At 63.5% G+C, this 57671-nt stretch carries 50 protein-coding genes (1 of these 50 running past the window's edge); 26 read left to right on the top strand and 24 right to left on the bottom strand.

Going from position 1 to position 57671, the window contains the following annotated elements:
- The 5 genes from CH286_RS05490 to CH286_RS05470 form a co-directional block, all read right to left on the bottom strand.
- Nucleotides 1–910, bottom strand: the 5' portion of a protein-coding gene (locus CH286_RS05490) for a glycosyltransferase family 4 protein (RefSeq protein ID WP_141215802.1). The gene continues 338 nt to the left of window position 1, outside the view; the window shows 910 of its 1248 coding nt (coding positions 1–910); the start codon lies at nt 908–910; its stop codon lies off the left edge, out of view.
- Nucleotides 907–2304 carry an O-antigen ligase family protein gene (locus tag CH286_RS05485; RefSeq protein WP_094608609.1) on the bottom strand — a complete coding sequence of 466 codons (1398 nt, stop codon included), beginning with the start codon at nt 2302–2304 and terminating at the stop codon, nt 907–909. The genes CH286_RS05490 and CH286_RS05485 overlap by 4 nt, the downstream gene beginning before the upstream one ends.
- 15 nt (nt 2305–2319) lie before the next feature.
- Nucleotides 2320–3720 (bottom strand): polysaccharide biosynthesis tyrosine autokinase, encoded by a 1401-nt coding sequence (locus CH286_RS05480; protein WP_094608608.1) that lies wholly within the window; start codon nt 3718–3720, stop codon nt 2320–2322.
- Nucleotides 3721–3934: 214 nt separating this feature from the next.
- Nucleotides 3935–4798, bottom strand: a complete 864-nt coding sequence (locus tag CH286_RS05475; protein ID WP_094608607.1) for a TylF/MycF/NovP-related O-methyltransferase — start codon at nt 4796–4798, stop codon at nt 3935–3937.
- A 52-nt stretch (nt 4799–4850) separates the two neighbouring features.
- Entirely contained in the window at nt 4851–6995 is a 2145-nt protein-coding gene (locus CH286_RS05470; protein WP_094608606.1) for an acyltransferase family protein, read from the bottom strand.
- A 323-nt stretch (nt 6996–7318) separates the two neighbouring features.
- Here CH286_RS05470 and CH286_RS05465 point away from each other — a divergent pair, with 323 nt between their 5' ends.
- Entirely contained in the window at nt 7319–8023 is a 705-nt protein-coding gene (locus tag CH286_RS05465; protein WP_094608605.1) for an acyltransferase, read from the top strand.
- Complete coding sequence (locus tag CH286_RS05460; RefSeq protein ID WP_094608604.1) at nt 8020–8958, top strand: glycosyltransferase family 2 protein; 939 nt, start codon at nt 8020–8022, stop codon at nt 8956–8958. The genes CH286_RS05465 and CH286_RS05460 overlap by 4 nt, the downstream gene beginning before the upstream one ends.
- Here CH286_RS05460 and CH286_RS05455 read toward each other — a convergent pair.
- Nucleotides 8907–10043: a glycosyltransferase gene (locus tag CH286_RS05455; protein ID WP_094608603.1), complete on the bottom strand. Its 1137-nt coding sequence runs from the start codon at nt 10041–10043 to the stop codon at nt 8907–8909. The two genes, CH286_RS05460 and CH286_RS05455, sit on opposite strands and share 52 nt — an antisense overlap.
- Before the next feature lie 838 nt (nt 10044–10881).
- Here CH286_RS05455 and CH286_RS05450 point away from each other — a divergent pair.
- Nucleotides 10882–12504, top strand: a complete 1623-nt coding sequence (locus CH286_RS05450; RefSeq protein WP_094608602.1) for a polysaccharide biosynthesis tyrosine autokinase — start codon at nt 10882–10884, stop codon at nt 12502–12504.
- 17 nt (nt 12505–12521) lie between these two features.
- Here the strand turns inward: CH286_RS05450 and CH286_RS05445 are convergent, their stop codons facing one another.
- Complete coding sequence (locus tag CH286_RS05445; RefSeq protein ID WP_094608601.1) at nt 12522–12716, bottom strand: hypothetical protein; 195 nt, start codon at nt 12714–12716, stop codon at nt 12522–12524.
- A 543-nt stretch (nt 12717–13259) separates the two neighbouring features.
- A complete protein-coding gene (locus CH286_RS05440; RefSeq protein ID WP_094608600.1) occupies nt 13260–15035 on the bottom strand; it encodes a DUF4012 domain-containing protein in 1776 nt (591 codons plus the stop codon).
- 205 nt (nt 15036–15240) lie between these two features.
- On the opposite strand from CH286_RS05440, the gene CH286_RS05435 reads away from it, so the two are divergent.
- The 3 genes from CH286_RS05435 to CH286_RS05425 are packed head-to-tail and all read left to right on the top strand — an operon-like array spanning nt 15241 to nt 26699.
- Complete coding sequence (locus CH286_RS05435; protein ID WP_094608599.1) at nt 15241–25137, top strand: non-ribosomal peptide synthetase; 9897 nt, start codon at nt 15241–15243, stop codon at nt 25135–25137.
- Nucleotides 25137–26015: a cyclopropane mycolic acid synthase family methyltransferase gene (locus CH286_RS05430; protein ID WP_032405430.1), complete on the top strand. Its 879-nt coding sequence runs from the start codon at nt 25137–25139 to the stop codon at nt 26013–26015. Before CH286_RS05435 ends, CH286_RS05430 begins: the two co-directional genes overlap by 1 nt.
- Before the next feature lie 15 nt (nt 26016–26030).
- Nucleotides 26031–26699 carry a hypothetical protein gene (locus tag CH286_RS05425; RefSeq protein ID WP_094608598.1) on the top strand — a complete coding sequence of 223 codons (669 nt, stop codon included), beginning with the start codon at nt 26031–26033 and terminating at the stop codon, nt 26697–26699.
- A 1-nt stretch (nt 26700) separates the two neighbouring features.
- Here CH286_RS05425 and CH286_RS05420 read toward each other — a convergent pair whose 3' ends face one another.
- Nucleotides 26701–27000 (bottom strand): WXG100 family type VII secretion target, encoded by a 300-nt coding sequence (locus CH286_RS05420; RefSeq protein WP_176458150.1) that lies wholly within the window; start codon nt 26998–27000, stop codon nt 26701–26703.
- An 88-nt stretch (nt 27001–27088) separates the two neighbouring features.
- Between CH286_RS05420 and CH286_RS05415 the strand changes: the two genes are divergently transcribed.
- Both CH286_RS05415 and CH286_RS05410 read left to right on the top strand, forming a co-directional pair.
- Nucleotides 27089–28813: an alpha/beta hydrolase gene (locus tag CH286_RS05415; protein WP_141215800.1), complete on the top strand. Its 1725-nt coding sequence runs from the start codon at nt 27089–27091 to the stop codon at nt 28811–28813.
- The gene (locus CH286_RS05410; RefSeq protein WP_094608595.1) at nt 28810–29379 is read left to right on the top strand and encodes an LppA family lipoprotein; all 570 of its coding nucleotides are present in this window, start codon (nt 28810–28812) and stop codon (nt 29377–29379) included. The genes CH286_RS05415 and CH286_RS05410 overlap by 4 nt, the downstream gene beginning before the upstream one ends.
- An 18-nt stretch (nt 29380–29397) precedes the next feature.
- Here the strand turns inward: CH286_RS05410 and CH286_RS05405 are convergent, their stop codons facing one another.
- The 5 genes from CH286_RS05405 to CH286_RS05385 are packed head-to-tail and all read right to left on the bottom strand — an operon-like array spanning nt 29398 to nt 32972.
- The gene (locus CH286_RS05405; RefSeq protein ID WP_094608594.1) at nt 29398–30420 is read right to left on the bottom strand and encodes a hypothetical protein; all 1023 of its coding nucleotides are present in this window, start codon (nt 30418–30420) and stop codon (nt 29398–29400) included.
- Nucleotides 30421–30468: 48 nt separating this feature from the next.
- Nucleotides 30469–30909: a preprotein translocase gene (locus tag CH286_RS05400; protein WP_094608593.1), complete on the bottom strand. Its 441-nt coding sequence runs from the start codon at nt 30907–30909 to the stop codon at nt 30469–30471.
- On the bottom strand, nt 30897–31715 hold the full coding sequence (tatC, locus tag CH286_RS05395; RefSeq protein ID WP_255182580.1) for a twin-arginine translocase subunit TatC: 819 nt from the start codon (nt 31713–31715) through the stop codon (nt 30897–30899). The genes CH286_RS05400 and tatC overlap by 13 nt, the downstream gene beginning before the upstream one ends.
- Nucleotides 31712–31927 (bottom strand): twin-arginine translocase TatA/TatE family subunit, encoded by a 216-nt coding sequence (locus CH286_RS05390; protein WP_032376093.1) that lies wholly within the window; start codon nt 31925–31927, stop codon nt 31712–31714. Before CH286_RS05390 ends, tatC begins: the two co-directional genes overlap by 4 nt.
- 34 nt (nt 31928–31961) lie before the next feature.
- Nucleotides 31962–32972, bottom strand: a complete 1011-nt coding sequence (locus CH286_RS05385; RefSeq protein WP_094608592.1) for an intradiol ring-cleavage dioxygenase — start codon at nt 32970–32972, stop codon at nt 31962–31964.
- A gap of 176 nt (nt 32973–33148) precedes the next feature.
- Here CH286_RS05385 and CH286_RS05380 point away from each other — a divergent pair, with 176 nt between their 5' ends.
- From CH286_RS05380 to CH286_RS28395, 6 genes are all read left to right on the top strand, one after another.
- Nucleotides 33149–34177, top strand: a complete 1029-nt coding sequence (locus tag CH286_RS05380) for an ABC transporter substrate-binding protein (RefSeq protein ID WP_094608591.1) — start codon at nt 33149–33151, stop codon at nt 34175–34177.
- Nucleotides 34178–34277: 100 nt separating this feature from the next.
- Nucleotides 34278–34787: a GNAT family N-acetyltransferase gene (locus tag CH286_RS05375; protein ID WP_217902906.1), complete on the top strand. Its 510-nt coding sequence runs from the start codon at nt 34278–34280 to the stop codon at nt 34785–34787.
- Between the two features lie 238 nt (nt 34788–35025).
- On the top strand, nt 35026–36048 hold the full coding sequence (locus tag CH286_RS28400; RefSeq protein ID WP_176458149.1) for a GAF domain-containing protein: 1023 nt from the start codon (nt 35026–35028) through the stop codon (nt 36046–36048).
- 193 nt (nt 36049–36241) lie between these two features.
- On the top strand, nt 36242–36688 hold the full coding sequence (locus CH286_RS05365; protein ID WP_141215798.1) for a DUF4414 domain-containing protein: 447 nt from the start codon (nt 36242–36244) through the stop codon (nt 36686–36688).
- Nucleotides 36688–36948 (top strand): hypothetical protein, encoded by a 261-nt coding sequence (locus CH286_RS05360; RefSeq protein WP_037147071.1) that lies wholly within the window; start codon nt 36688–36690, stop codon nt 36946–36948. Before CH286_RS05365 ends, CH286_RS05360 begins: the two co-directional genes overlap by 1 nt.
- Nucleotides 36938–37825 carry a trypsin-like serine peptidase gene (locus CH286_RS28395; RefSeq protein ID WP_094608589.1) on the top strand — a complete coding sequence of 296 codons (888 nt, stop codon included), beginning with the start codon at nt 36938–36940 and terminating at the stop codon, nt 37823–37825. Before CH286_RS05360 ends, CH286_RS28395 begins: the two co-directional genes overlap by 11 nt.
- On the opposite strand, the gene CH286_RS05350 is transcribed toward CH286_RS28395, so the two are convergent.
- A complete protein-coding gene (locus CH286_RS05350; protein WP_094608588.1) occupies nt 37766–38467 on the bottom strand; it encodes a class I SAM-dependent methyltransferase in 702 nt (233 codons plus the stop codon). The genes CH286_RS28395 and CH286_RS05350 overlap by 60 nt on opposite strands.
- Nucleotides 38468–38573: 106 nt before the next feature.
- Nucleotides 38574–39422 (bottom strand): sensor domain-containing diguanylate cyclase, encoded by an 849-nt coding sequence (locus tag CH286_RS05345; RefSeq protein ID WP_176458148.1) that lies wholly within the window; start codon nt 39420–39422, stop codon nt 38574–38576.
- A gap of 183 nt (nt 39423–39605) precedes the next feature.
- On the opposite strand from CH286_RS05345, the gene CH286_RS05340 reads away from it, so the two are divergent.
- Nucleotides 39606–40037, top strand: coding sequence for a hypothetical protein (locus CH286_RS05340; RefSeq protein ID WP_141215797.1), 432 nt, complete (start codon nt 39606–39608; stop codon nt 40035–40037).
- On the opposite strand, the gene CH286_RS05335 is transcribed toward CH286_RS05340, so the two are convergent.
- Nucleotides 39964–41400, bottom strand: a complete 1437-nt coding sequence (locus CH286_RS05335; RefSeq protein ID WP_176458147.1) for an FAD-binding protein — start codon at nt 41398–41400, stop codon at nt 39964–39966. The two genes, CH286_RS05340 and CH286_RS05335, sit on opposite strands and share 74 nt — an antisense overlap.
- A complete protein-coding gene (locus tag CH286_RS05330; protein ID WP_176458146.1) occupies nt 41397–42644 on the bottom strand; it encodes an MFS transporter in 1248 nt (415 codons plus the stop codon). Before CH286_RS05330 ends, CH286_RS05335 begins: the two co-directional genes overlap by 4 nt.
- Before the next feature lie 63 nt (nt 42645–42707).
- On the opposite strand from CH286_RS05330, the gene CH286_RS05325 reads away from it, so the two are divergent.
- On the top strand, nt 42708–43673 hold the full coding sequence (locus CH286_RS05325; RefSeq protein ID WP_052057803.1) for a LysR family transcriptional regulator: 966 nt from the start codon (nt 42708–42710) through the stop codon (nt 43671–43673).
- Nucleotides 43674–43711: 38 nt separating this feature from the next.
- Here CH286_RS05325 and CH286_RS05320 read toward each other — a convergent pair whose 3' ends face one another.
- Entirely contained in the window at nt 43712–43921 is a 210-nt protein-coding gene (locus tag CH286_RS05320; protein ID WP_032376103.1) for a tautomerase family protein, read from the bottom strand.
- A 124-nt stretch (nt 43922–44045) separates the two neighbouring features.
- On the bottom strand, nt 44046–44960 hold the full coding sequence (locus tag CH286_RS05315) for a LysR family transcriptional regulator (RefSeq protein WP_094608584.1): 915 nt from the start codon (nt 44958–44960) through the stop codon (nt 44046–44048).
- Nucleotides 44961–45144: 184 nt separating this feature from the next.
- On the opposite strand from CH286_RS05315, the gene CH286_RS05310 reads away from it, so the two are divergent.
- The 8 genes from CH286_RS05310 to CH286_RS05275 all read left to right on the top strand — a co-directional run bounded on the left by CH286_RS05310 (nt 45145) and on the right by CH286_RS05275 (nt 52576).
- On the top strand, nt 45145–46455 hold the full coding sequence (locus CH286_RS05310) for an MFS transporter (RefSeq protein ID WP_176458145.1): 1311 nt from the start codon (nt 45145–45147) through the stop codon (nt 46453–46455).
- Nucleotides 46456–46713: 258 nt separating this feature from the next.
- On the top strand, nt 46714–47646 hold the full coding sequence (locus tag CH286_RS05305; protein ID WP_176458144.1) for a nucleoid-structuring protein H-NS: 933 nt from the start codon (nt 46714–46716) through the stop codon (nt 47644–47646).
- Nucleotides 47643–48398, top strand: a complete 756-nt coding sequence (locus tag CH286_RS05300; protein WP_094608581.1) for a hypothetical protein — start codon at nt 47643–47645, stop codon at nt 48396–48398. The genes CH286_RS05305 and CH286_RS05300 overlap by 4 nt, the downstream gene beginning before the upstream one ends.
- The gene (locus CH286_RS05295; RefSeq protein WP_094608580.1) at nt 48395–49480 is read left to right on the top strand and encodes an isocitrate/isopropylmalate dehydrogenase family protein; all 1086 of its coding nucleotides are present in this window, start codon (nt 48395–48397) and stop codon (nt 49478–49480) included. The genes CH286_RS05300 and CH286_RS05295 overlap by 4 nt, the downstream gene beginning before the upstream one ends.
- Nucleotides 49477–50157, top strand: coding sequence for an RraA family protein (locus CH286_RS05290; RefSeq protein ID WP_217902905.1), 681 nt, complete (start codon nt 49477–49479; stop codon nt 50155–50157). The genes CH286_RS05295 and CH286_RS05290 overlap by 4 nt, the downstream gene beginning before the upstream one ends.
- Nucleotides 50136–51008 (top strand): DUF6282 family protein, encoded by an 873-nt coding sequence (locus CH286_RS05285; RefSeq protein ID WP_094608578.1) that lies wholly within the window; start codon nt 50136–50138, stop codon nt 51006–51008. The genes CH286_RS05290 and CH286_RS05285 overlap by 22 nt, the downstream gene beginning before the upstream one ends.
- Nucleotides 51009–51105: 97 nt before the next feature.
- The gene (locus tag CH286_RS05280) at nt 51106–51423 is read left to right on the top strand and encodes a hypothetical protein (protein WP_141215794.1); all 318 of its coding nucleotides are present in this window, start codon (nt 51106–51108) and stop codon (nt 51421–51423) included.
- Between the two features lie 184 nt (nt 51424–51607).
- Complete coding sequence (locus CH286_RS05275) at nt 51608–52576, top strand: AurF N-oxygenase family protein (RefSeq protein WP_037147063.1); 969 nt, start codon at nt 51608–51610, stop codon at nt 52574–52576.
- On the opposite strand, the gene CH286_RS05270 is transcribed toward CH286_RS05275, so the two are convergent.
- Nucleotides 52549–53292 (bottom strand): TetR/AcrR family transcriptional regulator, encoded by a 744-nt coding sequence (locus CH286_RS05270; protein WP_094608577.1) that lies wholly within the window; start codon nt 53290–53292, stop codon nt 52549–52551. The genes CH286_RS05275 and CH286_RS05270 overlap by 28 nt on opposite strands.
- Nucleotides 53293–53359: 67 nt before the next feature.
- Between CH286_RS05270 and CH286_RS05265 the strand changes: the two genes are divergently transcribed.
- Nucleotides 53360–54055, top strand: coding sequence for a DsbA family protein (locus CH286_RS05265; protein WP_094608721.1), 696 nt, complete (start codon nt 53360–53362; stop codon nt 54053–54055).
- Nucleotides 54056–54077: 22 nt separating this feature from the next.
- On the opposite strand, the gene CH286_RS05260 is transcribed toward CH286_RS05265, so the two are convergent.
- The 3 genes from CH286_RS05260 to CH286_RS05250 are packed head-to-tail and all read right to left on the bottom strand — an operon-like array spanning nt 54078 to nt 56217.
- Nucleotides 54078–54626 carry a copper resistance CopC family protein gene (locus tag CH286_RS05260; protein ID WP_094608576.1) on the bottom strand — a complete coding sequence of 183 codons (549 nt, stop codon included), beginning with the start codon at nt 54624–54626 and terminating at the stop codon, nt 54078–54080.
- A gap of 14 nt (nt 54627–54640) precedes the next feature.
- Nucleotides 54641–54997 carry an ArsR/SmtB family transcription factor gene (locus tag CH286_RS05255; RefSeq protein ID WP_032376110.1) on the bottom strand — a complete coding sequence of 119 codons (357 nt, stop codon included), beginning with the start codon at nt 54995–54997 and terminating at the stop codon, nt 54641–54643.
- Nucleotides 54998–55011: 14 nt separating this feature from the next.
- Nucleotides 55012–56217 (bottom strand): MFS transporter, encoded by a 1206-nt coding sequence (locus tag CH286_RS05250; RefSeq protein ID WP_094608575.1) that lies wholly within the window; start codon nt 56215–56217, stop codon nt 55012–55014.
- A 122-nt stretch (nt 56218–56339) separates the two neighbouring features.
- Here CH286_RS05250 and CH286_RS05245 point away from each other — a divergent pair, with 122 nt between their 5' ends.
- Nucleotides 56340–57566: a sensor domain-containing protein gene (locus CH286_RS05245; protein ID WP_094608574.1), complete on the top strand. Its 1227-nt coding sequence runs from the start codon at nt 56340–56342 to the stop codon at nt 57564–57566.
- The last annotated feature ends 105 nt before the right edge of the window (nt 57567–57671 follow it).

The following is a 57671-nucleotide window of genomic DNA, read 5'->3' as shown; positions in this document are numbered from 1 at the left end:
TGTTCAACACCGCTGCGCGGTCGAGCGATCCATGAAAGGTCACTCGATCCTGCACGCCAAGCGTCTTCGCGCGTCGATGCAGATACGCCCCGCGGCTCGTGCTGTCGAAGCCCACGATGTGGAGGTGGGCATGCTGCAACCTGCTCGACGCCAACGCCTCGATCGCCAACTCCTGGCGCTTGCGAGTGATGAGATGCCCGACGACCAGGATCACGATGCCGTCGTGCTCGGTCCGAACAGGCCGAGTAGTCGGGAGATCGACGACGACGTTGGGGAACCGTCGGCATCTGGTATCTGTCTGTGCGACAGTCGCTTCCATCGCTCCGTTTTGTGCAAGTACCAAGTTGCATCGACGAGCGATATGTTTTGCCGGGATCGAGGCCAGCTGATCGCGCGCCGTCTGCAGAAACCATTGCCTCCGTGAGGCAGGTGAGGTAGGGGAGATGGCGAACACCTCGGCGACGCCGCCCGCGCCGATCGGGCCCCAGACCTTGTAGGTGCTCGGCGACATTCTGGTGATCGGCGTCGACAGAATCTCCGAGGCGAATGTGACGTGGTGTGCATAGACAACCGAGTACGTTCGATCGATCTCACGGATGTGCTTGACGGCCAATCGAACCCACAGTTCGTGTTCGATACGGGTGAACCGTGGATAGTGCCATCGAAAGAACGGCGGAGCCAGGGGGATCCCGACGGTGACGATCTCGAGGTGCTGCTCGAGCTCGGCGGGGATCCGCCCGGAACACGCCTGGGCCGAACGACGCATCGTCACCAAGATTACCGTCGCGCCTACCGTTCGAGCATGCTCGAGTGTGGCGATGAGGAACTGCCAGCCGATACCGGGTTCGCTGGGCATATCCGGGTGAACAGTGAAGGAGGACAGCACTATCGCGTGTCTACGGTCGTTCACGCGATCACCGACACTCGGTGCCGTCGGCGTTGCCGAGGACGGCTCGGCCCGCGGCCGTCGGTCCCGCTCGGCGGGGAGCTCGACTCCTTTCGTCGCGCCGTAACCGTAAGGGCCATGAACACCCACGGAAACGCGAACCAGATCACGTTGGTCACCGACGTGCAGATGGCCAGTGCCACAAACAGGGGGAGGGCGTGCTTCTTCTGCCGCACACCGAGAAACAGGCTCACCGCGAGCACGACGAAAAAGGCGAACCCGAAGAACCCGACATCGTAGATCAGCGTCAACCACATCGAACTCAGATATGCGGCACCGACGTTGGTAGGGTCGACTGGATTGAACTGTGAGAACGAGTTGAACCCGGTCCCGATCGCTGCGCTCCAGTCACGGGAGGCAATCTGGTCGATTGCCGTGTTCCACAGCTGCAGTCGATATGCCCCGGTGCCACTTTCGGTATCGATGACGTGGACCACCCGCCACAGGAACGTGTCCGTGTCGCCCACGCGGTAGTAGACGTCGTGTAGATACGCGAGCCCGACCGTGAAAGCCAGCAATGAGCTGACGATGGTCACCGGGTAGGTTCTCGCACTTCTGCCCATCACACAGACGGCGATGATTGCGAGCGCGATCCACGCCGCGCGCGTGGAGGTGAGGACGAGTGCGACGGGGATGGGAGCGGCCAGCAGCAGCACCCGTGGGGTCACAACGGTTCGGTCGTCTGCGAAAAAGTAGATGACACCGATCCACCCGGCACACAGGCACCCCATGATGTTGTACTCGAAGGCGAGGCCGTCGACCCGGGTACTCGGGTCGATGAGGAAGCTCAGCACACTGAAAGCCGAGATCGTCGACAGGATTGCGGTACCCGAGCGCACCACAAATCCGTGGTCGAGTGCCACCTGCGTCATGGGCACCACCACGATCAGTGCCGTGATCAACTGCACCGCCATGCGCAGGCTTGCTGCGGTGTCGGGCGCGAACAACACACTGGAGGTGAGTCCCACGGCCACCACCCCTACCGAGCCGATGATCAAGCCCACTGCGAATGGAGATCGAGTTCTGGCCCCGGGTTCGCGACCCGCGTAGGCATGAAGCGCGACGAGGAACAACGGCGTTGCGAGGTATTCGGGTCGGAGGGTGAAACCGCCGACCGTGACCTGCAGGCCGTTGGCGCACAGCGCAAAAAAGTAGATGCTCCAAGCCCACCGGATACTTCGGATCGACAGTATCGCCGCGACGGCTGCCGCTGTCACGCAGACCGCAACGATGGCCACCAACGGCGCAGCCAACGCGACGAACACCGCCGCGGCGGCGAACGCGATCAGTCCGCACAATTCTGTCGTGGACGCACTGGGTTTACCACTGATCCATCGACCACCGATATGCGGACGCACGTCCCACAAATCCGATCAGTGCCGGTTGGTGCTGATGGTCGGTGGTGTTGGAACTCGGGCCGGGGTACGGCCCGACTCGAAGTCGTATCCGTAGCGGTACTCGGACTTCTTCGACGTCGGCACCACCGACATGACGACCCCGAGAAGTGGCGCGCCGATCGTCTCCAGATTGGCCGCGGCCCTGCTCACCTCGTCGCGTCGAGTGAAACCGTAGCGAGTGACCAGGATCGTGCCGTCACACTGGGTGGCCAGTGTTGCGGCATCGGTGACCGGTAGCACCGGAGGGGAATCGACCACTACGTAATCGAATGCGCGCCTGAGCTCATGCAGGAGTGATTGCGCAGCAGCACTTCCGAGCAGTTCGCTCGGGTTGGGTGGTGCGGGCCCCGCGCCCAGAGCCCACAGATTGTTGAATGTGGTGGTCTGGATGACCTCGTCCACCGTGGCCTCGTGCGCGAGGACCGAGCTGACTCCCACCGATCCGACGATGTCGAGATACTCCGAGATTCGTGGCCGTCGCAGATCGGCGTCCACCAGAACCACCCTGTTGCCCACCTCGGCCAGAGACAGTGCCAGATTGACGGCGGTGACCGATTTGCCCTCTCCAGCAATGGAACTAGTGATCAAGAGTAGGCGTGGGGGGTTGTCGACGGCGAGAAACTTCAGATTCATGCGTAGTTCCCGGTACGCCTCGGCAACGGGGGCAGTGGACCGGCCGAAATCGATGGCTGCGGTGTCGCGCACTTTCTTGGCGTACGGGATGGTGCCCACCAACACGCTGTCGGTCAGCTCCTGTAGTTCACCGACTTTCTTCACGGTGTTGTCTAGCCTGTCCCGAACGAGAGCTCCGGCGATGCCGACCAATAGCCCGATCGTCATGCCCAGAATCACGTTGCGCAGCTTCTTCGGTGTCACCGGTGCCGTAGGGGTCTCGGCGGCTTCGGCTACGGCGACGGACGCGGACGCAGTCCCACCGTCGGCCGGTGTCTCCAACTCGCTGACGAGTGCGGGGAATTGCTCTCCGAGTGCGTTGGCGATGTCGCGGGCCCGCAGCGGGGATGTATCGAGCACCGACGCGTCCAGCAATACCGAATTGGGTGTGGACGTTGCCTCGATCTGCGCACTGAGTGCGTCCGCGCCGATGGGTAGGGACAACTGATCGACAACCCGCTGCGCCAGCGTGCGTCCGGTGAGAAGTTCGGCGTAGGAGACGACGCGCTGCTGCGAGGCCAGATTGCTCTGATAAACGTCACTGGCGGTGATAGCGGTGGTCGAGACGAAGAAGCGAGTGGTGGCCTGATAGGCAGGCGTGGACAGAAGCGAGAACAGCACGGCCGCAGTGGTTCCGACGATCGTTGTCGCCACGATGATCAGCCATCGAGCCTTGAGCGCAGCCGCATACTCGCGAATCAACACGCGGCTACCTCCTCGGCAGGGTGGATCTGTGCGGCATCAGCGGTCGTTCGAATGTCATCGTCCATCAATCTACTGGCAGGGGATGGAATTGGGGGAGTATCCACTCGACCGAACCCGTTACGTTCGCTAGCGACGAAAGCTACTGAGGCGAAACATTCTTCGTAACGGTTTGTCGAATCGAAACCTACCGCCGTTAGGTGTTGAGCGGTGCGAATTAGATCGGTGCCCGACGCCAGAATGCTCCGGAACCGTCGATGTCGACAATTGCCTCGTCGATGGAATGGGCCAGTCGATAATCGCGCACCGCCTGCCCCGCTTGCGAGGAGTGGCTGCCGTAATCGTCGATGATGCAGAACCCTCCGGGGGAGAGTTTGGGGTAAAGCGATTCCAGAGCCTGAATGGTCGATTCGTACATGTCGCCGTCCAGTCGCATCAGCGCCAGCGACTCGATGGGGGCGGTTGGAAGTGTGTCCTTGAACCACCCCACGAGGAACTGCACTCTCTCGTCCAGGAGGCCGTAACGCTCGAAGTTGTGCTGCACTGTCCGCGTTCCTACCGCGAGACCGCCGAGCTCGTGATTTCTGTCCCCCGCGTCCGCCGGAAATCTGGTGGGATCAGGTGGCGGCAGCCCCTCGAACGAGTCTGCGACCCAGACTGTTCTGTTTTCGTCACCCCAGGCAACGAGGTTGGCCTTCATGAAGATCGATGCCCCGCCCCGCCAGACCCCGGTCTCGATGAGATCGCCGGGGACGCTTTCGGACACGACGGTGGCGATACATTCTTCGATGTTCGTCATCCGAGCCAAGCCTATCATCGACTCGGCTCGCGACGGCCAGTCCAAGCCGACGGCGCGATGGTGCTCGTCGTATGGCTTCTTTATCGCTATCTCGATGTCGAACTTCGCCGCGGCTGCGGCGAATCTACTGGCCAGGCGTTTGGTGAGTGAGGGATTGCCCTGCCACCGGACCCCACCCAACACCGAGTCGTTGTCCTCGGCGAGGGCACCGGTCAGCGACCGTTTGACGATGTTCAGATACAACCGTCGAACCTCGTTCGAGTTCGTCTGATCGCTGATCATCGGCACACACTAGCAACGAAAGAGACGGTGCGCCTTGTGATGTGCTTGCCACTCATGCCGGCAGCAGAGCTTCTTGGACGCGCGGTATCAAGTATTCGCCGTATTGCCGGGTGATATGCCCGGTATCCCAACTGATAACGATGCCCGACACGAACAACGGGCAGTTATTGCGATAGCAGAACCAGGAACTGGTATCGATGAACGTTGCACCCGTCTGCTTCGCGGCGGCTTCGTCTGCACTACGTTTTTTGAGCCAGTTCTCCGATATGGTGCTGATGCAGTTGGATGGCACCGACAGCCTCCCCGCGCATTCTGTGGCGGCTTTTCCGAGGGGATTCGGAGTAAGGATGACGACGGCCGCACCGCTGGGCGCAATACGGGCGATGATGTCGGTGCGTGCAGTGGTCCACGCCCGCACAGAGCCCTCGCTGTTCACCGTTCGTTGAATCCCGTATTCCATGTCGATCATCACCACCATGTTGGGGCGAGCGGTGATGATCTGATCGACCATCGCATCGCGACTCGCATTGCATCGATCGGTCGCATCCTGAGCCACGCCGATGGTCACGTCGGAATCAATGAACGGGCAGTTGTTCAGGGCCATTCCGTGCACGCGAAAACCATTGGGTACCAATGCCCCGACGATGGGATGCAACCACGCCGCAGAGAAGGAATCACCGACGACGATGGCCGACTGCGGTGCATCCGCGTCCCCGTAATTGCAGATGTCGAGACTGAGTTCCGGCGGATCCAGGCAACCGGCCTCCGGTGTCATCTCGACGGGCTTACCGCTGTCGACATCATCCAACGGCGGACTCGTCGCGGGAAAGGACTTGGCAGCGAGCGACTCCCGGATCGCAGCCTCCAACGGATCCTGAGTCTGCCCCACGGCCGCCGCGGCGAGGACCGGCTTCGGCCCCTCGTCCGGCAGTACGACGCTCGGCTGATTGAACAGCGCGACCAGCAGAAAGACCATCACCGCACCTAAAGCGCCGACGAACACTCGCTGCCCATCGCGGCTCTCGGCCGAAGCCGGCCGGTGCCCACGGTGCCGAGAGCGGGGCGCGAGGAAATTCGAGTCGAGCACGGCCTTCTCCACCAGGTGGTACGACGCGATGGACAAGACGATCGTCCCTACGATCACAGTGACGTAATACGTGATGCCGACGTCGAGGACTGTCAGGAGCAGTACGACCAGCGGCCAGTGCCACAGATACAACGAATACGAGATTGTGCCGATGTAGACGACCGGCCGCAGGCGGAGCGGCCGCGTGACTGCCAACCCCGAGGAGCCGATTCCCGCTGCGATGACCAAGCACGTCGCAATCACCGGAATCGCGCCAGAGGGGGCGGGGATTGCAACACCTGCAACCAGCACGCCGTACGAGATACCGACGAGTCCCGTGACGGCAATGAGAGACCGCAACCACGCCGGCGTACCGAGGAACAGTGGAGCCATCGCAGCCAGTAGCGCACCAGCGGCCAACTGCCAGATGCGGCTGAACGTGGAGAAGTACGCTGCCGTCGGGCTCGCAACGCTCTCGCTCATGGCCCACAGGAACGAGACGGCAATGGCGACACAAGCAAAGGCGGCCACGAGAGGCCGCAACGGTAGGTTCTTTCGCCACCGCGTTGCAACGAACAGCAGCCCCGCCATCAGCAGCGGCCAGACCACGTAGAACTGTTCTTCGACGGCGAGTGACCAGTAATGCTGCAGCGGTGAGGGCGGCAACGCCGTCTGGAAGTAGTCCGCGCCCACGGAAACCAGGTGCCAGTTCATCGCGAATGCGGCCGACCACCAGCTGTCGACGGCGATGGACTCGAACCTGCTTGTGAGCACCAGTACATACGACGCGGTGACGGTGGCACCGATGACCAACAACGCCATCGGCAGGATGCGACGGGCTCGTCGTCGATAGAAGTCCGCGATGGATACGCGCCCGTAACGCACGCCCTCCCGCAGCAGCAGGCTGGTGATGAGGAAGCCCGAGATGACGAAGAACATGTCGACACCGACGTACCCACCCTCCGGCCACTGGAAGACATGCTGCAAGACGACCGATGCCACCGCGATCATCCGCAAACCCTGAATATCGAGGAGGAACCCGAAATCGTTCGACTTCCCGGGTGCAGCGGCAACTTCCGGTGGTGGCGCAGCGGCCGACGTGGAGTCGGCTCTCCTCTCGAGCAGAGTCATCTACGATCCCCGATGTGATTGCGCGATACCGGAATACCCGGCTGATGTCGCGAATGATAGTCCCAATCGGTGCGCATTTTCGCGGTAAGAAATCGATTCATTTCGACGAATTGACGAATACTCGTCTCATTGCCTTTTCGATGGTCGGGTGAATGCTCCCGTAGCCATCCCGGTGATTGTTTGGGGACTTATTCCTGGCAGTCGAGAACGGTTTCCGTTGCGGTGCAGTATTGTTCGCCACGCGTAAAGCTCTCGATCGGGATGCCGATCGATGGGCGGGGCGCTACCGTGAGCGCATCGGTTGCGACTCGAGGGAGTGCGTCATGCTGCACACGTTGATCGACAGGATCTATTGGCGACTGCGTCACCGGCATATGCCCGACGACATTCCAGCCGGAACATTGATGAGCTTCATCCTCGATCGAGTGGCGCAAGCTCTACGAGGCCAGATTCTGGGGCTGCCGTACGTAAAGGGGCCCGCGGTGCACTTCCGTGGTCGCGGTGTCAAGGTACGTAACGCGGCCAAGCTTCATGTCGGCACCGGCGTCGTGTTCGGCGACGGGGTTGCGATCGACGCGCACTCAGCACACGGAATCACGATCGGAGATCGCACCACGGTTGGCCGCGGATCGTCGATCAACGGATCCGGAGTGATCTCGGAGCCCGGCGTGGGCGTGGTGATCGGTGAAGGCGTGGCTGTGGGAATGTACAACGTGATCTGGGGGCAGGGCGGCATCACCATCGGGGACAACGCGATGATCGGGCCCCACGTATCGATCTTCAGCGAAGACCACGAGTTTGCCGATATGTCCGTGCCGATGAACCGTCAGGGATGCATCCGTAGCCCCACGGTGATCGGCGCGGACACCTGGATCGGCGCCGGCTCCGTCGTCACCCGGGGAGTGACCATCGGTGAGGGGGCAATCGTTGGCTCCGGGTCTGTGGTTACGAAAGATGTGGCTCCGTACACGATCGTGGGAGGGGTGCCGGCCAAGCTGATAAAGGCGAGGGAGCACACTGCCGGATGAGTCGGCCGGATGTCTCCGTTCTGATCGTCACCTACAACAGCTCGCACGTTATCGGTGATTGCCTGTCGGCGTTGGGTTCGGACCACGAGGTCATCGTCTACGACAACGCCTCGTCCGACGAGACCGTGACTCTGATCGAAGAGACTTTTCCGCATTGTTCAGTGACCGCCGGGGACCTGAACCTGGGCTTTGCGGGTGGAGTGAACAAAGCCGCCGCGCAGGCCACCGGCCGAAACATCATGCTGCTCAACCCCGATGCCGTCATCTCGGCCGCAGACGTGCGGATCCTCGCCGAGACCGTGGCATCCACGCACGGCGGAATCGTTGCTCCGCTCATTCGTACCGACGATGTGCGAGTGGCCGCGGCCGGCCGGATGCCCACCGCGTGGGCGATGGCCTCGCACTACTTCGGGCTCTCCAGGCTTGCCCGTGGCAGACGCGGATTGCAAGGCCACTACCTGCTGCCGTCCGATATCGGCGACGATCTCGTGGCCGTCGACTGGGTCACCGGTGCCTGTCTGATGGTCGACGCCGAGACCTGGCGTCGAGTCGGCGGACTGAGTGAACGCTGGTTCATGTACGCCGAGGACATCGAGTTCTGTTGGAGGGTAGGCCGCAGTGGTGGTGCGGTATTGATTCAGCCTCGCGCCCGGGCACGACACCTGGTGGGCAGCAGTAGCAACACCATGACCAAGACGAACTCTGCCTGGGTGCTCAACCTCTACGAGTTCTACCGCGCCGATCTGGCCCGGTCAGGACTGCAGCGGTTGTGGTGGGGCCTGGTGGTTGGTGCCGGTCTCGCGTTTCGGGCACTGGTGTTCCAGGTGCAATCTCTGCGGAATCCTGCTGGCGGATACAGTCGTTCGGCTCGTGAGTTCGCGCATCACTCCCGCGCGGTCTTCGGTTCGCTGACTACTTCTTCCGACGGCAGATGACTGCGTAACGCGCTGTCGTAATCGGCGCAGACCCGCTCCCACGTGTAAAGGTCGTGAGCGCGTTGGGTCGAGACGGTGCTGAACTTCTGCTGTAGTTCGGAGTCGTTGAGCAAGGTTTCGATACCGGCGGCGATGCTGTGCGGCGTCGGTTCGACAAAAAGTGCTCCTTCGCCGAGAACTTCGCGGTTGTAGACGGTGTCTCGAGCCACCACCGGTGCGCCGCATGCCATGGCCTGCACCAGGGCAGGATTGGTGCCGCCCACACTGTGGCCGTGAAAATATGCACCGGCGTTCTCCCACAGTGAGAACAATGTGTCGTCGTCGCTGAGATGCCCGTACCACCGCACGTTGGGCTTCTCCGCCGCGAGCGCGGCCACGCGGTTGTCGAATTCGCCGCCGTATCCGGATGAACCGACGATGACCACATTCCAACGGTCGCTGAGCTTCTCGGCCGCATCGAGAAAGGCGGTGATCGTGTTCTCGGGTACGAATCGCGCGACCATCAGCACGTACTTGCGTCGACCGAGCCCTTCGGGTGGGTCATCTCCGGTTCGAGGGTCACCACCGTACGGAATGAACACCCCCGTTCTGCCGGAGAGTTCCTCCCATCGAGCGCCCAATTCGCGGGAGTCATAGATCAGAGTAGTGGCATGCTGCGCAGTCGCGCGTCCGCCGATGGCGAAGATCGTCTTGGCGATCCGGCCCCATTTCTCGCGTTCCCACTCGATGCCGTCGACGTTGACCAACGTAGGAATATTGCGGAGACGAAGGAATGGCAACCAGAAGCCGTTCGCGACGTTCATCACGAGTGCCGCATCGGGTTTCGTGACCAGGGCATGAAGCGAGGACGTAGCACCATAGGTGAGTGTGCTCGCGGATTTGCTGTCGAAACCGGGTGTGACGACCGACCGCACCCGCGGATCCATATCTGCTGGATTGGAGCTGAGTGCAGTGCGTCTGCCGTAGACCACGACATTCCACCCATGATCTGCCAGGTAGGGCGCGAGATGCCGAACCAGGGTCTCGAATCCACCGTAGAAACTCGGATATCCGCGCGTGCCGATAATTGCGACCGTACGAGTCATGCCTGGCCCCCACCGGAAAGTGATGTGCTGTGCGCTCGCCGACCTCCGTGCACGATCGATAAATGCGCTGTCGAACGCGATGTTATACAACAAGTGCTTTGTCGTCTCAGTAAGTGAGTGTAGTGAATAGTTCGGAACGCGAACAGTTTTCAAAAAAAGTCAGTGCCTCGCGGAATCGGATTTGGATGCAGGACCGAGTCCGTAATAAGAGCGAAGACGCCGGATGACTCCCCGAATGCGAGGCTTTAGCAAATGGGCCGGTTTGTTACGGCCGCCAGCAAGTTTCGTGAAGTACCGATACAGGGGATGGTGCAAAGAACGCGGGTTCGCTACGAGTGAGCGTGTTGTATCGAGGGGCGAGGCGTCGGCCGCGCCGATCGGTCCGGATCTGCGGCGCACGCGGCGAGTGGTGCCGGAGTCAGGTTGCTCATCGACATCGCACGGGCGTGTTCGCGTCATCGTTCTGTGGTGTCCGCTGCTCCTGGTGAGAACCGGGTCCTTGTTACGGTCGACCAGGTGCTCGAGGCGGACGGGTGTCGAGGATCACTTCGAGTGACGTGGTGGGTGTGTTCTTGTCTATCGTCGCTGCACAGGCAAGCGTGACCGTTCTATGGGAACAGAGCCGAACAGCGAAGTTCGCGCGTATGAATTGGGCTCGATTGGCCCGGTGACACGTCACAACGGGGAATTAACTTAGTTGTGCTCGTATATCGAACGAATGAATTGACACGCGTCAACCCCGAGCTCATCCGGTGCACGGAAAGCAACCAGCTATGTAACGATTGAGCCACGCAGTGACACGTTGCGAGCTGTACGAAACGAACGAGGAGCGCGAAGCATGGAGATACAGGATTATCTGAGAATCCTGAAGGCGAGGTGGATCATCATCGCCGTCACCGTGGTCGTAGCGATCCTTGGGGCCCTGGGTGCTTCTCTGCTGACCACGCCGCTCTACGAGTCGAGCGCCAGGATGTTCGTCTCCACCTCTGGTGGTGCGTCGGTGAGCGAGACTTACCAGGGCAACCTGACTTCTCAGCAGCTTGTGGCTTCGTACTCGGAATTGGCTACCAGTGATGCCTTGGCGGCCAGGGTCCTGAATGTGCTCCCGCTCGGCGGAATGAGCGCGGCGCAGTTGGCCTCGAAGGTGAAGGCTTCATCGACCCCCGACACCGTTTTGTTCAATCTGACTGTGACAGATCCATCGCCTGAGCGGGCCCGCGACATCGCCAACGCAATGGCGACCGAGCTGACGGAGCAGGTGCGTGAGCTTGAGACGCCGGCGAGCGGCGGGGATCCGGCGGCAGGTGTCAAGACTTTCCAACAGGCCGAGGCCTCGTCGACGCCTGTCAGCCCCAAGACCAAGCGCAACCTCGCCTTGGGTGCCGCCGTAGGCCTGCTCCTCGGCATCGCACTGGCGGTCTTGCGCGACCGTTTGGACAACACGATCAAGAACCGTCGTGAGATCGAGTCGATCTCCGGCAAGTCTCTCGTCGGCACTATCCCGTTCGACAAGGAACGCAAGGCGCATCCGGCAGTCGATTTCCAGGACCTCACCCAATCGGCCAGCGCCGAGGCATTCCGTGAGCTCCGCACCAACCTTCAGTTCCTCGAAGTCGATCATCCGCCGCGCGTCATTGTCGTCACCAGTGCGATTCCGAGCGAGGGCAAGACGACCACTGCGCTGAATTTGGCGATCTCACTTGCCGAAGCCGGCCACCACGTCGTTCTCGTCGAGGGCGATCTGCGTCGTCCGCGTATCTCGAAGTACATGGGCCTCATCGGTTCGGTCGGCCTGAGCACCGTGCTAGCTGGGCAGGCGAAAGTGGACGAGGTGCTTCAGCCGACCAAGTACGAGGGCCTGCAAGCTATGGCGTCCGGTCCGATCCCGCCGAACCCGTCCGAGCTACTGGGTTCGGAAGCGTCTCGCGCCTTGCTGGTGGAACTGCGCTCCAAGTTCGACTACGTCATCGTCGATGGTGCGCCGTTGTTGCCGGTGACCGACTCGGCCGTCCTGACCACCCATGCCGACGGTGCACTCTTGGTCACCCGCTACGGGCATACCAAGAGCAGCGAATTGTCCAGGTCCATCGGCAATTTGGAAACAATTGGAGCGCACGTCCTCGGTGTGGTGCTGGCATTGACGCCTTCGAAGAAGGGCGACATGTACAGCTACTCGTACAATTACACCGCCGACACCAACCTGCCCAAGCAAGTGACACCGCCGGTCCCCGCGCCGGCACCTCAGGCACCCGTTGCCCCACTGACGCCGGTGTCCCCTCCCACTCCCGCACCGGTGCCTGCTCCGCCGACACGACAGACATCCCCTCGGTCTGCTTCCGCGTCTCCTGCTGCCGGCCCGCGTACAGCAGAGGCAACCCGGGAACCCGAGACCTACCCTCGATCCCAGCGACCGGAGACTCTGCCCAGAAACGGCACTGAAAACCCGAGGCTGCGGAAGTAGTTGGTGGAAGGTCGGACTCACTTCGATCGTGAGGAGTCCGGCGTCGGTTGCCCACTTGCACCGATGACAATTCCTGCGAGGGTCATCGCCGCCAGGAGTAGCGGCGTCGAGACGTTGGGAAGCTGCGCTGACAAGACGACTGCGGCCAGTAGCTGAATAGCTGCAGTGAGCCTGTCGCTGATGCTGGGTTCGATTTTCTTGGGCTTGCTCATGTGTAGCTCCTGATGTGTATTTGTTGATTACATCGTCGAAGCTACACAGCTTTGTTGTGCCAAAAATGCGGTGCAGCAGTACATTTCAGGCGTTATGTGCTGTTCAGAAGAGGTGCTCGACAAACGTTATGCACCCTTTCGCGCTTCACGCGCCGACAGCTCCACGTCACACCGGGTCGACCCGTCGCGAAAAAGGGGGCGCATAACAACAGTTATGCGCCGAAGGCTCGTTTTTCTGCGCAAGGCGGTGGTGGAAGTTCATTCGATTGAATGACAGCGCACGACGTACGCGGATGTCCGGCCGCCCCTCGTGAGGCATCGAGCCGACGGTCGTTAGAACCGACCCTCGTATTCGGTGAGAACGAACAGCGCGACAGTGGCGATTATGAGTATCGCCAACACAATCCAAAGAAATGGATGTGTCTGTTCTGGGGGCCGTATCTCGTCACTACGTCTTTTTCCGATCACGGAACGAAACTGTAGGTCAGTCTTCGGGTAACTGCACTACCCTCGCGTCGACTGTGATGAAGACGCCGGGGATGTTCAGCACTGCGGAACGTCGATGCTCACCGTGGGTTGATCCACCAGAGGCTGCACGGGCACCGTCGCCTCGCCTGAAGCCGAAGGCTCCTCGAGTTCCCACGTCACCGTCTGCGACTTACCCGGCGGAATGGTGAGGTACGCAGCCTGCACCGGCCGGCCCAGCTCGGTGCCGGCCTGGATGGAGAATCCCGTGATGCCGTTGACCTTCATCGACGTGATCTTCGCGCCCTGAGTGCCGTACAGGTAGACGATCGATTCGTTGGTGCCGTACTCCACCGTCGGCTGGAATGTGCTCGCCACGTAGGGCGTCAGGCCGTTCGGATCCACGTTGTTGGTGAGCGTTGCCGTCACCGTCGACTTGCGGGTACCTGCCGTGCAGGACTCTGCCGAATACTTGATGTCGCGAGTCAGGTAGTAATCGAGTTTGTTGCCGCCGGCGTTGTTGACCACCACGTCGGCGAACGGTGCCGGGCTGTCCGGCAATACGTGACCCACCTTGGTGCCGGCCAGAATTGCCTGCTCGGCCGGGTCTGCACTCCACACCGAGATTCTGCCCTCGCTGCCGGCGCGGCCCACCGCGTCGAGCAAAGACCTGGTGGGTGCCGCGCCCGTGGTCATCTTCTGCACCACTGCCGCGGCGATCTCCTGGAGATACGCCTTGCGGGCCAACTGGTCGTCGCCGAATCTGGAATAAGCCGTGCTGAGGGTGATCTCGACGACGTTGTCAGCGGTGATCTGCTCGCCGTCGGCCAACGTGACCGGGCCGGTGGCACCGAGGATGTAGCTCAACGCAATCGGGTCGGTGGCAATGGCACCGTTGAGCACTTCACCCGTCTGCTCCGTCCACATGGACGACCAGATTTGGCCGGCATACGGAAAGTGCGGGCTCGCATTCGAGTTACGGAAGTCGATGGTGGTGTTTCGCGGAGCCCACAGAGCGTTGTACTCGGGGCCCAGATCGATGGGCTGTTTCGCGAATTCGAGTTCGTTGTTCGCACCGAGAGTGTCGACCCGGGCCGTACCGTTCTCGGCCCGAATGATGCCGTATCCACCGAGCAATCCGCCGGTGCCCCGAGCCTCCGCATTGGTCTGGAACGCGAGAAAGTAACTGCGCGGGCCGTTGTCGCCGAGCATCGACGGCAACAGTTCACTGGCGATCCGGGTGTTGGTGAGCAGATTCGCGAGTTCGTGAGTCTGATCGATCAATGACGTGCGAGCCTCGTCCACCACGCCGAGGAAGGCTGGCTCGTCCACCTGCTGGGCACGTTCACTGAGCTCGGCGGCCGCGGCGGACGTCTGCTGCAGCACCGGTTGCGCGTCCCGCAGGGCCGCGGTGTCCACCTTGCCGCCGCCCTCGACGAGGCTGCTCGGGTTCAGGCTGGCACCCGCTGCCGACGCGGGGGCCAGCACATCCACGGCCAATCCCTGCACCACATCGCTGATCTGCGCTACCGATTTCAAAGGACTACCGAGATAAGGAACGGCTTTGGCGATGGAAAACGGGATGGACGTCGTCGCCGAGACCGCATCGTTCGCAGATTCGGAGGCGCGCGCCGCCGCTGCCTCGGCTCCGGCCGAATCGCCGTCGAGCAACGCGTCCTTGGCCTGAGTGGCCGAGTCGCGTGTGGCGGTCAGACTCGACTGCGCGGAATAGGACTCGTAACCAAGCCACACCACAAAAGCAATGACAATGACCAGAAATACGCCCACCGTGATGAGAATTGGCCGCTTTCTACCCGATTTCCGGCCTCGGGTATCGGTCGAACTGGTTGCCATCGTCGGTGGCCTCTCGGTCGAGGAAATGTATTCGCGTGCACAGCCTAAAGGGGAGTGGACAATCTGGCGTACCTGTCCTTCGATCCAGGTAGAGCATTCACACCCGGTCGACTAGTTTGTAATGGGCGATGAAAGATCGACGTCGATGAGCGGCGCGCAGGCCGAATCGAAGCCGTCAGGGCGCGTCCGTTGAGGAGGTCGGGGAGTGTCGCCAGAGGCGGACGAGCGGTTCGAGGATGGCCGCTTTCCCCTGTCGGCTGCTCAGATGAATATCTACCTCGCTCAGCAGCTGGCACCGGACGTGCCGTTCACCATCGCGCAATACGTCGAGATCCGCGGCGATATCGATCCGGCCGTGTTGATTCGTGCGACGGACATCGCCTGCCGACGGCTCGAATCGCCTGCAGTACGAATCGGTGTGGACGACGGTCACCCGTACCAATGGTCGGACCTGCGGGTGCCGTACGCGATGATCTACCGCGACTTCACCGACCGCGACCATCCCATCGAGGATGCCCAGCGCTACATGGACGAGCAGTACCGGCAGCCCGTGGATCTGGTTCGCGACCAACTGATCGCCTCCGACATCATCCAGGTGGGCCCGTGCCACTACTACTGGTACAGCCGGGCTCACCACATCGTGATGGACGGCCTCGGCGCAATCTCGGTGCAGGAGCGCACCGCTGCGGTGTACACCGCGCTGACCGAGGGCACCGAGATCCCGAAGACCCGCGCCATCGGAGTGCGGGAGATCTACGACTACGAGGCCGCGTACCCCGACTCCTCCCGCTACGAGACCGATCGTCAGTACTGGCTGGGTCGACTCGACGGCCACCTCGAGGCCCCCAGGCTGGCCGGTAGCCCGAGTGAACCTGCCGCTCCCAGCGGAGTGACGGTGAGTGTCGGTGCCGTGTTGGACGCGGACCTCACCGAAGCCGTTGCTGCAGTGGCGCATCGGTACAACTCCTCCGACGTCCCCGTTGTGCTCGCCACGTTCGCGCTCTATCTCGCGCGCATGACCGACACCGAAGACGTCATGCTCAGCTTGCCGGTATCGGGCCGAGCGACCACCAAGCTGCGCGAATCGTCCGGCATGATGTCCAACGTCGTGCCGCTGCGCATCGGTGTCGAACCAGGAGTCACCGTCGAAGAACTTCTTCGACGGATTCAGGTGGAACTCACCGGCGCACTGCGCCATCAGCGGTTCCGCGTCGAGGACATGCAGCGGGCGACCGGCGATGGCACCGGCAGTGCCGCCGCGGGACGCGGAGTGTTCGGTCCCACGGTCAACATCATGATGTACAACAGCACAATTCTGCTCGGTGACGTCATCGGCGAATACCGCGTGCTCTCCAGTGGACCCATCGACGACATGATGGTCAACGTCTACCCCGGTGTCGCCGGCACCAGTACCCGCGTCGACTTCCTCGGTAACCCGGCGCTGTACAGCACCGAAGAGCTCGCAGCCCACCATCGACGCTTCCTCGCGCTCCTCGGCGAGGTGGTCCATGCCCCCGAGGGGCTCGCGGTGTCCGAGCTGAAGGTGACCGACGCCGAGGAAGAGGTGCTCGGCGCATCTGCAACCGCAACCCCCACACTGCTGCCCTCGCTGCTGACGACCGGTGCGGTGGTGCGTGCCACCGGAGTCGATCAATCCAGTGACGACTTCACCAGGGTTGCGGAACATATTGCTGCGCAGTTGGTCTCGATCGGTGCAGGCCCGGAGAAGCGCATTGCCGTGGCCGTCGATCGCTCCTACGAATCGCTGCTGGCGTCGTGGTCGGTCTCGACCTCGGGCGCATCGTTCGTTCCACTCGACCCCAACGAGCCCGCGGAGCGATTGGCCGCGGTACTCGCCGATGGACACATCGAGTTCGGCATCACGACTCGTGCTGGTGTGCAACACCTTCCGGATACGGTTCAATGGTTCGACATCGAGGATCTGCTCGACGCAGACCCGATCGCGTTCACACCGCCCACCCTGCACGTCGACAACGAGGCCTACGTCATCCATACCTCGGGGTCGACCGGGAAACCCAAGGCCGTCAGTGTCACTCACCGCGGACTCGCGCAACTCGCGGCCAACGTCGTCGACCGGTATGCCGTCACTCCCGACTCACGGGTGCTGCACGCGGCCTCGCCCGTCTTCGACGCGTCCATCCAGGAAATCCTTGCCGCGTTCGCTGCGGGTGCCACCCTGGTGATCGCCCCGGCCGACGTCTACGCCGGTCCTGCCCTCGCCCACGTGTTGGACCGCGAGAAAATCACGCACCTGATCACCTCGCCGACGGTGCTGGCCACTCTCGATGCCGACGACCTCAGCTCCATCGACGTGTTCGACGTCGGGGGAGAGGCGTGCCCTCCTGCGTTGCGCGACAGGTTTGTCGCTGCCGATGCGGCGATGCTCAACGCCTACGGGCCGACCGAAGCGACGGTGTTGGCCACGCTGTCCGAGCCTATGCAGGCTGCCGAACGGGTGACCATCGGCGCGCCGCTGCCGGGTGTCCGTGGGCTGGTGCTCGACGCGCACCTGCGGCCCACGCCGTGTGGAGGCGTCGGCGAGCTCTATCTCGGCGGCGACGGACTCGCCCGCGGGTACAGCGGGCAGGCGGGCGTGACCTCGACGCGGTTCGTCGCAGACCCGGGCGTACCCGGAGCTCGGTTGTACCGCACCGGAGACATCGTCCGCCGCTCGTACGACGGTTCCACGATGGAGTACCTGGGCCGCGGCGATCAGCAGATCCAACTGCACGGGCGTCGTCTCGAACTCGGCGAGGTGGAGGCCGCGGCAACGACGTGTGCGGGAGTGACCGCCGCTGTGGCCACCGTTCGCGACAACCGACTCGTCCTGTACGTCACCGGAGTCTCGGCGGGGCTGGACGGTCATCTCCGAAACCGTCTACCCGCCTGGATGGTTCCCAGCACGGTTGTTGTTCTGGACGCACTACCCATCACTTCGAGCGGCAAGGTCGACCGTCGTGCGTTGCCGGCCCCCATCGCATCGGTCACTACCGACTACGTTGCGCCGCAAACGGACACGGAACGTACCGTCGCGAAGGCATTCGCTGACGTCCTCGGTGTCGAGGATGTGGGGCGTGAGCACTCCTTCTTCGAGCTCGGCGGTGACTCGCTCAGCGCCACCCGAGTTCTCGCCCGCCTCGGTTCCTCGATCTCGTTGACCGTGTTGTTCGCCGACCCCACGGTTCGCGCCGTCGCGGCGGCCATCGACTCGTCCGCGACGCGCGAGGTCTCGCTCGAGCTACTCGATACCGTTCTGCCCGAGCGCATCCCGCTGTCGTACGCGCAACAGCGGCTGTGGTTCCTCAACCAGTTCGATCCCGCATCACCCGCGTACAACATGCCCGTGGCGGTTCGACTGGGAGCCGGGGACGATCCCTCGATGGTTCTGACGGCTCTCCGCGACGTCATCGAGCGGCACGAAGCCCTGCGCACGTACTACCCGTCCGACGGCGACGGGCCGCGGCAGGTGGTCCGGCCCACCGATACCGTCCTGGTCGAGGTGCCCGAGCGCGCTATGTCCGAGCGGGATCTGGACTCTGCTGTGGCAGCGGCCGCGGCCGAGGGGTTCGATGTGTCGGCCGAAGTACCCATCCGCGCAACGCTTCTGAGCGTGGAGGAATCCGGTGACACCATCGTCGTCGTGGTGGTGCACCACATCTCGATGGACGGGTGGTCGGTCGACCCACTCGTGCGCGACTTCGCCTTCGCCCACGCCTCTCGTGCGGCAGGTCACGCGCCCACATGGCCACGTCTGCGCGCGCAGTACGGCGAGTACGCGGTGTGGAACCGGGCCATGGTGGATTCGGTTGCCGACGAACAGCTCTCGTTCTGGGCTTCAGTCTTGAGTGATTCGGTTCTGGGTGATGCCGACACCCCAGCGGCGGAGCTACCAGCGGACTTCCCCAGGCCTGCGGTGCAATCGATGATGACGGACTCGGTTCCCTTCGAGATCGAGTCACATCTGCACGCGGGTATTCGTGAGTTGGCCCGATCGACCAACTCGACCACGTTCATGGTTGTCCATGCCGCCGTGGCTGCGGCCCTGAGCCGGTTCGGTACCTCGAACCGGGTGGTGGTCGGGTCTCCGACTGCTGGGCGAGGTCACGAGGCACTCGACGAGATGGTGGGGATGTTCGTCGGAACCCTGCCTCTCGCAGTCACTGTGGACCCGTCGGGAAGCTTCGCGTCCTTGCTCGACGCAGTCCGCACCGCGGACCTCGATGCCTTCTCGCATTCCGACGTCCCGTTCGAGCGCATCGTCGACGCCCTGGCGACCGATCGATCCCTCGACCGTCATCCGCTGTTTCAGGTGATGCTGGCATTCGACAATGCGCCGCACCGATCGGTCGAGGACCTGCCCGTCTCGGTGCTGGAGATACCCACCCGCACCTCGGAGTTCGATCTCACGCTCGTGCTGGCTGAGGAATACGGTGATTCGGCGGTCCTCACCGGCCATATCGAGTACGCGTTGGACCTGTACGAGCGGGCTACCGTCGAACAGTTCGCCTCGGTGATTCTGAACATCCTGAACGCGGCGGTGGCGAACCCCGCGGTGGTCGTCGGTGACCTAGCGCTTGCAGACACGCCGGCACTGCCCTCCTCGCTGGCCGACGGAACGCTGTTCGACGTGTTGTGCCGTGACACAGCTGTTTCCGGCGATACTGTTGCTATCGACGGCCTGGAATCGGTGACGTACGCCGAGCTCGATCGTCGCTCCAATCGGATCGCGCGCCTTCTGATTTCACACGGCGTCGGACCGGAAACTCTTGTTGCCCTGTCCCTCGAACGGTCGGCCGAGTACATCGTTGCGATGTGGGGCGTCGTGAAGGCAGGCGGGGCATTCGTACCCGTGGACCCGCGTTATCCGGCGGCTCGGCGAGAAAAGATGTTGGAGCACATCGAGATCGGGTTCGGCGGCGTCGACGGGGCGGTGCACTGGCTCGACGAGACTCAGGCCCAGAGCTTCGGCGACCTGCCCCTGACCGACGTGGACCGCCTGGCGGCGCTGAAACCTGCGCACCCCGCCTACGTGATCCACACGTCGGGTTCCACGGGAACACCCAAGCCCGTGATGGTGACGCATCAGGGTGTGCATGCGCTTGCGCAGCAGGTGATCCCGCGGTACGGCGTGACATCGAGTTCGCGCGTGCTGCATGGATACTCGGTGAACTTCGACGCCGCTGTACTCGAGCTGGTCCTTGCCTTCGGGGCCGGGGCAACCATGGTGATCGCGCCGCCCGACCTACTCGGCGGGGACGAGATGGCGGCCTTCCTCACTGCGCATCGCGTCACGCATTACCTGTCGACGCCCGCGGTGTTGGCCACCGTGCCGCCGACCCCTGGGATCGAGACCGTCGCGGTCGGCGGAGACGTGCTGGGCCGCGGTGTTGTGGACGACTGGTCGGCGGGGCGGTCGATGCTGAACGCCTACGGTCCCAGTGAGGCGACGGTGGTGGCCACGCTGGCCGAGTCACTTCGCGCCGGTGAGCCGGTCACCATCGGTCGGCCGTTGGCGCATGTGGGAGCGTTCGTACTCGACGACCGGTTGCACTCGGTGCCGGTCGGTGGCGTCGGGGAGCTGTACCTCGCGGGCTCGGGCGTGGCTCGCGGGTACCACGCGGACCCGGCGTCGACAGCCGCGCGCTTCGTCGCGGCACCCGGAGGCACGCGGCTGTACCGGACCGGTGACCTCGTTCGCCAGCAACCCTCGGGCATGTTCGACTACCGCGGGCGCCGGGACGACCAGGTTCAGATCAACGGTGTGCGCATCGAACTGGGCGAGATCGAGAGTGCACTGACGGCGCACCCCGACGTCAGCGGAGTAGCAACCGCTGTGCGTGAGAACAGAATTCACGCCTGGGTCGTGGGTCTCGATCCGCAGGACGCTGCCCAGTGGCTACTGGACAGACTGCCGTTGTCGATGCAGCCGGCCGCCATCACCCGGATCGACGGTATTCCGCTGACCGGCAACGGCAAAGTGGATCTCGCCGCCTTGTACTCGGAGACGCTGCACTCGGACACCCTGCATGGGGGCAATCCGGCGGCGGTGCGCACCTTGGCGCAGGAGGTGGTGCTCGGAATCTTCGCCGACCTGCTGGGCATCGACGATCCTGCCGTCGACGCCAATTTCTTCGTCCTCGGCGGGGACTCTCTTGTCGCGACGCGTGCTGCCACCCGCATCAGTGCGGCGCTCGGCACCCACGTACCGGTGCGGACCATCTTCGAATCGCCCACTGCGGAGCAACTCGCGTCCGCGATCGAGTTGCTGTCCGAGAACTACACTCCGCTACCGGCTCTGGTCCACGATCCCGACGCGCGGTCCTACCCCGGCCTTGCCCCGGCCGAGCGACGAATCTGGCTGCAGAATCGATACGACCCGGCCTCGGCCGCATACAACATCGCCTTCGAGGTGCCGCTCCCGGCAGACCTGGACCTCGATGTTCTGCGCGCGGCGATAGCGGATGTGCTGGAACGGCATACACCGCTGCGGACTGTGTACCCGTCGGCCACGGATGGTCCCGTCACCGTTCTTCTCGACCCGCAGATCGTGCTGTCGACGTTGGACGATGCTCATGCAGGGACCGATGCTCTGGCCCTGCACGGCTTCGACCTGACCCTCGAAGCGCCGCTTCGACTGGGCTTGATGGATAGAGGCGGCGAGCGGACGCTGTCCGTCGTCGCGCACCACATCGCGATCGACGGCCTTTCGCTCCGTCCACTGGCCCGAGACGTCGAGATCGCTCTGCTGGCCCGAATGTCTGGATCAGTGCCGGAATTCGGCCCTCTCGCCGTCGACTACTCGGATTATCGAGTGTGGCAGCGGGATGTGCTCGACGCCGTGGCGTCGGATCAGCTCGAGTTCTGGCGCCGCACCCTGGCCGGCGTGCCGGAGTTTCTCGACCTTCCGACCGGAACCCCTGATCCCTCGGCCGATGCGATTGCCGTGGAGTTCTCCGTCGGCCCGGACACCCTCACGCGGCTGCGTTCACTCGCGCACCGATTGGGCGCAACGGTGTTCGTCGTGGTCCACGCAGCGCTGGCCGCCGTGCTCGCCGAATCCAGTGGCACCCAGGACATCGCCATCGGAACCCCGGTGGCGGGCCGATCCGATCCAGCGCTCGACCACCTCGTCGGCATGTTCGTCGGGACCGTTGTACTCAGGACCGAGGTCGATCCGTCGACGACGTTCGAAGACTTCGTGACCGTGGTCCGCGACCGGGATCTCGATGCATTCGCGCACTCGGACGTCCCGTTCGAGTGGGTGGTGGACGCGGTGCAACCCACTCGCGCCGTCGATACCCATCCGCTGTTCCAGGTGCTCCTCGCCTTCGGGGATACGGAAACTCCCACAATCGAACTGGGGCCGTCGTCGATCACCCCGCGTCGCGTGGACATCACGGCCACACAGTTCGACCTCGAGGTGTTGTTCGACGAGTCCGAGGCCGGACTGATCGGCCATCTCGGGTACTCACCCGCACGGTTCTCGCAATCGGTGGTTCTCGGACTCGCCGAGCGCCTGACCGAGGTGTTGACCATGGTCGGGGCGCAGCCGAACTTCCGGCTCGGCAGTGCAGAATTCGGGTACGCCCCGTCGGCCGTTGCATCCCATCGCGGCAGCGCATCCGAATGCACACTGGCGGCGGTGTTCGAGCAGGCAGTGACGAACTGGCCGGACAATACCGCGGTGATCGACGGCGCGCGATCGTTGACCTACCGTGAGGTGGATCGACAGTCGAATGCACTGGCAGACAGTCTGATACGCGCAGGCGCTCGGCCTGGGGCTCTGGTGGCCATTGCCTATCCTCGATCCGTCGAATACCTTGTCGCGATCTGGGCCGTGGCCAAGACCGAGGCCGGCTTCCTGTCCATCGACCCCTCGCAACCTGTGGCCCGGGTGCAGGAGATCCTCGATCGCGCAGCTCCGGTCACGGGAATTTCGGCTGCAGACTTCCATTCGGTCGGAAGCGACTGGGTGAGCGTCACCGGCGACGAGCTCGACCGTGTCGATGTTCGTGCAGCACCGCTGGACAGCGTGGCCTACGTCGTCTACACCTCCGGTTCGACCGGGGTGCCCAAGGGCGTGCGGGTGACGCACCGCGGCATCGCGAATCTGGTGGAAAGTCAGCGAGACCTCTTCGGGGTGGTGCCGGAATCTCGGGTGCTCCAGTTCGCGTCCCCGAGTTTCGATGCGTCGATATTCGAGACACTGATGGCCGTCGGTGCGGGAGCCAGCGTGGTGATCGTTCCGTCCGAGGTGCACGGAGGGCGCGAGCTCGAAGCGCTCATCGATCGACACCAGGTGACCCACGCCTGCCTTACGCCCACCGTGCTCCAGGTGACCGACGCCGAAGCCGTGCCGTCACTTCGGGTGGTGGTGATGGCGGGTGAAGCCGCCAATTCTGCTTTGCTGCAACGGTGGTCACGTCGTCGCTCGGTGTTCAACGCCTACGGCCCCACCGAGGGGACCGTCATGAGCACCTGCACCACCGACCAGCGTGAGTGGGGCTCGGCAGAGGCAGCGGGTCCGGTGACCATCGGCGGACCGATTCGTGGCTACGACGCCGTGGTCCTCGATGCCCGTCTCCGCCCGGTGGGAAACAACGTCGTCGGGGAGCTCTACCTCGGCGGGGCCGGTCTTGCCGAAGGGTATGTGGGGCAGAGCGGAACGACGGCAAGTAGCTTCGTTGCCAATCCGTTCGGGAACGGTCGGCTCTACCGAACCGGCGATCTTGTGCGCTGGGTAGTTCAGAGCAGCGTGGTTCGAGGCAGCGATCGCGAACTGGAATATCTGGGCAGAGTCGATTCACAGGTGAAGGTGCGCGGCCATCGCGTCGAACTGTCCGAGGTGGAAGCGGCGCTGCTGCGTCACCGGAATGTGCGTCAGGCCAGCGTGATCGGACATGCGCACTCGCTCGCTGCCTACGTGGTGGGCGACGTCGACCCGCGGGAGGCCCGCCAGTTCCTGGCCAGGACGCTCCCGGCGTACATGGTGCCGAGTACCGTGACCGTCGTCGACGCATTGCCGATGACGTTGTCGGGCAAGGTCGATGCGAGTGCGCTGCCCGAGCCCTCGATGATAACGACCGAACGACGGGCCCCGGTCTCCGCGAACGAAGTGTTGGTGCACACCGTGTTCTCCGACGTACTTCAGGTGGCCGGCGAGGGCATCGGTGTGGACGACAACTTCTTCGATCTCGGTGGGCACTCCCTCTCGGCGGTGCAGGTGATGGATGCGCTGGGGGACCGCCTGGACCGTCGGCTTCCCATCAGCCTGCTGCTGGTACATCCGACGATCTCGACTCTGGCAACGCAACTCGACGCGGGCGAGCATGGAGTCGACCGTGCCTTCGATGTGGTGCTACCGCTGCGAACCGAGGGCGTGGGCGCGCCGCTGTTCTGTGTGCACCCGGCCATCGGAATCGCCTGGAGTTACTTCTCGCTCCTCGGGGAGACCGACCGCCCGCTGTACGGCTTGCAGGTGCCGGGCATCGCCGACGGTGAAGCGCCGCCGTCCTCGATCGAGGAGTTCGCCGAGAGATACGTACGCGAGATCCGAGGTGTTCAGGCGCACGGTCCCTATCACCTGGTCGGGTGGTCGCTCGGCGGAGTGATCGCGCATGCTGTTGCCACACAACTGCAGTCGGAGGGTGAGGACGTCGCCTTGCTCGCGCTTGTCGACGCGCAGCTCTCGGCACCTGAAGGTGCCACGGAGCTCGGCATCGACGATCTCGCTCGTCAGCTCGGGGTCGAGGGTGACTCGTTCGAGAGCATCGTGGATCGATTGCGCGAGAACAGAAGTGAACTTGCGTTTCTGACCGTGGATCATCTGCGGCGAATGTATCGTCCCGTCGCGGCGGCTCCCACCTGGGTGGCGTCGTATGCGCCGGCTGTGTTCGCGGGGCCGGTGCACTACTTCGCCGCTCGCGGCTCGCACGGTGCGGAGCACTGGACGGGATTCGTGGACGGCCGGATTTCGGTTCACCGGGTGGATGTAGAACACGAAGACATGCTGGGCGAGTTCGGTGCCCGTGCACTAGGTCGAGTGATCGGCACCGATGCTGTGGGGAAAGGTGTGGCGTGATGAGCGAACAATTGGAGCCGTACGTCGATGACGTGCGAGCGCACTACGACCTGTCGGACGAGTTCTTCGCTCTGTTCCTCGATCCGAGTATGACGTACAGCTGCGCCTACTTCGAGCGTGAGGACATGACGCTGGAGGAGGCGCAGACGGCCAAGATCGACCTTGCCCTCGGCAAGCTCGACCTGAAGCCGGGGATGACGCTGCTCGACATCGGCTGCGGTTGGGGAGCTCTCGCCAAGCGGGCGGTCGAGAAGTACGACGTCAACGTCATCGGTCTGACGTTGAGCCGAAACCAGTACGAGCACGGACGCACTGTTGTTGCCGGCCTGTCGACCGACCGCACCGTCGACATCCGGTTGCAGGGGTGGGAAGAATTCGACGAGCCGGTGGACCGGATCGTCAGTATCGGCGCGTTCGAGCATTTCAGGCGCAACCGATACTCGGCGTTCTTCGCCAAGTGCCGCTCGGTACTGGCGAACGACGGACGAATGTTGTTGCACACCATCGTCATCACGCCGCCAGATCCGGCGTCCGGTGGGGGCGGACTGACCCGCGAGGACGCGCACTTCTCGCGCTTCATCCTGCGCGACATTTTTCCCGGCGGACAGTTGACGCTCGTCAAGGTGATCAAGTCCAAAGCGGCCGATGCCGGGTTCGAGTTGCTTCGGGAGCACCCTCTGAGGCTGCACTACGCGAGGACCCTCGACACGTGGGCCGAGAAGTTGATCGCGTCCCGGGACGAGGCCATCGCCGTGTCCTCGGAGGCGACGTACGACAAGTACGTGCAGTACCTCACCGGCTCGTCGGCGCGATTCAAGAGTTCACGCATCGACGTTGTGCAATTCACGCTGGCCGCTGCAGACATACCTTCGAACTGACAAGGAATGCCCACAATGAAGAATGCCCGGCTCAGTGTTGTCAGTGGACTGTTCGCCGCCGCAGTAATGGCCGTCAGCGCGATGACCCCCGGAACCGCTGCCGCAGCACCTCTTCCGGTCGTCGGGCCCGGCAGTGGTTTCGTCACCACCGGAGGCATCGACGATCTCACCGCCTGCTCCATCGCGGCCGTCGGATACGACGACGCCGGCCGACTCGTTGCGCTCACCGCAGGGCACTGCATTCTGCGCACGGGTCTGCCCGTCACGCTCGTCGGATCGCCTGCCGCCCCGGTCGGCACTACGGCCGTCGGGCATTGGGGACCCGACTACGGCGTCATCGTCCTCGATCCCACCAAGGTTACGCCGGTGTCGAGTCTGGGCGGAATCACAGTGACGGACATCGGGATCGGATCGGTGGGACAGCCGGTCTGCAAGAGCGGGCTCGGCAGCGGACTGACGTGCGGCACCGTCGTCGACACGCGGGGCAGTGATCTGATGTCCGATACCGTCACCGTGTGGGCCGACTCCGGAGCCCCGCTCGTGGCCGGAACCACGCTGATCGGAATCGCCAGCCATGCCTCAGGCGCTCCGCTGCTCAGTCCCACCGCCTACGCTTCCGCATCGGAATCGGTGCGTTTGCTGAGCGCATCGGGGGCTCCGGGTGCGGGCTTCCGCCCGGTGTAGTTCAGCCGGTACCGCGAATCTGCGCTTCTGTTCGAGCCTCGGCCTCTGCGTACTCGCGAGCTGATGCCTGCAGTTTTCGAGCAAGATCTTTCACGTCGGTCGACAGTGTCGAGTCGGATGCCTCCCACGCAGACAGCAGGAACGAGAACGCTTCGCCTGCTGCTCCCGGCCAACACGCTGTACCCGCCGACATATCGCGAGCCACCACGGCGAGATCGTCGGATGCCATCTCGATCGCGAGGTCGGTTCTGCCTGCTGCGTCGAGAAGCACCGCAACACTGACGTCCAGACGATCCCCCATCACATTCCTCCCCCGAGGCTGTTGGTGCCTGTCACTACGGTGAACGTAACACCCGGTTGGGAGGGCAGTGGGCTGGTACCTTGACCGCGTGGTTGACATCGGGGGAATCAACGACTGGGACACGGCGGGGCTCGAGCGGCTCAGCAGCTCGCTCACCAGCAGAATCAGCACACTGATCGATCTGGGCGATCAGCTCGATCGCCTCGAGCTCATCGACGGCTGGGTGGGGGAGGCAAGTGAGGTGGCCCGTCGGGCATTCGACGCGGTCGTCGATCACCTGACCGACTCCGCCGCGCAAGTCGGAGCGATCAAGCGACTGACCGACGACACCGAAGATTCCGTCGTGGCGTTGAAGCGTGCGCTCGCCGACGTGTCGTCGCTGGCCTTCGCGAACGACTTCGCCGTGTGCAACGACAACACGCTGTGGGACAGATGGGCTTTCGAGCGACCGCCGAATCGGACCGACGCCGAATCCGCGGACCGTCAGCGGATGAAAGTCGAACTCCTCGACCGCGTCGGCGAAATCGTCCGTCGCGGAACAGAAATCGAGGAGAACGCAGCTGCAATCATGACCGCAGCTGCTCGAAACCTGATCAGCGACAACGACAGTACCGACGTGCGCGAGGCGGCGGGGATCGGCAGCGATCAGGGGGCGGCGAAAGCCCCGCAGCCGCCGGCCGAGGGACATCCGGCCGCGAACAATCAATGGTGGAACTCGCTCACCGACGATCAGCGCGACTACGTGCGAGAAGAGCGGCCCCACTGGATCGGTGACCTCGACGGCATTCCGGCGGCCGATCGGTCGAGCGCCAACCTCGCTCAGTTGGATGTCGACCGCAGCTCCGTCGACGGTCAGGTCAACGAGGCGCAGGCTCGCTTCGACCAGACCGGTAGTGCGATGGACGGACAGCGGCTGCAACTGGCGCTCGACAAGCGAACGTCGCTCGATGCCGTCGAACGTCTGATGTTCGAGAAGGGAACGGACGGGAGCTTTGTGCTGGGCGCGGACGGACAGCGCATTCCGGTTCCGGATCGGCACCTGCTGTCCTTCGACGCTTCGCCGGAACGGACGCTGGCGACCGCCGTCATCGCAGTCGGTGACGTGGACACTGCGGATCACGTATCCGTCCACACACCAGGCTTCACCAGCACCGTCCACAAGGGGCTCGGCAGCCTCGTGAACGACGCGGCGAACATCCGTGACCTCTCGCAATGGCAACTCGATCACTACAGTCCCGACGCCGCCGGACAGACCGTCGCATCGGTCGCCTACATGGGATACGAGGCCCCGCAGAAGGTCGGGGTGTTGTCCGACGACATGGCTCAGACCGGAGGCAGCAGGCTTGCGTCGTTCCTCGACGGCATCGACGCATCACGTTCGGGCGATCCGCATCTGACCGCCGTCGGGCACTCCTATGGTTCTCTCACAACAGGATTCGCGCTGCAGGACGGTACCGGTGTGGACGACGCGGTGTTCATGGGATCGCCCGGTGTCGGCACCGACAACCTGGGTGCGCTGAACATCACCGGTGACGCGTACACCCTCGCATCCGGCGGAGACGGTGTTGCGGCCCTGGCCGCATTCGGTGGCGATCCACGCGAGATCGCCGGAGTGCACGATCTGTCGACTCGCGCCGCCGACGTGGTGATGCCCGACGGCACCGACGTCGCGCTCATGTCCACCGATCGATTCACCGGCCCGATCATCGAACGGATGGGAAGTCACAGCGACTACTACAAGCTGGACACCACGAGTCAGTTCAATCAAGCAGCCGTGATCGCAGGCATTCCCGATGTGGCAGTGGCCCGATGACACGACGAAGCAAGGCGTGCACGGCAGCAGCAATACTGGCTGCCGTGTTCCTGGGGGGATGTATGAGCAACACACCGGAGCCGTACGAGGGAGAGCATCGTCCGCGTGAGAAGGCCGACTCGGAAATCGTTGCCGAGCAGACCGCTTTGCGGTTCGAGGAGCTGAAGCAGCGGGAGGGTCGGCAGAGCACGGTGGAGCCCGCTTTCGAGCGGATGCAGGAAGACATCAAGGCGGCGATCTCGACGCTGGTGCCGGGGCTGGAATGGTCGACCACCCGCACACGCAGCGAATCACCCTGCGATGAGCCGTATTCCAATACGCCCGGCTTGAATGTGAAGCTCGTGCCGTTCAGTTCCGACGCGCCGATCCCAGCCGATCGGTGGCGGGCCGTGCTCGAGGCCGTCAATTCCATCGCCGTCGCCAACGGGTTCGACGGCACCGACCTGAACAGCGAGAATGCCGAGCGTCGTCAGGTGAGTTTCCGCGACCCCGATGGTGGCCGCATTCTCCTCGGTGCGGGTGGGCGGACAGCACTGATGATCACGACGGGATGCTATTTGCGGTGATCGGGTCGAACCCGTCTGCTACACCCGATCGATCCCTGCCTGATGTGTCGGGTCGATCAGGAACAGGCTGCTGCCGTCCAATCCGTCTCTGCGGTGTATGTTTCCGCGCAGTCCGGCTTCGACCAGACGGACGGCGATGTCGTAGATCTCGTCGAGACGTTCATCGGTGAGGTCGGGCCGAACTGCAAGATCGATTTCGTCACCGATGTGCCGCATCACTGCCTGGAACGACGGGCTCACTGAGCTGTAGAGCTCTTCGCACTGGGCCACCAGGGCGTCGGACATCACATAGTCGTCCGCCGCGCCCAGCAGTGGCGTCACACCGAAATCCTCGAGCAGGTTGATCAGCTGCACCCCACTGCGTCCAGCTGCCGTCGACCGATCCGACAGCACACCCGTTTCCACTTCCTTCGTGGTGAAGATCAGTGTGGCCTCGGCACTGGGATCGAGTAGCCCCAGATCGGCACGCATCGCCTTGAGCAACAACGAATGCATTCTGATGATGTACGCGTGCTCGCTCTGCAGGCGTTCGTAGGCGGGTCCGGCAATTCCGGTCTCGGGTGCCAGCGGGGTCAACACTCGGCGATCGATGCCCGTCGACAACTCCAGTGCCAATGGATGAACGCGTCGGCGAGCAACCACCAGTGCTGCGCTGAGTGCGAGGTTCAACTGGTCGTAGGCCTTGTTCAGGGCCCGAGTCGCAGCAGCGAGATCGCCTACCGGCGTCGAGATCACCGCTGCGGAAATCTCCTCGGCCACAACACGATCGACATTGGACAGGGCAAAGAGAAGCTCTTGATAACGCGCGGTCACCTGATCGCGATTCCACGAGTCGCTCTCGCTCGACTGGCGCACCTGACGATCGACAGCATTGTGCAGAGCCGCCACCTCGCGGGAGATGACGTCCTCGTTCGCGCCGACCCGGCGCACGCTCAACGCAGCCCACGCGGCACCGACAGCGGCGATCACCACGACGATCAAGGTCCACAACGCAATTGCGGAGACACCCGACTCCGAAGCAGCCAAGACGCTGGTAGTCATCGCTACATCATGCCGGACTGTGTCACTCAACGTCCTTCTTTCGCCGTTCTAACCTGCAGTGCGACATTCGCCGACGACCTGTGCGGCGATGCGGCGTGGGTCGTTTTCGGGCAGCGAGTCGATGAGGATTCGGCGTGGATGCGATGAGGGCCCGGTGATCAGATATTTCTGACCGGGTCGCACTCGGCCGGCCTCTGCGAGGACCTCGTCGGGCCACTCGGTACTCGGGGCGACGTCGGTGTCGCGTAGTGCGTCGGCGACGATGCGTCGCGGGTCGTACTGGCGCACGTCCATCGTTTCCCACTGGCTGCGGCGCAGCGGAACGCCCATCTCGTCCTCCGCTGCACTGCGAGTGGTGTCGACGAACTGCCGAACCGAGCGCACGGCCCGTCCGAGTTGTTGGGCGTAACCGGGGAGGCGCGAGGGGCCGAGGACGAACCCGGCGATGATCGCGACCAGGAACAGTTTTTCGAAGGTCAATCCGAACATGATGTGAGCTCCGGTTTCGAGGGTGTGAGGGCGCGCCTGGCAGCTCGCCTGTCGTGTACCTCGGTGATCACAATGGCCGCACCGAACAGGGTCGCCATCGGTAACGCGACCAGGAACATGGACAGGACATCGGCAGCGGGAGTGACCAGCGCGCTGAACAAGGCAATTCCGACGACACTGAGCCGCCAGCTGCTGCGAAGTCGGTGTGCGGAGAGGATGCCGAGGCAGTTGAGCATCACGAGCACTGCCGGAAGGACGAAGGCGATACCGGTCGCCAACACGATCTTCATGACGAAATCCACGTAATACGAGGCGTTGAGGATGGTGCTGTCCTCGTCGGAGGAGAAGCCGGCAAGGACGCTGACCATGCGCGGGAAGATGGTGAATCCGAACATGCACCCGGCCACGAACAGTGGGGCCGCGGCGGCGGAGAATCCGTACACGTACTTCTTCTCGCGACGCGTCAAACCGGGAGTGAGGTAGGCGAACAGCTCACGCAACCAGACCGGACTCGACACGATCACGCCGGCGAACAGAGCGATTCTCAGTTCGAGATCGAAAGCGCCCGTGACAGTTTCGAAGTTGAGACTGGCTGCACGCGAGAGGGCGAGTTCCTCGACCGGTGCGCGGAGGATGTCGAGAATCTGGTCGGAGAGGGCGAACCCGATCGCTATGCCGACGAGCAGGGACACCGCCGCGCGGATCGCACGGCGACGTGCCTCGCGCATATGGCCGGCCAGGGGCATGGTGCCCCGCGGAGCGGTAGCCCGCGCGGCAGTGCCCCGCGCGGCGGTGGCCGTGATCACGACGCGTGTCGGTACGGAACTGTGGCGGACGAAGCGTCGGCAACCGCGTCATCGCGGGGTGCTGCGTTCTTGTCCTCGCGCACTTCGTCTTTGAGGATGCGCAGCGATTGGCCGACGCCCTTGGCGAGTGACGGGAGTTTGGTCGAGCCGAACACGAGCAGCAGGATGGCGAGAACGATGAGGGCGTGCCATCCGGTGAGGTTGTGCAACATGGTATTTCCTTCGGTGATGTGGGGTGAGGGGGGATCAGTTGGTGGGTGCGGCGCCGTCGGCCGGTGGGCCGCCTGCAGGGGGAGTGCCGCCGCCCATCGGAGGCTGGCCGCCACCTCCGGCAGGTGCTCCGCCGCCGCCTGCGGCGGGTTCGGTGGTGGTGTCGATGGCCACGGCCAAGGATCCGACGTAGCCGGATGTGGGGTCGCCCGAGAACGTCCCCATCTCGAGGTCGTAGCCGTCGCCGAAGACGTTGTCGTTGTCGAGGCTGCCGAGCTGGGCCAGGTTCTTCGCGGAGTTCGGATAGGTGTCGAGTTGGTAGATCGCGTCGAGCATGTCCTGAGGGAACGCGACCTGTGAGGTGGCAATAGCGTTGTCCGCGTTGGTTGCCGACGCCGCATCGGGATAGACCTCGAAGTGCATGTGGGTCCATCGACCGGAATAGCAGCCGGGGACGATGGTCTCGAACGTCACCGTACCGTCGGCACCGGCAGCTTGAATGCCGCGCAGATACGTCTCGTCCTCGACGCCCTCGGAGTACATCGAATACTGGCCGTCCGCGTCGCACTGCCACACGTACACGGCAGCACCCTCGAACGGTCGATTGTCGTTCGCCATGTCGGTGAGTGTGAAGGTGAACGACATTGGCGTTCCCTCGACTGTGGTTCCGCCGTCGAGGCTGGAGGTGATGTCGTTGCGCACTATCCCTGATTCTTCGAGAACATTGACGCCGTTGGTGCCGTCGGCCGGGTAGGGGCCGTTGGTCTCCTGGGGGATTTCGCTCGTTGCGCTCGCGGTGCCGGTAGCCGTCGTCGTGGAAGTTGTTGTGCTGGTGACACTTGCGCCGTTGGACGTCGAGGAGCAGGCGGCCAGTGCCACCGCTCCGGCCCCCGCGCCGACGATGCTGAGCACGCGGCGGCGAGTGATCAGGGTGGTGATGTCGAACCCGGCACCCTGATCGACCACCTCTTCGGTGGGGCGATCGAGAAGCCGTCCCTCGTAGGTCGGTCCGGCAGAAGTGTTGGTGGGCTCTGGAATTGGGGGCATCGTCTGATCTCCTGAGATGGCATCGGTTCTTTTCGGTAGTGCCAATACTCTGGGATGTTCCGGTGAGAACCCTGGACTCTCACTGCGAGGTTCCTGTGAGCCCCGGGCGGTCGGTTTTACCAACAGGTATAGCTAAGGCTAACCTACAAGTCCGATCACCGACATACAGGACATTTATGACTCATCGCGCAACTACTCGATTCGCTGCCGTGCTCACCGCCGCGTTGGCCGGGTCCATCGCACTCGCGGGCTGCAGCTCTTCAGATACCGTCGAGACTCCTACCGCGGCGTCGTCCACCGGCTCGTTCCCGCTGACGGTGCCACACATGTACGGCGAGACCACCCTCGACGCTGTGCCTCAACGGGTAGCGACCTGGGGCTTCGGCACAACGGACGCGGTACTCGCGCTCGGCGTCGTGCCGGTGGCCATGCCCGCGGCCGAATACGGCGGCGGCGACGATCTGATCTACCCGTGGATCTCCGACGCGATCGACGCGAGCGGCGGTCCGGCGCCGACTCTGCTCGACAACGTCACCAACGCCTTGACGGTCGAGAAGGTGCTCGCCGCCGATCCTGATGTGCTGCTGGCCCCGCACTCCGGCCTGACGCAGGCCGAATACGACGCGGTGACCGACGCTGGAATCCCCGTCATCGCCCCGCCCGAAGAGTTGTGGTCGACGCCGTGGCGCGATGTCATCACCACCACCGGAGATGTTCTCGGCGTTCCGGATCGGGCCCGGGATCTGGTCTCCGATCTGGACCGGCAGGTGAGCGAGGCAGGTGCGCAGCATCCCGAATTCGACGGCCGATCGATCGCATACGTGTCCGAGGCCGCCGATGTGTACTACCTACTGCTGCCGTCAGACCCCCGAGTGGAGCTACTCGAGAATCTCGGCTTCGTCTCGCCTGCATCGGTGACCGACCTCGCGACCGACGACGCCACGTACTCGACCACCGTCTCGGCAGAGAACATCTCGAAAATCGACGCCGATGTGGTGTTCACTCAGGTCGACACCGACGACGCCTTGCAGCAATTCGTCGATTCGCCTGTCTCGCGCCAGATTCCGGCCGTAGCCGCGGGTGCAGTCGCAGGATTCGTCGGCCAGGAAGCCGGAGCTGCAGTAGGCCCGACGGCATTGTCGATTCCGTATTTCCTGCCGACGCTGGTCGACGGACTCGCATCCGCCGTGAACAACGTCGGCTGAGTACTACCGAGGAGCTGAAGGGGCGGCGACATTGGGATGAGCGGCGGTCGTGAGGCGGCCGCCGTAGCGGTTGTCCCGAAGCGGCAATAGTTTTGCGGTTGTGTTCACCGAGATCGAAACCACCCGGCTGATCCTGCGTCCCCTGCGCGAAGAGGATCGACTGGCGATGGTCGAATTGCACACCGATCCCCGAACGACCCGGTTCCAGTCGGACTCGCCCGACGTCGCACAGGTCGACCTCTTGTTCGACTCGTGGCTCGCGCACTGGGCAGAACACGGGTACGGGTACTGCGCGGTGAGCACCCGCTCCAGCCCGGACGTGATTGGGCTGGCAGGGATTCGGGTTCGTGATTTTCACGGTGAACGTGTGCTGAACCTCGCTTACCGCTTCAGTCCCGAGGTGTGGGGCCGCGGCTACGCAGCCGAGGCGGCACAAGCACTTGTGGACTGGCGTGCCCGCACGCTCCCGTGGGTTGCGTTGATGGCGAGCGTGAATGTGGCGAACGAACGCTCGGGCCGAGTAGCCGAACGCGTCGGCTTCGCCGAGTACACGGAGGAGTTCTACGACGGTGCGCACTCGCGCCACTACCGACTCGAAGCGACCCAATGAGACGCAGCGTGATGGTGGCGCTCGGGCGACAGACGCTGCTGCGACGCCGGATCAGATCCGACGTTTGACGCGAACCAGCTGGTCGCGCAACGTTTTCGAGTGCCTACCTATACCAACGACGGTCCTGGAGCGCGCGCGGACCTCTGCCGGCCTTACATACCGAGCGGTCTTCGGTGTGGTTTGCTGGGATTGAGGGTGGCAGCAGGTGCTGGGATCGAATTTCTACGAGGAGGCGGGTATGGCTGCGCCGCAGTGGTTGCTTGTGGAAGTACTCGATGATGGCCATCCGTTCGTCGTGGCGGTTGGGGAAACTCCCCGGAAGCGTGTGGCTTTGGGTTCCTTTCTTCGGTCCGACGATCGTTCGTCTGCGCTCTCCGCAGTACGCGAGGTATGCGCGAAGAAACGCATGGTGACTTTGTCGTCGCGAGGTAGATCGGTGGTGGCGGAGCCGATCACGGAAGATGTTTCCGGTGTTGTGCACGGGGTGTGGTTGCGGGTCGGCTACGGTTCGTCCGATACCTCGCGTAGGCCATCCGCATGGGCTTTCACGTGGGATCTGGCTTCAGGTAGAGGTCGGCGCAGTGCGATTGTCAGCGACGACCAATCGTGGTCGTCGTTGGGGGTGGAGCAGAGTTATTCCTTCGCCCAGGGGCTGAACAAGCTCGACCTCGGGTCGGACACGGTCGGCGTTCTGGCCGACGTGATTGCCGGTGTTCCAGGACGGGTTCTGCAGGTTCGAGGTGTCGAGCGGCGTCCGGATGGTGATGATCGTGTGTTGCAGATCGTCGCCCGTTTCGGACGACCCGAAGGTACTGGCGCACCTTGCCGCGGGACTGTTCGAGGTGTTTCAGTCGATTTGGGTTCTGCGACCGATGTTTCGGAACGCTCCTCGACCGGGGCGAGTGTTGCGGAGGCCGTGGCGAGGTCGCTGCGCCGACCTGGTGAGTATCGAGCGGTGCTCGATCCCGCAACCTTGGTGTTGTTGCATTGGGATGGGGATGCGCCGGAACGTATTCAGTGGCAGCGGACCGATCTCGACGCGGACGGGGCATTCGTTCATCCAGACGATGTCGACATGGTTCGTTCTGCTGCACGCGCTGTGGATGAGGGGCCGCGCGGTGGAGTTTCGTCGGTGCGTCTTCGCATCCGGGACGGAGTGTACGAGGAGGTGCTGGCGACTGTTCACAACGTGGGTCTGGCCGACGCTGTCGACGCGATTCTGTTGGTCTTTCACGACCACGTTGCAGAGTATGCGCGTTGATTGTGGCGTGCGGTGCCCTAGCCGTTGCGGGATCCGGTGACTTTTGTTAACTTTTACTCACGCTTTAACAGCGTCTGAGGTTCGACCTTGTCGGTGTCGGGTGGACCTCCACGTCACTCCCTCGGTGTGCACGCCACTGTCGAGGGGGCCGTCGATTCCTGTTGCATCCATTCATGAACGGAACGGAAAACACGTGAAGATTCAGACTCGACTGGCATCTGCCGCGATCATCGGCACCGTCGCACTCTCAGCTGCCACCGCGGCGGCAGGAACAGCTGTTGCACAACCGATTACGCAGGCTCCCGTAGTCACTCCGCAATCACCGACCGACACGATCGACCCAGCGTCGCTACCACCGGAACTGCGGGAACAGATCGCCCGTGAAATCGACAATCTGAATGCGACGACGGCACCCGAGGGCTCCGAGGAATGGGGCTTCTTGGCCGTAGCAGCGGCGCGCGCGATCGTCGCGGGCGCACGGACTGCCGGTCCCGCGGTCTACAACGCACTCGCATCCGCTGTTCGCAGTGGGTACAGCTCATTCAACGGTTGGTGCGTCCGGAATCCATTCCTGTGCGCGATTCCGGGAGGACTCGGCACAGCGGCCCTGTACGACGCACTCAAGGGCATCATCAACTGATGACCGAATCACCAGCACCCGAACTCGGTGTGACCCGGACCTTCGCCGGCGGCATCGCTGCCGCCGGCATATTGGCGGTGACGCAGCTGTTCGTCGGCCACGAAACCGCGCTGTACACGATCGTTTTCGGCCTGCTGGCGATCGTGTTCGGGTTTCTGACCTACTGGGCCTGGACGAAGGACAGCACGACGTTCTTCGGCATCGTGTGGGGGTTGTTCACCATTGGAACGGCAGTTGTGTTCGTGGCCGATGTTCTATAGCCGAGTTGCCGTCGCGGCTACATTTCTCGCCGCGACGGCACTGAGCTCGATGCATCAACCCGCATCGGCAGCACCGGCACCGGAGACGTCGATCTGGAATGCTGCCGCAACAATTCCCGACTCTTGGTCGTCCTCTGCTGCCCGAGGCGATAGTTACGTCGGTACGCATCCGTCGGTGTCGACCCGCACGATCATCGGCACCGATGATCGCGTGCGTACACCCAATCCGTCATCTTTCCCCTCCAGGACAACGGCATTCGTCGTGGCAACTGACGCTGCGGGACAGCAGCGGTCGTGTACCGGTTTCCTCTACGGCCCGCGCTCTCTCGCTACGTCGGCACACTGCCTACTGAGTGAGTCGGGGTGGAACAGCGACTTCGAGATATTTCCTGCCGTGGACGGCGGTGCTCCGCCGTTCGGTCGGTGCGGCTGGGTGAAAGCCAGTGTGCATCCGCAGTTCTCGGCCGACCGGTCGACCCGCTTCGATCTCGGTGCCCTGCAGCTCGATTGCTCTGTCGGTGACACCATCGGCTGGCTGAGGCCAGGGCCGTCCATGGATCCCCTGCCTGTAGGTGAGGGTCTCGCATCGACCGGTTACCCGCTCGACAAATACCCTTCCTTCATGTGGACGGCGCACGGATCGGTGACGTCGGTGTCAGAAGGCACCGTCGATTACGACCTGGACACAGCGGAAGGCCAGAGTGGTTCACCAGTAGTTGCCAACTCCGACCCGACAACAGCGATCGCAGTACACAGCAGTGGATTTGCAACATTAAACGCTGGCACGTCGTTGGTGCGCGCGCAGTCGGAAAGACTCCTACGTTGGTCTGAAACTCTCCCCGCTGCCGACGCCGTCGTTCCGTTCGGGTCCAGCTGAATCCGGTCCTGCCGTCGTTGCGTGAGAAGTGGTGCGCGTGACGCGAACCACCGCGTCGCGCAACGTTTTCGAGTGCACACCGGTACCGACGACGGTCCTGGAACGTTCGGCCGCCGTGTCGATGCGCCAGGAGGCGTCGAACAGAGCAGTGATGTCTTTCGCGGTGACGGTGGCCTCGTGCGGCGGCTGCTCGTCGTCTCCGTGTGAATGGTGATGCCCGCCGTCGTGCAGGTGCCCGACGATGAGCAACGAACCGCCCGGTGCCACCCACTGCGCGATGTGTCGATAGAAGTCCAATTGCGGAATCGACGGATGCGCGTAGTGGGTCATCACCAAGTCCCATCGCTCGTCAGGACTCCAGGTGGTCAGATCGGCTTCGATCCAGGTGACATCGACGCCCGCCACCTCGGCCTGCTGCGCGGCGGTGGCGAGAGCGGCGGCGGAGATGTCGGCACCCGTGACCCGCCAACCCTGCCTGGCCAGCCAGATCGCCTCCGCTCCCGCGCCGCAGCCTGCGTCGAGCGCGGTGCCAGGTGTCGACCCTGCTGTTTCCTCCACGAGGTACGGATTCGCTGCGACGGTATGGGATGTTCTGTCATCCCAATGGTGCTCCCAGTAGTCCTTGTCGAATGCGTGAGTCATCGATCGTCCTCTCCCGGTGGCGTACAAATGCCAGAGTGTCAGCTCACACAGTGTATGGCAAGTAAATTTGCGGGATCGGCAAGTTTCACGAAGCGCTCGCACTATCTCAGCGAGGTGCGTCGGTGACCATTCGATTGCGGCCGGCGCGCTTCGCCTGAAACATCAATGCGTCGGCTCTGTCGAGTGTGTGGCGAAGACCTTCGTTCGGTCGCTGGAGCGTGTATCCGGCCGAGAACGTCACACCCGACGGCGTGGTGGCGGCTGCAAGAGCCTCGAGTGTTCGAAGAGCGCCCCGACGATCGCAGTTGCGCAGAGTGATCACGAATTCCTCACCGCCCCAACGTGCTATGAGTCCATCGACGCCTATGCACTCACGGGCTGTCGACGCGAAGTCGCGGAGCAACGCGTCGCCGGCTGCGTGGCCGAAGTTGTCGTTGAACTGTTTGAAATGGTCCAGATCGAGAACCGCAACGACGGTGTCGACCGAATCGCCGTCGACGACGGATACCGCGTAGTCCGACCAGCCGCGACGGTTGAGTGCACCGGTCAGCTGATCTGTTCGGGACGCGCGCAGGATGCCGTCCTCGACTTCCTTTCGTTCGGTGATATCGAGAGCGGCAGCGAGAGTCCACTCGGCATCGGACGGACCGGTGAAAGGAACCAGAGTCAGGAGAACCCAGCGAATCTCGTCGTTCGGTCGAAGGAACCTCACCTCGACCTTCACGGATTTGTCCGCGGCCGTCCCGGCGGCCATCAGATCCTCGACGCTGCCGTGGAGCGCGAGGTCATCCGGGTGAGTGTGCACCGTCGCGGATCGACCCAACAGTTCTGAGGAGGACAAGCCGACGAGTTCGCAGTAGGCAGTATTGACGTCGACGAACAATCCATCGGCGTCGGAGAGGGCCTGCGCCACGGGGCTGGAGGCGAACACGCGCCGGTACCAGTGATCCTCCACGACGCAACGACCTGCTTTCTCCCCTTCCTGCATCGGCAGTCTAGTCGAGGTCGGGTCGAGCTCATCGGCACGTGCGTCTGCTGGAAGGCAGCAAAACTGGCACGAATGTACGACTTTTGGGAACCGTTTGCGCTCGGGCACCGTCGAAGTAGTGGGGCAGCCGGCTGTCGATGGGGGTTTTCGATGATGACGAAGTGGCGAGAAGTGACGAGCGCCGAGTGCCAAGAAGATTTCGACGATCTACTCGACGTGTGTGTCGAGATCGCCGCCGAACGAATCAGCGAGAGGTGGGGACTCGAACCGGTGGCTGTCGTCAATCACATCTCGCTCGGTCAGAGGGTTTTTCCTTCGGAGGGGCAGGCGGATGCGTCGTCGACCATGTCGGTTCATCAGCAACTCGTCGGTCGGCTACGGGCGACGTCCGACGATCTTCGCTCGTACGCCATCGTGTCCGACGCGACCGTCGAGGGGGCGTCGGACACTCATCTCGAGGTTCTGCTCGAACACCGCGAATACGCGATGCGCATTCTCGTGCCCTACCTCATGCCGGATGCGAAGACATTCGATCTCGGTCCGATGAGAGCGGTTGTGGGGCAGCGTCTTCTGTGGGGATGATGGCGGTCGCGATGGTGGAGCCCAGTAGGCGCCCCCCGTTCAGGGCGCGGAGTACCGAGGTGGCTCCTGGGTAGGTGTTGTAGTAGATCCCAGCAGATTCGCCTACTGCATACAGGCCGGGGACAGCACTGCCTGCGGTGTCCAGAACTCGTCCCGATGCATCCGTCGCCAGTCCACCGAAGGTGAAGGTGATGACGCACGCCAATGGCCAGGCGAGAAACGGTGCCTCGGTCAGTGGCCGGGCCCAGTTCGATTTGGGCGGAAACAGCCCCTGTGTGCCGAGGCCATCGCAGGAGTGTGCGTCGAATTCCCCTGTGGTGCAGGCATCGTTGAACCGAGAGATCGTCCATTCGAGCTCGTCGACCGGTACGTCGATACGCTCGGCCAACCCGGCAACTGTCGACGCGGTGTACGGCGGGCGGTCGGTGAGGATCGCCCGGTCGATACCGACGATGTCGAGCAGCCGGGAATCGGCTATGAGGTAAGCACTTTGGTGTGCGTCGCGCCAGATCCGGTAGGCCAGCTCCTCGAAGGTGTTGTCGGGTGAGTCGGACCCTTCGTCGAGGAACCGCCGACCGTGAGAGTCGACGACGATGCCGTAGGGGTACGCCATCACCAGCGCTTCGGGCCGAGTGGACCGTGCATCGGTCGGCTCACCGTGGAAACGGTCGTATTGGCCCCCGCGGGCTGCGCCGTTGTCCACGGCGAGTTCGATGCATGCGCCGTCGTTGTAGTTGCCGCCCGGGGCGATGGTCCGCATGGCCTCGGCCGTGGGGCCGAGGTAGCGTTTCCGCAGGTCGGGTGACCCCTCGAAGCCGCCCGCTGCAACCACTACATGGGCGGCCCGCACGTCGTATGCACCGTCGGGTCCGTCGATCGTCACCTCCCAGCCTTCGTCGAGTCGAGACAGTCCGATCACCTTCGATTCGTAGCGGAATTGGGCTCCGAGTCGTTCGGCCGACTGCACCAGCTTCTCGACGATCGATGCTCCACCGCCCTGCGGCATGAGCCGCGGACCCTTGGATGTGAGGAAGTACGTGTTGTCGGTGACGAATCGGATGTCGTGTGTGCCGCTCAACCATTCGATGGTCTGTCGGCATCCCAGAGCGAGGGCGTCGATGTGCTCGCTCGGGGTCCGTCCCTCGCTCAACGAGTGCATTCGCTCGACGAAATCGATCGACGGGTCACCCTCTGCGGTCGTACGAAAGAACGACGATGTCCATGCCGTGTTGCCACCGCGATGGCGTACCGACGCGCGCTCGAGAACCAACAGTTGTGAGCCCGGTGAGTGCTCCAGAATGCTGACGGCACTGGCCAATCCGGCCGCACCGCAGCCGATGACGATCACATCCACATGCTTCATGACAAGTCCTCGTTCTCGGTCGGTCGAACTTTCCTGGGGAGCGTCAGTGCGACGATTGCGGCGAGCGCCATGCAGCACAGGCACAGAACGGTGACGCCGTTCCATCCGTGGGAATGGAACGTGGCGGTGGCGACGGTGGCACCCACACTGTTGGCCACGTAGTAGACGGTGAGGTAGAGAGCCGATGCCTGCGCTCGTGCGGTGGACACCGAGGAGCTTGCGCTCGCCGATGCCACGACGTGGCCGGTGAAGAATCCGGCGGTGACGATCGACAGGCCGATCGCGATGGAGATCAGTGAATCGGCACGCGTCACCACGGTTCCCACTGCTGCCAGAGCTGCACCGGCGAGAAGCGTCCGGTTCACGCCGATCTTTCCGGCGACGCGGCCCACGCGCGGGCTGATGACTGTTCCGACCAGGTAAATGAGGAAGAACGCTCCGACGGCACCCTCGGTGAGACCGAAAGGATCTGCCTCCAAACGGAATCCCAGAACCGTGTACACCGCGCCGAACACCACCATGAACAGTGCGCCGAGGAGATACAAGCGCAACAGCAGGGGGTTTCGCAAGTGGAGGCCGAGTGTTCTCACCAGAGCTCGGGGAGTCAGGCGTTGTTCCGGTCGAGCGCCCTCGCCGGGTATGAGTAGCCGAAAAACGACGGCACACGCCATGGAGGTGAATCCGAGAACGCCCAGAGCGATCCGCCAGCCCGCGTATTCCGAGACCACACCCGCAAGGAACCTCGAGCCGAGTCCTCCGATACTGTTGCCGGACAGATAGATCCCGATCGCGGCGGTGGTGTACCGCGGGTCGACTCGATCGGCCAGGTATGCCATCGCGGTGGCGGGCAGGCCGGCCAATGCCAATCCCTGGACGGCACGCAGCGAGATCAGCCACCATGCATTGGGAGACAGTGGAAGTAACACTCCGATGGCAGCGGCGGTGAAGATCGACGCCGTCATCACCGGTACGCGCCCGACGATTTCGGACAGGCTGCTCATGGGGATGAGTCCGATGGCAACGCCTGCGGTGGTGGCCGAGATGGTGAGACTGGCGATCACCGGAGTCACGTGAAGTCCGGATGCCAACTGTGGCAACAGACCCTGGGTCACGTACAGCAGCAGGAACACGCTCACGCCGGCACTGAAAAGAGCCACCATCGCACGCCGATACCGAGGGTCGCTCGGAACCAGGAGTCCAGTGCTCCGACGGTTCGACGAGGCAGTGGCGGTGTCGTTGGTCATGGCTGCGACAGTAAGCAGATGCTGCAGATGCGTCCAATGATCAATTGACCTATTGTCCATGCAATGATGCATGAGGGGGAGACCGGCGCGGCGGTGGCAGCTGCGGATCTGATGCCCAAGCTGGCGCAGTTCGCAGCGGTTGCGAAATCCGAACACATGACCAATGCTGCTGCTGCGCTGGGTGTTCCGCAGCCTACGATGAGTCGGTCGTTGGCCCGGCTCGAGGAAGAACTCGGCATCCAACTGTTCGTGAGACGTGGCCGTTCGGTGCGCCTCACGCCGGCCGGCAAGATCTTCGCTCAGTACGTCGAACGTGCCGTCGAGGAGATCGAAGCGGGAATTGCGCACACACTCGAGGCAGTCGACCCCGGTCGAGGAAAGGTGTCTTTCGGCTTTCCGCTCACCATGGGTGGCGATGCCGTTCCGCGCATAGTCCGCGACTTCCATACTCGATACCCCCGGGTGTCGATCGACTTGATGCAGGGAAGCGGTGAAGACCTTCTGGATGCATTGAGGCGCAATGCAATCGACCTCACACTCATCTCACCGCCCCCGTCGTCTCCTGAAATCGAGACGGTGACGGTGCAAATCCAGTACCTCCGCCTGCTGGTGCCGCGCGGTCATCGACTCGCGCAGCAGCGTTCGGTGTTGCTGCGCGAGGTTCAGGGCGAAGCGTTCATCGGCTTCCCCGACTTCTACTGGATCAGCGATATAGTGCGAAAGCTGTGTACTCGAGCTGATTTCAGTCCCAATGTGGTGTTCACGAGCAGAGAGTCCGAGACGATCCGTGGGTTGGTGAGCTCCGGACTCGGTGTCGCGGTGATGCCGCCGACGGCCGCTCGGTGGCCCAATATCGTCGAGCTGGAACTGATCGATCAGGATGCGTTCCGAGAAATCGGACTGGTGTGGCTGCGCGATCGGACCTTGCCGCCACCGGTGGAGCTGTTCCGCGATTTCATCGTTTCTCGGCGGCACCAGTTCTCGGGAGCTCCGACGATCGATCCGAAGCGGATCGACCGAAAGCGCTGAACAACACGCCTTCGGTCGATCCGGTCACGTTGCGCGGGTTACGAACTCAGCGCTGCCTTCGCGGCGCGATCGGCCAGCGTCTCGCCGCCGATCGACCAGTCGTCTTTCGACACCTCTTCGATGGTCGCCCAGACACTGGCGGGCTTTGCGCCGGTGACCTCGACGTAGGTCGACGTCAGCTTCTCCAGCAGTTCCTTCTTCACCTCGGGCGACTGTCCGGGGGTTTGAACGATGTGCAGTATCGGCATTGCAGCTCCTGACAACGGGAGGGAAATGTCGGCCGGTCGATCCGACCGCTGTGAACGCTGCCGACGCTAACAGTGTGTACCGAGCCATGTACCGGCAAGTGGCCGTTGTCACATATCGAAACTGCTATACCCCGGACAGCCATCCGCTTGCCAAAGCCGCGCGTTGCACGATCTCGGCGTAGTCGGTTCCCTGCATGGCGGTGAGGCCGAGCCTCTCCTCCAGCGCGGGCCCGTCGGAGATCGATTTCCACTGCAGGATGGGATCCGGTTCGATCGCCGACCGTGGCCGCAACGACACCAGATCGGGGTTGGTCTGCAGGAGATGCTGGAACAAGATGTGGCGGCTGGTGTCGGCAACCACGAGGTCAGGTGCCCAGCCGGCCGCATGCAGGGCGGTGAGGAGTGAGCTTGCGTAGAGCGGGGCCTTCGCGGTGTCGAACCACAGAAGTCGTTGAGTGACGAGCTGCGACCACGTGACGGTGGGGCCGGCGGCGAACGGGTGGTGTTTGCCCACCACGACGCCCAGCTCCTCGCGCCACACCTGCGCGGCGACCAGCCGGTCGTTGTCGAGCGGCAAGCGCGCGAGCCCGAAGCTGAGCTCTCCGTGCTCGAGCAGTGTGGCCTGTCGCGTCGAGCCGGCCGAGCGCAGTTCGATGCTGGCCGAGGTTCCCATTGCATCCCGTGCCTGTCGCTCGAGCGCTCGTTCCACCAACTCGATGACGTGCGACGGAACGCCCGAGCACACCCCGATCGACCAGTTGTGTTCTGCTCGCATAGCATTGGCAACTGCCGCTCTGAACTGGGTGGGAATGGTCTCCACGCCGTCGAGGAAGATTCTGCCGGCAGGCGTCAGGGTCATCCCGCCGGCCGAGCGGGCGAACAGTTCGACGCCGACACGCGCTTCGAGCTTGCGCAGCTGATTGCTCAGACTCGGCTGGGCGATACGCAATTCCTTGGCTGCCGCAGACACGCTGCCCTCACGGACCACGGTGAGGAAGTAGCGGAGATGGCGCATGGCGATCTCGTCGAGGTCGGTCATCTTCGGCTCGCCGGGCCATATCCTAGAGACATAGCCCCTAGGCTATACCCCCTACGCTGATTCGGTCTTACCCGATACCGATCTCCTGTCGCTAGCCTCGTCTAGGTCGACACACCGCCGTGTCGGTCCATCTGCATTCACATCACTCGTGCGTACACGACGAGCACGCGAACGGAGCATTCTCGTGACATCCACTGCACGTACCAGTAGCGGCGACACTGCCGCATTCGCATCGAACGATGTCGTCGGATCCGCGTTGGTCGAAGATGCGATCGAGGCGGCCTCTGCAGCCACGCCTGCCCGGCCGGCATCGCGCCTGTCCTTCTGGCTGGTCACCGCCGCCACCGCGCTGGCCCTGGCCGCCAGCGGAACACCCTCGCCTCTGTACGTCGACTACCAGGCGAACTGGGGATTCTCGGCCACCACGATCACCCTCATCTACGGGATCTACGCGGGCGGTGTGCTGCTCGCCTTGCTGACGATGGGCGGTCTGTCCGATCGCATCGGCAGGCGTCCGGTGATGCTCGGCAGCATCGGAGTCCTGGCGGCGAGCATGGTGGTTTTCGTGTTCGCAGACAACGTGGGATGGCTGTACGCGGCCCGTGCGATCCAGGGTGTCGCCACCGGCGTGTTCACCGGCGCTGCCGGTGCTGCGTTGTCGGAGTTGCACTTTCGCCGCGATCATCGCGTCGCGTCCCTGGTGAACAGCACGGCGACGGCGTCGGGCATCGCCTTCGGTGCCGTGCTCACAGGCGTGTTGGCGCAGTGGGCGCCGGCGCGGTTGGTGACCCCGTACCTGGTGGTGGCCGGACTGTCCGTGGTGGTTCTGGTGGGGATCGCGATCTGGGTTCCGGAGACGGTGGCGAATCGCCAGTCGTTGCGCAGCAGCCTGATCAGAATCCAGCGACTGAGCCTGCCCGCGGGTATCCGCCGCGAGTTCGCCATCGGGGGACTCAGCGTGACCGCGGCGTGGTCGGTCGGTGGCCTGTATCTCGCGCTCGGCGGCACCATCGCGAAGGAACTTCTGCACGTCAACAATCATCTGGTGGCCGGTCTGGTCATCCTGGCCGTTCAGGGCGTCGGCGGGGTCAGCCAACTGATCTGGAATCTCACCAGGCCCGCGGCCACCATTCGCTCGTCGGCACTGGTTGGATCTGCTGCGCTGATCGTGGGCCTCGTCCTTGCCTCGATCGGACTTGCCACGTCCACCTCGGTGACCTTCTTCGCCGGAGCCATCGCAACCGGTGTCGGCTTCGGCCTCGCCTTCATGGCAGGAACGCGACGGGTGACCCAGGCGGCACCCGATGCCCAGCGCGGCGAAGTGCTGGCCGCGTATTTCGTGATCGCGTACATCGCGATCTCCGTGCCCGCCATCATCGCGGGGTTGGTGTCGACACACCTCGGCATCACCGAGACCTTCTACTGGTTCGCCGGTATCACCTCGCTGATCGCGGCGGTGGTCTTCGTGTCCAGTGCCCGCGAGCACAATCCCTGATTCAAAAGTGGATGCATGGATCACGCTCCCCGGATCAGCCCGTCGGTCCGGGGAGCCCGCGTTTCACCTGGGGACATTACCGAGTACATAGCTATCGTTAACGCGCTGTTCACGGCCGGTTTCGTGGTGCGGGTCACGACTGCCCGTCGCCGGTTGCGCAACTCGAATAGCTTTCCTAACTTTCTCCCTGGGACGCGACGACGCCTCCCGCAGAACGTGTGTCACGATCCGACACTTTCTCAGCGGACTGGGGGCTCCATGATCACGAACATCGATGTGACGCTGCGAGACGGCGGCTATCGAAACGGTTTCAACTTCACACTCGACTATGCACTCGAGCACGCCCGGCGAAGCGTCGATGCAGGCTTCGACTGGGTCGAAATCGCCTATCTCAAAGGCTCTTTCGATCCGTCGAAGAGCACCGGACTGACCGGGCGAGGTGATCCGGACTACGTGCGAGCACTGGCGCAGCACATCGGGCCCGATCACACCGGTCTGATCGGACACCCGAAGAACATGAGCTACGCCGACGTGGCGGCATCGTACGACGCGGGGGCGCGATTGATGCGGTTGTGCCTGACGCAGTCGCCGGCGGAGTCCGATTTCGCGATGCTCACGGCAGCCAAGGACATGGGATTCACCGTGTGCGCCAACTTGACTCGCGTCAGCCGTCTCGCACCTCGGGAGATCGCCGATCTCTCACTGCGTGCCAGCGAGGCCGGTGCGGACGTGGTGTACCTGGCCGACTCCAACGGCAGCCTCCGCCCCTCGGATGTCGGATCGCTGATCAATCTCGTGGAGATCGTCACCCCGGCCGCGGCGGGTCTGCACGCCCACAACAATCTCGGATTGGCCCTCGCCAACGCCCTCGCCGCTGCGGGCAGCGGTGCCACGTGGATCGACTCGTCGGTTCTCGGCATGGGCAAAGGTGCGGGCAATCTCATCGCAGAGCAGTGGATCGCATACCTCGATCGTGATCCCACGCTCGACTCACGAGCAGTGGATCTCGGTACCGTACTGGAGCTTTCGGATTTCCTTGCCGCCTCGGTCGCGGAGTCGCGGCCGGCAATTCCGATGACCGATCTGCTGATGGGCCACTTCGATCTGTCCATCGACCAGCGTGAGCACTTCCGCGGCAGCCATCGGGACTCCGTTCTCGCGGCCCGGGACCTGCACGGTATCGCCTCGTGACGCGGGGTCGTGCCGTGGTCTTCGGGCCCGTCCAACCGGTGTTCGATCCGGGTTTCTTCGATCCGATCAGCGCCTGGCTACGGGCGGCGGGCTACGCGGTGGAGCTTGTCGATACCCTCGCCGTTCTCGAGGACGACGCGATGTCCGTGGCCGACGTGGCCGCCGAATGGCTGCGTCGTCGACCGGAGCTGTCGGAATCGAACCTGTTCTGCGGTAACGCATTCGGCGGCGCAGTGGTTCAGGCAATGTTGCCCGCGGTAGGGCCCGACGCCGCGGTGTTGACCGTGTCGGCACCGACGATCGCCGACGCCTCACTGGCACAGCGACTCGGCGAGGTAGCGGAACTTGCCCGGCACCGGAGGATCGACGACGCTCTACGCACCTTGGACTTCTACGTCCGATCGCACTCTGTGCGGTCTCCGTCCGTCGAGGGTGCGGCAACCCGTATCGACGACATCGACGACGCCTGCCGCCGGATCGAGATGGGGATGTCGATGCTGACCTCCATCGACCTCGAATCTGTCGTTGCGGATCACCGAGGACCGATGCTTGCGATCGTCGGCCAGGAATCCAGATTGGTCACCACGGCAACCGTTCGTGTACCCGAACACGGTGTGATCGCCGATATCCCTCGATCCGGAATGCGTCCACATCGAGACAACTGGCCGGCCGTCGCGCGCGCTCTCGCGGCCCACCCGATATTCGCAGATGCGCGAGACACGAACCGCCACAACATCGAAGGAGCGGCATGACCACCATTGCAGTATTGCCCGGCGACGGTATCGGTCCCGAGGTGACCGATGCAGCGCTGCCGATCATTGCTGCTGCAGGCCTCGACTGGACACTCGAATTCGGTGACGTCGGATGGTCCTGCTGGCAGACCGAGGGCAACCCGGTTCCGGAACGGACGTGGGATCTCATCGACCGGACGGACGGGTGTCTGCTCGCGGCGATCACCAGCAAGCCGTTGCGCGAGGCGGAGGCCGAACTGCCCGTGGAGCTTCGCGGCACCGGTGTGCGATTCGTATCGCCCGTCATCCAGCTTCGGCAGCGACTCGGCTTGTACGCCAACCTGCGTCCGGTCACGGATTACCGCGCAGACACCTTCGCCTTCGAAGTGGTCCGCGAGAACACCGAGGGGTTGTATGCCGGATTCGACTACCACGGACTCGACGGCGAACTCTGGGATCTGGTGTCGAATCACCCCAATGCGGCCGCCTCGGGACCCGCGGACACCAGTGTCAGTCTGCGCCTGCAGACCCGGGTAGGAATCGATCGGCTACTGCGCTTCGCCTTCGAACGTGCGGTGGTGGGTGGGCACTCGCTCGTCACGCTCGCAGACAAGCCGAATGTGCTGCGGCAGAGCAGCAACTTCCTGCGCGGACGGCTCGAGACCATTGCCGCCGACTACCCCGATATCGACTTCGAGATCGCCAACGTGGACGCCGTCGCACTGTGGATGGTCAAGAGCCCTGGGCGATTCGGCGTCGTCGTCGCCGAGAACATGTTCGGAGACATCCTCTCCGATCTCGGCGCGGGGGTGATGGGAGGGTTGGGATTGGCCAGTAGCGCGAACATCGGCGACGGTGGGTGCTACTTCGAGCCGGTCCACGGCAGCGCGCCCGGGATGGCAGGAGCCGGGCGAGCCAATCCGATGGCCATGATCCTGACCATCGCGCAGCTCGCCGAGCATCTGGGTGAGGACACCGCGGCCTCCCGAATTCGCACCGCGGTATCGAACGTCATCCGTGCCGGGACCACCGTTACGTACGATCTCGGCGGTTCCGCCAGCACATCCATCGCCGCCAAGGCCATCATCGAGGAGCTATCGTGACACTGCCCGCACCCGCGCTCGACGACGTGATCGATCGCCTCCGCCTCACGGACACCGCCGCAGTGTCCGATGCCCTCGACAGCCTCGGCATTCCGGGTGTGCTCACCGGAATCGCTTGTCGGGTACCGGGAGTGACCATGGTCGGGGTCGCCTACACCGTCACGTACGGGCCGGTGGAAGATACGACAACCTTCCACAATGCCGCCAACTACATCGACGACGTACCCGCAGGGGCGGTCATCGTCGTCGACAACGGTGGCAGCCTCGAATGCACCAACTGGGGCAACATCCTGACCGCGGTGGCCATGCAGCGCGGTGTCGCCGGCACGGTGATTCACGGTTCCGCCCGCGACATCGCCGAGATCCGAAGTCGCGGGTACCCCTTGTTCAGCACAGGGGTGTCGATGGTCAGCGGAAAGAATCGCGTCACGCTCGCGGCAACCGGCAACGACATCGATGTACACGGGGTGCGAGTGAGCCCGGGCGATGTGATCGTCGCCGACGACAACGGTGCGATTCGGATTCCTCGGGCGATCGCGGAGGCGGTGGCCGAGCGCGCAACGCAGGTCGACGAAACCGAACGACGCATCGCCGACGCAGTTCGGGCCGGTGCTCGATTGGACCGAGCGCGAAGCGAATTCGGCTATGCGACACCGTGGGAGCCGGCACGGCCGTGATGGTGGACCCTGCGCAACGGGAGGTCGTGGATATCCACCATCACGCCGGGGTCGACACGCTGCGGCGACGGCGCACCGTGCTGGAGGCGGGTGAGGAGTATCGGCGGCTCGCAGGATGGGTGGTGGTCAAGTCTCACCTGGCCTCCACCACCGCGGTCGCCTGGGAGGCTCGCAGGCGAGGACTACCGGTATCGGGTTCGGTGGTGCTCAATCATCTTGCGGGTGGTCTCGATCCGAGGGTCGTCGAGCAAGCAGTACTGACCCACGGGCCCGATTCTCCGGCTCGCCCGCTGATCTATCTGCCGACACTGACAGGGCACGCGCACGCCCCGTCGCAGGATGCGTTCCATCCGGACATCGGTGCCCGCAGCGTGGGCATACGTGTGAGTGACGACGGGGGCCGCTTGCTGCCCGAGACCGTCGAGGTGATTGCCGCCTGTGCCGATCTGCCGGTTGTGTTGGCCACCGGTCACTGCGTGCGCGACGAGGTGATGCGCGTCGTCGATTGTGCTGTCGAGCACGGAGTTTCGCGCATCGTCGTCACGCACGCCACTCACCCCATCGTGGGGCTGACCGATGACGACCTCCGTGCCCTCGCGGATCTCGAACAGGTCTTCATCGAACTCACCGGTCTGACGTACATCCTGAAACGGCGGACGCCTGAGGAACTTCTGACGGCCATCGGGGCGCATCCGCGGGTGATCCTCAGTTCCGACCTCGGGCAGCCGGCCAGTCCCGATATCGAGGAGTGGCTGACCGAGACGCGAGCGTGGTTGCGGAGCAATGGTGTGTCCGAGCGCGAGATTCGTGAGCTGCTCGTCGAACGGCCCTCGAGACTCATCGCGTCCTAGCAGGGGATTGGCACTCTCGGTCGTCGAGTGCCAAAATGGTGTTGCGTATTTTCGCGCACCGAACCCCAGCTCAGCCTGCCTGAGGAAGGAGATAACCGTGACAGTCACCTCCCCGAATGTCGACGCCCACGATATGGACGACGACATGTCGCCCAAGTGGTGGAACCGACGTATTCGTACCCGCGCTCAGGTAACCGAGATTGCCGTCATGTTCGGCGCGTTGTCGATCGTCTCGTTCTGGGCCGCCGGTCTGGGTATTGCCGCCGGCATCATCGCCGTCGCGGCAGCGCTGTGGGCCGACCGCACCCCCGACCTCACCGGGGAGCGCGCCGAACGTACCGACACGGCGTTGGCCATCGGCACCGGAATTCTCGGCATCATCGTCGGCGCGGGCTTCCTTGCGATGGTGTTGTAGAGCGACGGCGCGCGGAGAGTCCTCCAGGCCGGTCGACCGCACAGCGGTCGACCGGTTTCGTCGTTTCGAAGCGAATTCCTGGAGTATCTGCGACGGTCCGTTGCACTAACCGGGTTTATGTGTGACGCTGTGTTGCGTACACATTCTTCGTACATCTTGTTCGGACGCAGGCGGAAGGACCACCATGACTGCAGTCGACGACTCACGAACGCACTACCGCGACACCTTGCATGCGCTGTCGACGGCATCGGTGCACCAGCACTTCGACGCCTTCCTCGACATTCCGTGGGACGAGCCCGAGTACGCGATCGTTCCCAACGATCCGCGCTGGGTGCTGCCCGACGCGGACCCGCTCGGTCACACCGACTGGTACAAGTCACTTCCCCTGGACCGGCAGATCCACATCGGCATGTATCGCCAGGCCAGCATGGTCAAGGTGGGATTGCAGTTCGAGCAGATCCTCATCAGCGGCCTCATGCACTACGCCCTGACGCTGCCCAACGACTCACCCGAATTCCGGTACTCGACGCACGAGGCCACCGAAGAGTGCCACCACACGCAGATGTTCCAGGAACTGGTGAACCGCATCGGCATCGACGTGCCGGGCGGGCCGGCGTGGTTCCGCAAGATCGTGCCGGTGCTCGCACTGTTCGCCAGCCGATCTGCGCCGTTCGGATTCTTCGTCGGCGTCCTCGCGGGAGAAGAGCCGATCGACCACATGCAGAAGGGCGTTCTGCGTGCCGGGAGCGTCGGACACCCACTGGTCCAGCGCGTGATGCAGATTCACATCGCCGAGGAAGCCCGCCACATCGGCTTCGCGCATCAGTTCCTGCAGTACAAGGCTCCCCGCCTCGGCCCCTTCGAGAAGGCATCGATCTCGATCCTGACGCCGGTCATCATGCGACTGCTGTGCGACGTCATCATGAAACCGAGCAAGCAGATGCGACGCGACCTCGACATCCCCGACGAGGTAGTGGACGCCGTGTGGTGGAACAGTGACTCATCACGAAAGATACTGCGCGACACCTTCGGTGACGTACGCATGCTTGCCGGCGAACTGGGACTGATGAACCGAGTCTCGAAGCGAGTATGGCGCGCTCTCGGTATCGACGGACGGCCGTCGCGCTACCGCAGTGAGCCGTCGTTCGGCTGACCTTCTCGGACGGTGTCGAGAGGGACGGTTTCGAGAGGGACCTGGGGAATGGCGATACCGCGGGAGGCACCGAGTCCCTTGACCTGGAGCCAGATGGTGTCGGCCAGGAACGTGGCGAAATGGTCCAGGCCGGTACGTGATTCGGTTTGCCCGCTCCAACTGCGTACCGCGCCCATGCAGCCGGATACCAGTCCAGCCACCCACGGCCGTACCAGCGACCAGTCCTCGGGCGAGAGATCCGCGTGCACGATCGCGAGGAACGCGGCAACGCTCACTTCCAGTTGCTCGGCCAACATCGCGTTGGTTTCTTCGAGGGGAGTGGGCGATTCGGCGCTGACATCCTGTTCGACGAAACGCGTCCACGCGGGATGTTCGGCAACCCATCGCACGTAGGTGCTCACCGTGCGATGCACCACATCGCGTGGGGTGCCGGTCAACTCGAACGAGGTGACCAGGGCGGCCGTCAACTGGTCGCAGATGGCCCGCTGAATGGCGGTGTCCAGGTCGGTGCGATCTCGAAAATGTCGGTACAGCCCGGTGCGATGGACCCCGGCCTCCGCGGAAATCTGGGCGGTGGTGAGCCGTTCACCGGGTGCGATATCGCGGGCCAGCACCGTCATGGCGGCCGCGATGATATGGCGTCGACGATCGGTGTTGTGCTGTTCCCAACGCCGCTTGCGGCCGTCGGACTTGGGGCGTGACCCACCGTCGCTCATGCTGCATGTTCTCACGTCCGCACTGGCCGGGAGTGCAATGCCTCGGCACCGCTCCTACGCTGGCACCATGACCGACCACGCACAGAACCCGCCCCACGCGCACGAGACGACACCCGCTCCGAAGCTGACCTACGTGTTCGATGCGTACTGCGGTTGGTGCTATGGCTTCGAGGCTGCATTCGGCGACTTCGCGCGATCGCGTGCAGACTCCGCGGCGATCGAGGTGATCTCCGGTGGACTGTTCGTCGGTAATCGTGTCGGGCCTATCGGCGCTTTCACGGGACTGCATGCCGCCAACGAACGAATCACCGCCTTGACGGGCGCACAGTTCGGCCCGGCGTTCCGCGACCTCGTCGACGACGGAGAATTCGTCCTGGATTCGACCGACGCCGCACGCGGATTCGCAGCTTTGCGTGCCCAGGCACCGCATCGCAGTGTCGAGATCGCCCAGGCGCTCCAGAGCGCCTTCTATCTCGAGGGCGCGAGCCTGTCCGATGCCCGGACGTATCGCGCCGTGGCGGACCGGGTGGGTCTCGACGGCGGGCGAGCAGAAGCGGAAGCCTTCACCGACGCATCCACGGCAGCAGCCGAAGCGGACTTCGCGCGAGCGAGCAACTGGGGAGTGCGCGGCTTTCCGACCGTCGTGCTCGAAGTCCCCGGACGCGCACCGGTTGCCATCGGAAGCGCCACGAGCACCGCGGACGAATTGCGCGCCGAGCTCGACGGCTATCTCGGTGTTTCCAGCCCGGCCGGTCGACCCTGACACCGAAGGTTTTCGTGGATCGTCACGGCGTGCGCTTGCGTAGCGCGAACAGGACACCCGATGCACCGACCGCGACCACGAGGACCGCAACGATCCAGATCGGGAAGCCGCTGTTGTCCTCGACCACCTCGGTGTCCTGAGGTGCGGCCTGCGCGGCCTCGTTGGTGACGTCCAGGTCCGTGGCCGGCGGTGTTGCCGCCGCCGGGGATGCCTGAGTGAGCTGGAACGGGACACTGCCGGTGATCGGATGCCCGTCGGCCGAGACCACTCGATAGCCGATGGCGTACTCGCCTGCCGCGCCGAGGCCGTCGAGATCGACCGTCACCGTGCTGCCGTCGACAGCGGGATCCGATGCTGCCCAATCGATCCCGTCGGGCGCGATGACGGTGACGGTGGCGAAGTTCGACTGCACCGCCTGATTGAACGTCAAGGTCACCTCGTCCGGCGCGGCGTCGAGCGCGGCGTTCTCGGCAGGATTGCTCGACTGCAGAGCTGCGTGCGCGGACGCGGGAGCGATCGACAGTGTCGTCGCGGCGAGAACTGTGGCTGCAATAACGGCCAGGCGTTTCATCGAGTGCTTCCTTGCTATTCGTGTGGAGGTTCGCCGGTTACCTTGTGGTCGGCGAAATTGAGGCCCTCCCGCACGAGACGGGCGAGGTGGCCGTCGGCCAAGCGGTAGATGACGTTGCGGCCCTCGCGTCGGGTCTCGACGAGTCCGGTGAATCGGAGTTTGGCCAGATGCTGGCTGACGGCTGTACGCGAGGTTCCGGTGGCTGTGGTGAGTGCGCTGACGTCCGCGGGACCGCGATCGAGCAGCCACAGGATGTGGAGTCGGGTGGGATCGGACAGCATTCGAAAGGTGTCACTGGCAGTCGCCAGGCGGGCGGAGTCGGGTTGGACGGCATGGTCGAGACTGATGCGCGGTTCCTTCTTCGGTGGCATCGAACGTCTTCTCCCTACGCGGAGACGACGACCGGATCACGGGAGCGACTCCACAGGCGTGCTGCGGACAGTCCCGCAAGTGTAGCCAAGCCGGTGAGCACTGCCGCCGCGGTGAACTGTCCGAATTGCGCGCCCACCCATCCTGCGACCGGATACGTGAACAGAAACGCCGCATGAGACAGCGAGAACTGCGCGGTGAAGATCGACGTTCGAGTTCTCTCGTCGGATTCACGACGCAGAATTCTCGCCGACGGCGTGTTGATCATCGAGGTTCCGATGCCCAATATCGACCACGTGGTGGCGAGAGCAATCCAGGCCGTCGGCCCTCCGCTCAGGGTCGAGACTGCCGTTGCCGCGGCGGTTCCCGCGACGGCTACTGCGGCACCGGTGAGCATGAGGCGGTGATCGTTGGTGGCTCTGAGGGCTCGCGGGATGCACAGTGCTGCGACCATCGAGCCGGCACCGTAGAAGCCGAGCGCTATCGCCAGTTGACTGTTCGAGCCACCGAACAGATCGCGAACGTAGACCACGGAGTTGACGGTCACCAGTGCCGTCGCTGCGGCAACCACCGTGTTCAGTGCCATCATGCCCTGCAGTTCATGGCTTTTCACGAACGTCGTGATGCCGTCGGTCGGCCTGTTGCGCTCGGCCGCAACGTGCTTCGGCAGACGAGTGCCGATCACCATCACCGCGGAGACGACGAAGCCCAGCGCCGTCCCGACGAACAGTGTGTGAAAGCTGATCACCGTCAACAGTGCCGCCGCGATCAACGGGCTCACCAAGGATTCGAGGTCGTAGGCGAGCCGGGACAGCGTCAGTGCGTGGGTGTACTGGCGTGTGTCCGGAACGACCGACGGGATGACGGCCTGGAAGGTGGGCGTGAAGGTCGCCGACGCCGCCTGCAGAACGAAGACCAGGACGTAGATCTGCCATACCTGATCGATGAAGGGCAATGCCACCGCTGTGAGTGCCCGCACGGCATCCGCGCTGACGAGTACGAGCTTGCGGGGGAGTGCGTTCGTCAGGGACGAAACAATTGGTGCGACAAAGACATACGCGATCATCTTGATCGCCAGCGCGGTGCCCAGGACCGCTCCGGCGGAGCTGCCGGCGATGTCGTAGGCGAGCAGGCCCAGCGCCACTGTCAACAATCCGGTGCCGATCAGCGCGACGACCTGCGCCGTGAAGAGGCGTCGGAATGCGAGATTGGCGAGAAGCATGTGTTCAACGTACACATATGTGCGCACTTGCGCACTCATGCGTGTTGATGTGTGCTTCTTGCAGGCCAACTGCGAAAACTTTCGGTACCGTTGCGAAGTCGGCGTCGTAAACGAGGTGGGTCATGACCGTCACGCGTAATTCATCGAACGAGGTGATGCGCCGCGCCGTCGACCAGTTGCCGTCGATGATCGGCTACTGGGACTCCGGTCTCCGGAACGTCTTCGCCAACAAGGTGTATGCGAACTACTTCGGCATCGAGCCGTCGGTTCTGGTCGGTAAGCACATCAGTGAACTGCTCGGCGAGGCGCTGTATCAACTGAACTTGCCGTACATCACCGCTGCGCTCGGCGGTGAACAGCAGCAGTTCGATCGGACGCTCATCGACGTCAACGGTGCTGTGCGCGTTACCCAGGCCACCTATGTCCCCGACATAGTCGACGGCACCGTCGTCGGATTCACCGCGTTGGTCGTCGACGTCAGCGCGCGCGCCGAGATCGAACGGGAGCGCGATCGCGCGATACGACTGTTTCGAATCACGATGGAGAACGCCCCGATCGGCAAAGCTGTGATGACCCGCGACGGACGATGGCTCCAGGTGAACAAAGCCCTGTGCGAACTACTCGGCTACACCGCAGAAGAACTGCAGCAGAAAACTTTTCGTGACATCACCCATCCCGACGACATTCCCCTCGCCGACGAACACCTGAAGGGATTGGCCGACGGGACTCTGAGGAACGTGGCGTCGGAGAAGCGGTACATCCGCAAGGACGGTGCCACCATCTGGGTGCAGCGCAACGCGACCGTGGTGCGCGACGACGAATCCGGCGACGTGATCATCGCGCAGATCCAGGACATCACCGCACGCAAGGCCGCTGAAGCGCGACTCGAACGACAGGCGTTGATCGACGACCTCACCTCGCTGGGAAATCGTCGACGACTGATGACCGAGCTGAACAGTCTCAGAGACATGTCCAGCGATCGGCCGGTCGGGATGCTCTTCGTGGACGTCGACGCGTTCAAATCCATCAACGATAAATTCGGGCACGCAGTGGGCGATCGCGTGCTCGCCGCCATCGGCCGTCGCATCCTCGACAACGTGCGTGCGGACGATGTGGCCTGCCGCATCGGTGGAGACGAATTCGTCGCCCTGCTGCACACTGCCCGATCGGCCGAAGGAGTCGAACGCCTCGCAGACCGAGTCCGCGGCCTCCTCGCCGGTACCTACGACATCGATGGCACCGACATCCCGGTTTCGGTGAGCGTCGGATGGAGTTGGGAACCGACCACCGACCCGGACCAACTGCTGCGAATCGCAGACGAACGAATGTACTTGTCCAAGCGCGCCTGAGATCCGGATCAATGTGGGTGCCAGTCGGTCAGAGTGCAACAGAGTCGCATTCATCCGCCGTCGGGATGCGGGTGCGGTGGGGGGGTGCTTGGCCGGGTGCGGGGG

Origin of the sequence: Rhodococcus sp. WWJCD1, assembly GCF_002258735.1 — a bacterium.
Taxonomy (GTDB): domain Bacteria; phylum Actinomycetota; class Actinomycetes; order Mycobacteriales; family Mycobacteriaceae; genus Rhodococcoides.
This window is presented reverse-complemented; position numbering and strand designations above follow the sequence as displayed.

Excerpts from the sequence above, each read along its gene's own strand:
- CH286_RS05305 (WP_176458144.1), top strand. The coding sequence starts at position 46,714 with ATGATCACGAACATCGATGTGACGCTGCGAGACGGCGGCTATCGAAAC.
- CH286_RS05255 (WP_032376110.1), bottom strand. The coding sequence starts at position 54,997 with ATGCCACCGAAGAAGGAACCGCGCATCAGTCTCGACCATGCCGTCCAA.
- CH286_RS05275 (WP_037147063.1), top strand. The coding sequence starts at position 51,608 with ATGACTGCAGTCGACGACTCACGAACGCACTACCGCGACACCTTGCAT.
- CH286_RS05460 (WP_094608604.1), top strand. The coding sequence starts at position 8,020 with ATGAGTCGGCCGGATGTCTCCGTTCTGATCGTCACCTACAACAGCTCG.
- CH286_RS05425 (WP_094608598.1), top strand. The coding sequence starts at position 26,031 with ATGAAGAATGCCCGGCTCAGTGTTGTCAGTGGACTGTTCGCCGCCGCA.
- CH286_RS05405 (WP_094608594.1), bottom strand. The coding sequence starts at position 30,420 with ATGACTACCAGCGTCTTGGCTGCTTCGGAGTCGGGTGTCTCCGCAATT.
- CH286_RS05390 (WP_032376093.1), bottom strand. The coding sequence starts at position 31,927 with ATGTTGCACAACCTCACCGGATGGCACGCCCTCATCGTTCTCGCCATC.
- CH286_RS05260 (WP_094608576.1), bottom strand. The coding sequence starts at position 54,626 with ATGAAACGCCTGGCCGTTATTGCAGCCACAGTTCTCGCCGCGACGACA.
- CH286_RS05410 (WP_094608595.1), top strand. The coding sequence starts at position 28,810 with ATGACACGACGAAGCAAGGCGTGCACGGCAGCAGCAATACTGGCTGCC.
- CH286_RS05335 (WP_176458147.1), bottom strand. The coding sequence starts at position 41,400 with ATGAAGCATGTGGATGTGATCGTCATCGGCTGCGGTGCGGCCGGATTG.
- CH286_RS05400 (WP_094608593.1), bottom strand. The coding sequence starts at position 30,909 with ATGTTCGGATTGACCTTCGAAAAACTGTTCCTGGTCGCGATCATCGCC.
- CH286_RS05475 (WP_094608607.1), bottom strand. The coding sequence starts at position 4,798 with ATGATCAGCGATCAGACGAACTCGAACGAGGTTCGACGGTTGTATCTG.
- CH286_RS05250 (WP_094608575.1), bottom strand. The coding sequence starts at position 56,217 with ATGCTTCTCGCCAATCTCGCATTCCGACGCCTCTTCACGGCGCAGGTC.
- CH286_RS05350 (WP_094608588.1), bottom strand. The coding sequence starts at position 38,467 with ATGACTCACGCATTCGACAAGGACTACTGGGAGCACCATTGGGATGAC.
- CH286_RS05265 (WP_094608721.1), top strand. The coding sequence starts at position 53,360 with ATGACCGACCACGCACAGAACCCGCCCCACGCGCACGAGACGACACCC.
- CH286_RS28395 (WP_094608589.1), top strand. The coding sequence starts at position 36,938 with ATGTTCTATAGCCGAGTTGCCGTCGCGGCTACATTTCTCGCCGCGACG.
- CH286_RS05320 (WP_032376103.1), bottom strand. The coding sequence starts at position 43,921 with ATGCCGATACTGCACATCGTTCAAACCCCCGGACAGTCGCCCGAGGTG.
- CH286_RS05420 (WP_176458150.1), bottom strand. The coding sequence starts at position 27,000 with ATGGGGGATCGTCTGGACGTCAGTGTTGCGGTGCTTCTCGACGCAGCA.
- CH286_RS05470 (WP_094608606.1), bottom strand. The coding sequence starts at position 6,995 with ATGACTCTGCTCGAGAGGAGAGCCGACTCCACGTCGGCCGCTGCGCCA.
- CH286_RS05385 (WP_094608592.1), bottom strand. The coding sequence starts at position 32,972 with ATGCCCCCAATTCCAGAGCCCACCAACACTTCTGCCGGACCGACCTAC.
- CH286_RS05270 (WP_094608577.1), bottom strand. The coding sequence starts at position 53,292 with ATGAGCGACGGTGGGTCACGCCCCAAGTCCGACGGCCGCAAGCGGCGT.
- CH286_RS05325 (WP_052057803.1), top strand. The coding sequence starts at position 42,708 with ATGATGCATGAGGGGGAGACCGGCGCGGCGGTGGCAGCTGCGGATCTG.
- CH286_RS05245 (WP_094608574.1), top strand. The coding sequence starts at position 56,340 with ATGACCGTCACGCGTAATTCATCGAACGAGGTGATGCGCCGCGCCGTC.
- CH286_RS05455 (WP_094608603.1), bottom strand. The coding sequence starts at position 10,043 with ATGACTCGTACGGTCGCAATTATCGGCACGCGCGGATATCCGAGTTTC.
- CH286_RS05340 (WP_141215797.1), top strand. The coding sequence starts at position 39,606 with ATGATGACGAAGTGGCGAGAAGTGACGAGCGCCGAGTGCCAAGAAGAT.
- CH286_RS05430 (WP_032405430.1), top strand. The coding sequence starts at position 25,137 with ATGAGCGAACAATTGGAGCCGTACGTCGATGACGTGCGAGCGCACTAC.
- CH286_RS05380 (WP_094608591.1), top strand. The coding sequence starts at position 33,149 with ATGACTCATCGCGCAACTACTCGATTCGCTGCCGTGCTCACCGCCGCG.
- CH286_RS05360 (WP_037147071.1), top strand. The coding sequence starts at position 36,688 with ATGACCGAATCACCAGCACCCGAACTCGGTGTGACCCGGACCTTCGCC.
- CH286_RS05445 (WP_094608601.1), bottom strand. The coding sequence starts at position 12,716 with ATGAGCAAGCCCAAGAAAATCGAACCCAGCATCAGCGACAGGCTCACT.
- CH286_RS05440 (WP_094608600.1), bottom strand. The coding sequence starts at position 15,035 with ATGGCAACCAGTTCGACCGATACCCGAGGCCGGAAATCGGGTAGAAAG.
- CH286_RS05450 (WP_094608602.1), top strand. The coding sequence starts at position 10,882 with ATGGAGATACAGGATTATCTGAGAATCCTGAAGGCGAGGTGGATCATC.
- CH286_RS28400 (WP_176458149.1), top strand. The coding sequence starts at position 35,026 with ATGGCTGCGCCGCAGTGGTTGCTTGTGGAAGTACTCGATGATGGCCAT.
- CH286_RS05465 (WP_094608605.1), top strand. The coding sequence starts at position 7,319 with ATGCTGCACACGTTGATCGACAGGATCTATTGGCGACTGCGTCACCGG.
- CH286_RS05315 (WP_094608584.1), bottom strand. The coding sequence starts at position 44,960 with ATGACCGACCTCGACGAGATCGCCATGCGCCATCTCCGCTACTTCCTC.
- CH286_RS05295 (WP_094608580.1), top strand. The coding sequence starts at position 48,395 with ATGACCACCATTGCAGTATTGCCCGGCGACGGTATCGGTCCCGAGGTG.
- CH286_RS05330 (WP_176458146.1), bottom strand. The coding sequence starts at position 42,644 with ATGACCAACGACACCGCCACTGCCTCGTCGAACCGTCGGAGCACTGGA.